General features: G+C 72.8%; 46 protein-coding genes and 1 pseudogene (1 of these 47 only partly in view). 26 read left to right on the plus strand and 21 right to left on the minus strand.

Annotated features, from left to right (window positions below; all coding sequences use genetic code 11):
* Positions 1-17 precede the first annotated feature (17 nt).
* Positions 18-602 (plus strand): putative glycolipid-binding domain-containing protein, encoded by a 585-nt coding sequence (locus ACFZAM_RS24950; protein ID WP_391049429.1) that lies wholly within the window; start codon positions 18-20, stop codon positions 600-602.
* A gap of 30 nt (positions 603-632) precedes the next feature.
* On the opposite strand, the gene ACFZAM_RS24955 is transcribed toward ACFZAM_RS24950, so the two are convergent.
* From ACFZAM_RS24955 to ACFZAM_RS24970, 4 genes are all read right to left on the minus strand, one after another.
* Positions 633-1874: an MFS transporter gene (locus tag ACFZAM_RS24955; RefSeq protein WP_391049431.1), complete on the minus strand. Its 1242-nt coding sequence runs from the start codon at positions 1872-1874 to the stop codon at positions 633-635.
* 349 nt (positions 1875-2223) lie between these two features.
* Entirely contained in the window at positions 2224-3762 is a 1539-nt protein-coding gene (locus tag ACFZAM_RS24960) for a DHA2 family efflux MFS transporter permease subunit (RefSeq protein WP_355338913.1), read from the minus strand.
* 254 nt (positions 3763-4016) lie between these two features.
* Positions 4017-4664, minus strand: coding sequence for a LysE family transporter (locus ACFZAM_RS24965; RefSeq protein WP_391049584.1), 648 nt, complete (start codon positions 4662-4664; stop codon positions 4017-4019).
* Positions 4665-4787: 123 nt separating this feature from the next.
* The gene (locus tag ACFZAM_RS24970) at positions 4788-5609 is read right to left on the minus strand and encodes a LuxR C-terminal-related transcriptional regulator (RefSeq protein ID WP_355339491.1); all 822 of its coding nucleotides are present in this window, start codon (positions 5607-5609) and stop codon (positions 4788-4790) included.
* Between the two features lie 210 nt (positions 5610-5819).
* On the opposite strand from ACFZAM_RS24970, the gene ACFZAM_RS24975 reads away from it, so the two are divergent.
* Both ACFZAM_RS24975 and ACFZAM_RS24980 read left to right on the plus strand, forming a co-directional pair.
* Positions 5820-7496, plus strand: a complete 1677-nt coding sequence (locus ACFZAM_RS24975) for an AMP-binding protein (protein WP_391049434.1) — start codon at positions 5820-5822, stop codon at positions 7494-7496.
* Complete coding sequence (locus ACFZAM_RS24980) at positions 7493-9139, plus strand: AMP-binding protein (protein ID WP_391049436.1); 1647 nt, start codon at positions 7493-7495, stop codon at positions 9137-9139. The genes ACFZAM_RS24975 and ACFZAM_RS24980 overlap by 4 nt, the downstream gene beginning before the upstream one ends.
* Before the next feature lie 55 nt (positions 9140-9194).
* Here ACFZAM_RS24980 and gcl read toward each other — a convergent pair whose 3' ends face one another.
* From gcl to ACFZAM_RS25000, 4 genes are all read right to left on the minus strand, one after another.
* The gene (gene gcl / locus ACFZAM_RS24985) at positions 9195-10982 is read right to left on the minus strand and encodes a glyoxylate carboligase (protein WP_391049438.1); all 1788 of its coding nucleotides are present in this window, start codon (positions 10980-10982) and stop codon (positions 9195-9197) included.
* 253 nt (positions 10983-11235) lie between these two features.
* On the minus strand, positions 11236-11982 hold the full coding sequence (locus ACFZAM_RS24990; protein ID WP_391049440.1) for a hypothetical protein: 747 nt from the start codon (positions 11980-11982) through the stop codon (positions 11236-11238).
* A 246-nt stretch (positions 11983-12228) separates the two neighbouring features.
* Complete coding sequence (locus tag ACFZAM_RS24995) at positions 12229-13128, minus strand: 2-hydroxy-3-oxopropionate reductase (RefSeq protein WP_355338928.1); 900 nt, start codon at positions 13126-13128, stop codon at positions 12229-12231.
* Positions 13129-13200: 72 nt separating this feature from the next.
* A complete protein-coding gene (locus tag ACFZAM_RS25000; protein WP_391049442.1) occupies positions 13201-14037 on the minus strand; it encodes a TIM barrel protein in 837 nt (278 codons plus the stop codon).
* Between the two features lie 732 nt (positions 14038-14769).
* Here ACFZAM_RS25000 and ACFZAM_RS25005 point away from each other — a divergent pair.
* From ACFZAM_RS25005 to ACFZAM_RS25045, 9 genes and pseudogenes are all read left to right on the plus strand, one after another.
* Entirely contained in the window at positions 14770-15816 is a 1047-nt protein-coding gene (locus ACFZAM_RS25005) for a BTAD domain-containing putative transcriptional regulator (RefSeq protein ID WP_391049444.1), read from the plus strand.
* A gap of 5 nt (positions 15817-15821) precedes the next feature.
* On the plus strand, positions 15822-18131 hold the full coding sequence (locus tag ACFZAM_RS25010; RefSeq protein ID WP_391049446.1) for a TOMM precursor leader peptide-binding protein: 2310 nt from the start codon (positions 15822-15824) through the stop codon (positions 18129-18131).
* Between the two features lie 194 nt (positions 18132-18325).
* Positions 18326-20257, plus strand: a complete 1932-nt coding sequence (locus ACFZAM_RS25015; RefSeq protein ID WP_391049448.1) for a TOMM precursor leader peptide-binding protein — start codon at positions 18326-18328, stop codon at positions 20255-20257.
* A gap of 173 nt (positions 20258-20430) precedes the next feature.
* Positions 20431-22026, plus strand: coding sequence for a nitroreductase family protein (locus tag ACFZAM_RS25020; protein WP_391049450.1), 1596 nt, complete (start codon positions 20431-20433; stop codon positions 22024-22026).
* Positions 22027-22188: 162 nt separating this feature from the next.
* Positions 22189-25014: a lantibiotic dehydratase gene (locus ACFZAM_RS25025; RefSeq protein WP_391049452.1), complete on the plus strand. Its 2826-nt coding sequence runs from the start codon at positions 22189-22191 to the stop codon at positions 25012-25014.
* Positions 25011-26180, plus strand: coding sequence for a lantibiotic dehydratase C-terminal domain-containing protein (locus ACFZAM_RS25030; RefSeq protein WP_391049453.1), 1170 nt, complete (start codon positions 25011-25013; stop codon positions 26178-26180). Before ACFZAM_RS25025 ends, ACFZAM_RS25030 begins: the two co-directional genes overlap by 4 nt.
* A gap of 1568 nt (positions 26181-27748) precedes the next feature.
* A pseudogene (locus ACFZAM_RS25035) lies at positions 27749-28663 on the plus strand (ABC transporter ATP-binding protein); the annotation flags it as partial.
* Positions 28664-28806: 143 nt separating this feature from the next.
* Positions 28807-29568: an ABC transporter permease gene (locus tag ACFZAM_RS25040; protein ID WP_188281751.1), complete on the plus strand. Its 762-nt coding sequence runs from the start codon at positions 28807-28809 to the stop codon at positions 29566-29568.
* Positions 29565-31676: a TOMM precursor leader peptide-binding protein gene (locus ACFZAM_RS25045; RefSeq protein WP_391049455.1), complete on the plus strand. Its 2112-nt coding sequence runs from the start codon at positions 29565-29567 to the stop codon at positions 31674-31676. The genes ACFZAM_RS25040 and ACFZAM_RS25045 overlap by 4 nt, the downstream gene beginning before the upstream one ends.
* A 116-nt stretch (positions 31677-31792) precedes the next feature.
* On the opposite strand, the gene ACFZAM_RS25050 is transcribed toward ACFZAM_RS25045, so the two are convergent.
* Positions 31793-31981: a thiazolylpeptide-type bacteriocin gene (locus tag ACFZAM_RS25050; protein WP_093711265.1), complete on the minus strand. Its 189-nt coding sequence runs from the start codon at positions 31979-31981 to the stop codon at positions 31793-31795.
* Positions 31982-32196: 215 nt separating this feature from the next.
* Between ACFZAM_RS25050 and ACFZAM_RS25055 the strand changes: the two genes are divergently transcribed.
* From ACFZAM_RS25055 to ACFZAM_RS25090, 8 genes are all read left to right on the plus strand, one after another.
* Positions 32197-33585 carry an amidohydrolase gene (locus ACFZAM_RS25055; RefSeq protein WP_391049458.1) on the plus strand — a complete coding sequence of 463 codons (1389 nt, stop codon included), beginning with the start codon at positions 32197-32199 and terminating at the stop codon, positions 33583-33585.
* Positions 33586-33607: 22 nt separating this feature from the next.
* Positions 33608-33877, plus strand: a complete 270-nt coding sequence (locus tag ACFZAM_RS25060; RefSeq protein ID WP_355338956.1) for a hypothetical protein — start codon at positions 33608-33610, stop codon at positions 33875-33877.
* Positions 33874-34269 carry a helix-turn-helix domain-containing protein gene (locus tag ACFZAM_RS25065; protein ID WP_317452687.1) on the plus strand — a complete coding sequence of 132 codons (396 nt, stop codon included), beginning with the start codon at positions 33874-33876 and terminating at the stop codon, positions 34267-34269. The genes ACFZAM_RS25060 and ACFZAM_RS25065 overlap by 4 nt, the downstream gene beginning before the upstream one ends.
* Positions 34270-34371: 102 nt before the next feature.
* A complete protein-coding gene (gene uraD, locus ACFZAM_RS25070; protein ID WP_391049460.1) occupies positions 34372-34971 on the plus strand; it encodes a 2-oxo-4-hydroxy-4-carboxy-5-ureidoimidazoline decarboxylase in 600 nt (199 codons plus the stop codon).
* The gene (gene uraH / locus ACFZAM_RS25075) at positions 34968-35345 is read left to right on the plus strand and encodes a hydroxyisourate hydrolase (RefSeq protein WP_391049462.1); all 378 of its coding nucleotides are present in this window, start codon (positions 34968-34970) and stop codon (positions 35343-35345) included. The genes uraD and uraH overlap by 4 nt, the downstream gene beginning before the upstream one ends.
* Before the next feature lie 5 nt (positions 35346-35350).
* Positions 35351-36289 carry a factor-independent urate hydroxylase gene (pucL, locus tag ACFZAM_RS25080; protein WP_391049464.1) on the plus strand — a complete coding sequence of 313 codons (939 nt, stop codon included), beginning with the start codon at positions 35351-35353 and terminating at the stop codon, positions 36287-36289.
* Positions 36290-36300: 11 nt separating this feature from the next.
* A complete protein-coding gene (locus ACFZAM_RS25085; protein ID WP_391049466.1) occupies positions 36301-37671 on the plus strand; it encodes an 8-oxoguanine deaminase in 1371 nt (456 codons plus the stop codon).
* Between the two features lie 393 nt (positions 37672-38064).
* The gene (locus ACFZAM_RS25090) at positions 38065-38856 is read left to right on the plus strand and encodes an NAD(P)H-binding protein (protein WP_391049587.1); all 792 of its coding nucleotides are present in this window, start codon (positions 38065-38067) and stop codon (positions 38854-38856) included.
* Here the strand turns inward: ACFZAM_RS25090 and ACFZAM_RS25095 are convergent.
* The 3 genes from ACFZAM_RS25095 to ACFZAM_RS25105 form a co-directional block, all read right to left on the minus strand.
* On the minus strand, positions 38837-39325 hold the full coding sequence (locus ACFZAM_RS25095; RefSeq protein ID WP_391049468.1) for a GNAT family N-acetyltransferase: 489 nt from the start codon (positions 39323-39325) through the stop codon (positions 38837-38839). The two genes, ACFZAM_RS25090 and ACFZAM_RS25095, sit on opposite strands and share 20 nt — an antisense overlap.
* A 76-nt stretch (positions 39326-39401) precedes the next feature.
* A complete protein-coding gene (aceB, locus tag ACFZAM_RS25100) occupies positions 39402-41021 on the minus strand; it encodes a malate synthase A (RefSeq protein WP_355338974.1) in 1620 nt (539 codons plus the stop codon).
* 129 nt (positions 41022-41150) lie between these two features.
* Entirely contained in the window at positions 41151-41816 is a 666-nt protein-coding gene (locus ACFZAM_RS25105; RefSeq protein WP_355338977.1) for a nucleotidyltransferase family protein, read from the minus strand.
* A gap of 118 nt (positions 41817-41934) precedes the next feature.
* Between ACFZAM_RS25105 and ACFZAM_RS25110 the strand changes: the two genes are divergently transcribed.
* Positions 41935-43653: a hypothetical protein gene (locus tag ACFZAM_RS25110; RefSeq protein ID WP_391049471.1), complete on the plus strand. Its 1719-nt coding sequence runs from the start codon at positions 41935-41937 to the stop codon at positions 43651-43653.
* A gap of 72 nt (positions 43654-43725) precedes the next feature.
* The gene (locus ACFZAM_RS25115; RefSeq protein WP_355338983.1) at positions 43726-44043 is read left to right on the plus strand and encodes a DUF5955 family protein; all 318 of its coding nucleotides are present in this window, start codon (positions 43726-43728) and stop codon (positions 44041-44043) included.
* A 79-nt stretch (positions 44044-44122) separates the two neighbouring features.
* On the opposite strand, the gene ACFZAM_RS25120 is transcribed toward ACFZAM_RS25115, so the two are convergent.
* Complete coding sequence (locus ACFZAM_RS25120) at positions 44123-44899, minus strand: IclR family transcriptional regulator C-terminal domain-containing protein (RefSeq protein ID WP_391049472.1); 777 nt, start codon at positions 44897-44899, stop codon at positions 44123-44125.
* A 233-nt stretch (positions 44900-45132) separates the two neighbouring features.
* On the opposite strand from ACFZAM_RS25120, the gene allB reads away from it, so the two are divergent.
* Complete coding sequence (gene allB, locus ACFZAM_RS25125; protein WP_391049474.1) at positions 45133-46494, plus strand: allantoinase AllB; 1362 nt, start codon at positions 45133-45135, stop codon at positions 46492-46494.
* Positions 46495-46568: 74 nt separating this feature from the next.
* Here allB and ACFZAM_RS25130 read toward each other — a convergent pair whose 3' ends face one another.
* The 4 genes from ACFZAM_RS25130 to ACFZAM_RS25145 are packed head-to-tail and all read right to left on the minus strand — an operon-like array spanning position 46569 to position 51162.
* On the minus strand, positions 46569-47924 hold the full coding sequence (locus ACFZAM_RS25130) for a GH1 family beta-glucosidase (RefSeq protein WP_355338992.1): 1356 nt from the start codon (positions 47922-47924) through the stop codon (positions 46569-46571).
* Between the two features lie 19 nt (positions 47925-47943).
* Positions 47944-48813, minus strand: a complete 870-nt coding sequence (locus ACFZAM_RS25135; protein WP_355338995.1) for a carbohydrate ABC transporter permease — start codon at positions 48811-48813, stop codon at positions 47944-47946.
* Positions 48806-49804: a sugar ABC transporter permease gene (locus tag ACFZAM_RS25140; RefSeq protein ID WP_355338998.1), complete on the minus strand. Its 999-nt coding sequence runs from the start codon at positions 49802-49804 to the stop codon at positions 48806-48808. Before ACFZAM_RS25140 ends, ACFZAM_RS25135 begins: the two co-directional genes overlap by 8 nt.
* Before the next feature lie 11 nt (positions 49805-49815).
* Positions 49816-51162: a sugar ABC transporter substrate-binding protein gene (locus tag ACFZAM_RS25145; protein WP_355339001.1), complete on the minus strand. Its 1347-nt coding sequence runs from the start codon at positions 51160-51162 to the stop codon at positions 49816-49818.
* 148 nt (positions 51163-51310) lie between these two features.
* Between ACFZAM_RS25145 and ACFZAM_RS25150 the strand changes: the two genes are divergently transcribed.
* Positions 51311-52618, plus strand: coding sequence for an ROK family protein (locus tag ACFZAM_RS25150; RefSeq protein ID WP_391049477.1), 1308 nt, complete (start codon positions 51311-51313; stop codon positions 52616-52618).
* Between the two features lie 93 nt (positions 52619-52711).
* A complete protein-coding gene (locus tag ACFZAM_RS25155; RefSeq protein ID WP_391049479.1) occupies positions 52712-53536 on the plus strand; it encodes an AIM24 family protein in 825 nt (274 codons plus the stop codon).
* Between the two features lie 50 nt (positions 53537-53586).
* Here ACFZAM_RS25155 and aroA read toward each other — a convergent pair whose 3' ends face one another.
* From aroA to ACFZAM_RS25170, 3 genes are all read right to left on the minus strand, one after another.
* Positions 53587-54822 carry a 3-phosphoshikimate 1-carboxyvinyltransferase gene (gene aroA / locus ACFZAM_RS25160; RefSeq protein WP_391049480.1) on the minus strand — a complete coding sequence of 412 codons (1236 nt, stop codon included), beginning with the start codon at positions 54820-54822 and terminating at the stop codon, positions 53587-53589.
* A 98-nt stretch (positions 54823-54920) separates the two neighbouring features.
* Complete coding sequence (locus ACFZAM_RS25165) at positions 54921-56120, minus strand: cytochrome P450 (RefSeq protein WP_391049482.1); 1200 nt, start codon at positions 56118-56120, stop codon at positions 54921-54923.
* 56 nt (positions 56121-56176) lie between these two features.
* On the minus strand, positions 56177-56800 hold the full coding sequence (locus ACFZAM_RS25170) for a bifunctional 4-hydroxy-2-oxoglutarate aldolase/2-dehydro-3-deoxy-phosphogluconate aldolase (protein ID WP_355339016.1): 624 nt from the start codon (positions 56798-56800) through the stop codon (positions 56177-56179).
* A 407-nt stretch (positions 56801-57207) separates the two neighbouring features.
* Between ACFZAM_RS25170 and ACFZAM_RS25175 the strand changes: the two genes are divergently transcribed.
* Positions 57208-57558: a hypothetical protein gene (locus tag ACFZAM_RS25175; protein WP_355339019.1), complete on the plus strand. Its 351-nt coding sequence runs from the start codon at positions 57208-57210 to the stop codon at positions 57556-57558.
* Here the strand turns inward: ACFZAM_RS25175 and ACFZAM_RS25180 are convergent.
* Positions 57530-57671, minus strand: the final stretch of a protein-coding gene (locus ACFZAM_RS25180; protein ID WP_391049484.1) for an arylamine N-acetyltransferase. It continues 695 nt past the right edge of the window; the window shows 142 of its 837 coding nt (coding positions 696-837); its start codon lies beyond the right edge, outside the window — the gene reads right to left on this strand; its stop codon occupies positions 57530-57532. The two genes, ACFZAM_RS25175 and ACFZAM_RS25180, sit on opposite strands and share 29 nt — an antisense overlap.

The following is a 57671-nucleotide window of genomic DNA, read 5'->3' on the forward strand; positions in this document are numbered from 1 at the left end:
AACGTTACGTTTGCGCCATGACAGCGCCGAACACCGTACTCACCTGGCAGGTCGAGGAGACCGGCGGATACGAGACCGCGTGGGTCGAACTGGCCGCCGGACGGCTGCGCGCGCACGGCCGCGCGGTCGGACTGAAGCCCGAACCATACTGGCTGAGCTATGAGTTGGACACCGACGCCGGGTACGTGACCCGGCGGCTGCACGTCACCTCGCACACCGTCGACGGCACCTACGACCTCGAACTGCGCCGGGACGAGCGCAGCCGCTGGACGGCCAACGGGCAGGTCGTCCTCGCGCTCGACGGCGCGCTCGACTGCGACCTCGGCATGTCACCGCTCACCAACACGATGCCGGTGCTGCGGCACCAACTCCACCGCAACGAAGGCCATCAGGACTTCCTGATGGCCTTCGTCCCCGTCCCGACCCTCGCCGTCCGCCCCTCCATCCAGGGCTACACCCACCTGACCCCGCTGATGTCAGGGGCCCGGCTCGGCTACGCCTCCGGCACGTACCGCAGCGAGATCGACGTGGACGCCGACGGTCTGGTCGTGCACTACGAGGGCCTGGCCACGCGCCTCAACCGGGCGGCCCCCAAGCTCTGAGGGCGCGCCCACCGCCCCGCGGCCGGGTGCTCAGACGCCTCCGCCCTCCTCCGCGAGCACGGGACCCTCGGCCCCGCCCTTCGTCCGCCGCGCCCGGCCGATCGCGACGGCGGCCAGCAGCGGCGGGACCGCCGCCAGGAGGAAGCAGAGCGCCGGCGGCACGCCGGCGACCAGCAGCGCGGCCACGGCGCCACCGGCCGAAGACCCTGCGTTGACGGCCGAGTTGACCCAGGTCGTCGCGCGGGTGGTGGCGCCGTCGGGCGCCGCGCCCGCCGCCGCGAGATAGGCGGTCGAGAGGATCGGCGCGGTCAAGGTGCCCGCGGCGGCGACGCACAGGCCGAACACCGTGAGTACGGGGGCGGCGGCCGTGACCGAGACGAGCGCGGCCAGGACGAGGAGCAGGCCGGGGAGCCGGGCGGCGGCGGGCAGCCGCCAGGAGATCCGGCCGTACAGCAGACCGCCGAGCGCGCTGCCCGCCGACTGCGCGGCGAGGATCCAGCCGACCGCCGAGGGGTGGTGGTGCCGGTCGGCGAAGGCGATCACGAACAGCTCCACGCAGCCGAGGCAGCAGCCGATCCCGGCGGCGGCGTACGCGGCCCTGCGGACGCCGCCGCCCTTCTCGCCGAACAGCCGCAGCCGCCCGGCCGCCGAAGCGGTCGACGTGTGGCGCGGCGGCAGCAGCCGGGCGGCGGGGGAGGTGACCATCGCGAGCGTGCCGCAGCCGATCAGGGCACCGGAGAGCACCAGGCCGTTCACCGGGTGCACGGCCACCACGAGCAGCGGCCCGCTGAGGAAGATCAGCTCCTCCGCGACCGTGTCGACGCTGAACGCCCTTTGCAGCAGCGCCTCGTCGGGCGTCAGCGCGTCCCACAGCGCGCGCATCGTCGGCCCGAGCGGCGGACACAGCGCCCCCGCCGCGCCGCTGAGCCCGGCGAACGCCCACAGCGGCGTACCGGGCTCCCGTACGGCCGCGGCCAGGACGAACAGGGTCGTGGCGAACGGCAGCGCCAGCGTGGTCAGGCCGCGCCTGGCGCCCCAGCGGTCCACGAGCGCGGCCCGCGCGGGGCCGAGCAGGACGGACACGGTCGCGAAGAGCGTGGCCAGCAGCCCGCCGCGCGACAGCGACCCGGTGGCGGAGGTCAGGGACAGGACGAGGGAGAGCGAGACGACGCCGTAGCCGAGGCGTCCGAAAAGGGCCGCACCGAAGGTGCGGCGGGCATGGGGAAGGCGGAAGACGGCAGCGTAGGACGCAGCCCGGGCAGGCGCGGACATGGGGGTGATCCTCGGGTTTCCGGGGGAAGGCGGGCGGTTTCGCGTATGCCGCGCAGCGCCGTCAACCCGCCGTCAGGGCGGGGCCGGTCGTCTGTGGGCGCTTACCGCTGCCTAGACACGGTGGGGGAGGATCATGCGCCGCACCCTACCCGTCGGACAGGGTGCGGGAAAAGAGAGACCGGCCGCCCGGCCTGTGCGCACGGGGGCGGCGCACTGGCCGGGCGGCCGGTCGGGGGGCCGGGGGTGCCGGGTGTCCCGTCCCCACGATGACCCGGCGGCCCGGTCCCCTTGACCCCGGCCCACTACCGCTCACTGCGGGGCCGGGGGGCTTGGGAGCCCGGAGGCTTGCTTACATGTGGACGGCCTGGACGGTGGTGTCGCCCTGGCTGGGACGGCCGCTGCGGTACATGAGGGCGGCGAGGACGAAGCCGACGGCGAAGAGGCCCGCCGACCACCAGTAGGCGGTGGAGTAGCTGTGGAGCTGGGCCTGCGCGGCCACGGCCGGGGACGGCTTGTGGCTGGACAGGTAGCTCGTCGCGGCGCTGGCGGCCAGCGTGTTGAGCAGCGCCGTACCGATGGAACCGCCCACCTGCTGCATGGTGTTGACGGCCGCGGAGGCCACACCGGCGTCGTCGGCGGCGATCCCCGCGGTGGCCACGCTCATGGCGGGCGGCAGGGCCAGGCCGATACCGAAGCCGATGACGAGCAACTGCGGCAGGACGTGCGCCGCGTAGGTGCTGTTGAGGTCGAGGACGGTCAGCCAGGCCATACCGGCGCCGGCCATCGCCATGCCGAGCGGGACGATCGGGCGGGGCCCGAACCGCGGCATCAGGTTGTTGGTGGCGATCTGCGCGGAGACCATCAGCGCGCCGATCATCGGCAGGAACGCCAGACCGGTCTTGACCGGCGTGTAGTGCAGCGACGCCTGGAGGAAGTAGGTCAGGAAGAGGAAGACGCCGAACATCCCGGCGCCGGAGATCGCCAGCATGATGAAGGACGCGCCGCGGTCACGGTCGAGCAGGACGCGCAGCGGCAGCAGCGGGTGCGCGGCCCTGGTCTGCCACCAGGCGAAGGCGCCGACCAGCACGCCGCCCGCGACCAGGAAGCCCCAGGTCATCGGGGAGCCCCAGTGGTGGGTCTCGGCGTTCGAGAAGCCGTAGACCAGGCCGAACAGACCCGCGACGACCATGACCGTGCCGGGGACGTCGAGCTTGGGGCGGTCGGCGGGAGCGCCCTTGCGCAGGAAGGCCATACCGCCGACGAAGGCGAGGACGGCGAAGATCAGGTTCACGTACAGCGTCCAGCGCCAGCTCAGGTGCTCGGTGAGCACGCCGCCGAGCAGCAGGCCCACACCGCCGCCCGCGCCCGCGATGGCGCCGTAGATGCCGAACGCCTTGGCGCGTTCCTTGGCGTCGGTGAAGGTCGTGTTGAGCAGCGACAGCGCGGCCGGCGCGAGCAGGGCGCCGAACAGGCCCTGGAGGGCGCGGCCGGTGACCAGCACCTCGAAGTTCTGCGCGGCGCCGGCGAGGGCGGAGGCGCCCGCGAAGCCGACGACGCCGATCAGGAAGACGATCTTGCGGCCGATGAGGTCGGCCAGGCGTCCGCCGAGCAGCAGCAGGGAGCCGAAGGCGAGGGAGTACGCGGTGACGATCCACTGCCGGTTTCCGTCGCTGAAGCCGAGGGCGTTCTGGGCGGACGGCAGGGCGATGTTCACGATGGTGGCGTCGAGGACGACCATGAGCTGGGCGAGCGCGATGACGCTCAGCACCCACCAGCGGTGGTTCGCCTTCTCTGTCTTCTGCACCGGGCCCGTGGGGCCCGCGCCGAGGGGCCCTGAGGCCGCGGCGGAGTCGCCGACGTGCGCGTCGGCGGTGGACTGGGATGACATGAGGCGGGACTCCTGAGGAGGAACGGGACGGGCAGGAACCGACCGGAACCGCTGCATGAACGAAACGGTTTCGTACTCCAACGACGGTACGACCCGACCTATCGAAACGCAAACGTTTCGTTGCCGCGTGCCCTGTGCCTCTGATCACATCACCCGATCCACCCGTCCCACCAGGCACGACGGCCGGGCGGGAGGGGTGAGGGCGCTGGTCCACCGCGCGCGTACATGTCACATCCGGCGCCGCGGGGTCCGTCCTACTGGTCGGCGCGCCCCGTGACCGCGACCGTCACACCCAGGCCGATCATCGCCAGACCCCCGGTGCCGCCGACCGCCGCCAGCCGCCGCGGCGAGCGGGCGAACCAGGTGCGGGCCGCCGACGCGGTCAGCGCCCAGACGCTGTCGCAGATCAGCGCGATCACCGTGAACACCAGCCCGAGCAGCAGCATTTGCTCGTGTACGTGCCCCGCGCCCCGGTCGACGAACTGCGGCAGCACGGCCGCGAAGAACACCATCGTCTTCGGATTCGTCACGCCGACCACGAACCCCTCCCAGAGCGTACGGAGATCCCCCCGGGCGGCCCCGGCCGGTTCGTCCGCGCTCATCGCCGCCGACAGCGCGCCCCGCTGCCGGAACGCCTTCACCCCCAGATAGACCAGATACGCGGCGCCCGCCAGCTTCAGCGCCACGAACACCGTCACCGACCGCGCGACGATCTCCCCGAGCCCCACCGACACCGCCGTCACCAGCACATACGCGCCCGTGGCGTTCCCCAGCACACTGCCCAGCGCGGTCCGCCGCCCGTGGGCCAGCGCCCGGCCGAGCACGAACAGCACGCTCGGACCCGGAATCAGCACCAGCACCAACGACATCGCCGCGAACCCGGCCAACCGGTCGACCGACATCCCGTCCCCCTCCACGCCTCGACTCCCGCCGTCCGCGCCGTCGGCGCGCCGCAGGTCCGACGAGCGTAACCGCGGGCCCCCGGCCGAGGCCCCCCAATAACGCCGCCGTTCATCCGCCCGAGGTCAGGGCAGCAGGCCCTCGCGGCGCGCCGCGACCACGGCCTCAAGTCGCGTGTGGGCACCCAGCTTCCGCATCGCGGACCGCAGATAGCTCTTCACCGTCTCGGGCCGCAGCCGAAGCCGCGCGGCAGCCGCCGCGTTGGTGGCGCCCGACGCCACCGAGGCCAGCACGTCCAGCTCGCGCGGGGTCAGCGGCGCCGGGCGCGGGACCCGCGACGCCGCGCCGGAGGGGACCGCGGCCGAGGCCAACCGGGCGCAGGCGGACAGCAGTTCCTGCCGCAGCCGCACATCGGGAATGCGGGTGGCCAGCGCGCGCAGTTCGAGATGCGCCTCGCGCACCTGCTCCCAGGCCCGGGGGTCGGCGGTCAGCGGCTGCTGGCAGAAGGAGAGCAGCCGCTGGGCCTCGTCCCGTACGGCCAGGGCCTGCTCCAGTTCGCGGACCGCGTCGAGGGCGACGGACAGCGGACGGTCGCCCAGGGCGTACGGCTGCCGCAGCGCGCCGTAGAGCACCCCGCGCACCCGGCGGCGGACGACGACGGGCACCGCGAGCACCGAGCGCAGCCCCTCGGCGGCGACGGGCGGGTCGTACTCGTGGCTGATCACGCGGGACGAGCCGTAGTCGGTGACCGAGCAGGGCCGGACCGTGGCGAGGGTCTTGCCGCCCAGACCGTTGCCGGTGGTGATGGCGAGGCCCCGCAGCGACTCGGTGTCGGTACCGGACATCTCGGAGATACGGAACTGCCGGGCGCCGTAGCCGCCCGCCTGGCCCGCGGCGCCGGTCACCAGCCCGCCGAAGGCCACCGGCAACAGCCCCGACCTGCGCATTCGCAGCAACGCGGCCCGTACCTCGACCGCCTCGCCCCGCTGACCGTCCACCCGATCCACCTCCTCGCCCCCGACCGTCCACCCCGGCCAGGAGCCCGTGACTCCCGGCCGGACGGAATCGGACACCGGCTCTCACCCCCGTCCGGGGGTAGTGAGACCCAGGTCACTACCGCACGATGCTACCGAGGGGTCCATCGATGAGGAGGACAGATGGCGGCAACGGACGCGACCGGTGCTTTCCGGGCCGCCCGTGACTTCCTGCTGCGGCACCGTGAGGACTACCAGGCGGCCCGCGAGGGCTTCCGGTGGCCGGAGCCCGAGGAATTCAACTGGGCGCTGGACTGGTTCGACGCCATCGCGAAGGACAACGACCGCACCGCGCTGTGGATCGTCGAGGAGGACGGCACCGAGGTCAGGATCTCCTTCGCGGAGATGGCCGAGCGGTCCGCGAAGGTGGCCAACTGGCTGCGGGCGCGCGGCGTCCGCGCGGGCGACCGGGTCCTGGTGATGCTCGGCAACCAGGCGGAGCAGTGGGAGACCGCGCTCGCCGCCATGAAGCTGCGGGCCGTCGTCATCCCCGCCACCCCGCTGCTCGGCCCCGCCGACCTGCGCGACCGTATCGACCGCGGCGCCGCCCGGCACGTCGTCGTACGCGCCGCGGACACCGGGAAATTCGCCGAAGTCCCCGGCGACTACACGCGGATCGCGGTCGGCGGCGCCCCCGACGGCTGGCTCCCCTACGAGGACGCGTACGCGGCGGACCCCGGCTTCGTACCCGAAGGGCCGACCCCCTCGGGCGACCCGCTGATGCTCTACTTCACCTCGGGCACCACCGCCAAGCCCAAGCTGGTCGAGCACAGCCACCTCTCGTACCCGGTCGGCCACCTCGCCACGATGTACTGGATCGGGCTGCGGCCAGGTGACGTCCACCTCAACATCTCGTCACCCGGATGGGCCAAGCACGCCTGGTCGAGTCTGTTCGCGCCGTGGAACGCCGAGGCGACCGTCTTCGTGCACAACTACACGCGCTTCGACGCCGCCCGGCTGATGGCCGAGATGGCACGCGCCCGGGTGACCAGTTTCTGCGCCCCGCCCACGGTCTGGCGGATGCTGATCCAGGCCGACCTCAGCGCGCTCGGCACCCCGCCGCGCGAGGCGGTCGCGGCCGGTGAACCGCTGAACCCCGAGGTCATCGAGCACGTACGGCGGGTGTGGGGCGTGCTGATCAGGGACGGCTTCGGGCAGACCGAGACCGCCGTGCAGGTCGCCAACAGCCCGGGCCAACTGGTCAAGGCCGGCTCCATGGGACGGCCGACGCCCGGCTACACGGTCGCGCTCGTCGACCCGGTGACCGGCGAGACCGGCGACGAGGGCGAGATCTGCCTCGACCTGCGCCAGGGCCGGCCGGTCGGCCTGATGACCGGGTACGCGGGCGAGCCCGAGCTGACCGCCGAGGCGATGGGCGGCGGCTTCTACCGCACCGGCGACATCGGCTCGCGCGACGCCGACGGCTACATCACGTACATCGGCCGCGCCGACGACGTCTTCAAGGCGTCCGACTACAAGATCTCGCCCTTCGAGCTGGAGAGCGCGCTGCTCGAACACGAGGCGGTCGCCGAGGCGGCGGTCGTGCCCGCGCCCGACGAACTGCGGCTGGCCGTACCGAAGGCGTACGTCGTCCTCGCCGAGGGCTGGGCCCCGGACGGCGAGACCGCCAAGGCGATCTTCGCGCACTCGCGGGCCGTCCTCGCCCCGTACAAGCGCATCAGGCGGCTGGAGTTCGCCGACCTCCCCAAGACCGTCTCCGGCAAGATCCGCCGCATCGAGCTGCGCGAACGCACGATGCACGACGGGAGCGGCGAATTCCACGAGGAGGACTACAAGTGAGCGCGGCGGGCGGCCCGGCGGCCCGGAGCGCCGAGCCCTCCTACGCGCACGGGACAGGGGAGACGCCGTTGCTCGGGGACACCATCGGGCGCAATCTCGACAGGGCGATCGCCGCGCACCCCGCACGCGAGGCCCTGGTGGACGTGGCGAGCGGGCGGCGCTGGACGTACGCCCAATTCGGCGCGGACGTCGACCGGTTGGCGCGCGGACTGCTCGGCCGCGGGGTGATCAAGGGCGACCGCGTCGGCATCTGGGCGGTCAACTGCCCCGAGTGGGTGCTGGTGCAGTACGCCACCGCGCGGATCGGCGCGGTCATGGTCAACATCAACCCGGCCTACCGCGTGCACGAACTCGACTACGTCCTGCGGCAGTCCGGCATCGAGGTGCTGATCGCCTCCACCGGCCACAAGACCAGCGACTACCGCGGGATGGTCGGCGAGGTGCGCGGCAACTGTCCGCTGCTGCGCGAGGTCGTCTTCATCGGCGACCCGACCTGGGACGCCCTGCTGGCCGCCGCCGACGGTGTGTCCGAGGATCAAGTCGCCGCCGTCGAGGCGACGTTGAGCTGCGACGACCCGATCAACATCCAGTACACCTCGGGCACCACGGGCTTCCCCAAGGGCGCCACGCTCTCGCACCACAACATCCTCAACAACGGCTATTTCGTGGGCGAGACGGTCGGCTACACGCAGGAGGACCGGGTCTGTCTGCCGGTGCCCTTCTACCACTGCTTCGGCATGGTGATGGGCAACCTCGGCATCACCACGCACAGCGCGTGCATCGTCATCCCGGCCCCCTCCTTCGACCCGGCCGCGACCCTGCGCGCCGTCCAGGAGGAGCGCTGCACCTCGCTCTACGGCGTCCCCACGATGTTCATAGCCGAGCTGGGACTGCCCGACTTCGCCGACTACGACCTGTCGTCGCTGCGGACCGGCATCATGGCCGGATCGCCGTGCCCGGTCGAGGTGATGAAGCGGGTGATGGCCGAGATGCACATGGCCGAGGTGTCCATCTGCTACGGGATGACCGAGACCTCGCCGGTCTCCACCCAGACCCGGATGGACGACGCCCTCGAACACCGCACCGCCACCGTCGGCCGGGTCCTGCCGCACCTGGAGGTCAAGGTCGTCGACCCGGTCAGCGGCGTCACCGTGCCGCGCGGCGAGCCCGGCGAACTGTGCACCCGCGGCTACTCGGTGATGCTCGGCTACTGGGAGGAGCCGGAGCGCACGGCCGAGGCGGTGGACGCCGGGCGCTGGATGCACACCGGCGACCTCGCGACGATGCGGGACGACGGCTATCTCGCCATCGTCGGCCGGATCAAGGACATGATCATCCGCGGCGGGGAGAACGTGTACCCGCGGGAGATCGAGGAGTTCCTGTACACCCACCCGAAGATCTCCGACGTGCAGGTGGTCGGGGTGCCCGACGAGCGGTACGGCGAGGAGATCCTGGCCTGCGTGATCCCGCGCGACCCGGCCGACCCGCCGACCCTCGCCGAGATCAAGGACTTCTGCGCCGACCGGCTCGCGCACTTCAAGCTGCCGCGCCACCTGCGGATCATGGACGCCTTCCCGATGACGGTCAGCGGCAAGATCCGCAAGGTGGAGCTGCGGGAGGACTTCAAGCCCGAAGGAGCGTGACCGCCGGGCCCGAAGCCGCGTGACGACCGGGCCGTGACCGCCGGGCCCGTGGACCTCAGACCCGCAGCGGCACGACCGCCGTGGGCGCGTGGCCCGGCTCGGTGGCCAGCTCCTCGAATTCCACGACGTTGCTGATGTCGGCCGTCGTGCTCATCGAGATGTTGGTGATCCGCTCCAGGATCGCCTCGACCACCACCGGCACCCGGTACTCGGCCGCCAGCTTCTTTGCCTGCTCGAACGCCGCGCCCAGCTCAGCCGGGTCGGTGACCCGGATCGCCTTGCAGCCCAGGCCCTCGACCACCTTGACGTGGTCGACGCCGTAGACGCCCAGCTCGGGCGAGTTCACGTTCTCGAACTCCAGATTGACCTGGAAATCGATGTCGAGACCGATCTGCGCCTGCCGGATCAGCCCCAGGTACGAGTTGTTCACCAGCACGTGCACATACGGGATCCGGTGCTGCGCGCCGACCGCCAGCTCCTCCAGCATGAACTGGAAGTCGTAGTCGCCGGACAGGGCGACGACCTGCGCGTCCGGGTCCGCGGTGGCGACACCGAGGGCGGCCGGGATGGTCCAGCCCAGCGGGCCCGCCTGGCCGCAGTTGATCCAGTGCCGGGGGCGGTAGACGTGCAGCATCTGCGCGCCCGCGATCTGCGAGAGGCCGATGGTGGTGACGTACCGCGTCTCGGGGCCGAAGGCCCGGTTCATCTCCTCGTAGACGCGCTGCGGCTTGATCGGGATGTCGTCGAAGTGCGTACGCCGCTGCAAGGTCGCCTTGCGCTCCAGCGTGGAGTCGATCCAGGCGCGGCGGTCGGGCAGCCTGCCCTCGGCCTTCAGCTCGCGGGCGGCCTCGACGAAGAGCGCGAGCGCGGCCTTGGCGTCCGAGGCGATGCCGTAGTCGGGGGCGAAGATCTTGCCGATCTGGGTGGGCTCGATGTCGACGTGCACGAAGGTGCGGCCCGCGGTGTAGACGTCGAGCTTGTAGCCGGTGTGGCGGTTGGCCCAGCGGTTGCCGATGCCGAGGACGAAGTCCGACTCCAGGAACGTGGCGTTGCCGTACCGGTGCGAGGTCTGGAGGCCGACCATGCCCGCGTTCAGCTCGTGGTCGTCGGGGATGGCGCCCCAGCCCATCAGGGTCGGGATGACCGGGGTGCCGGTCAGCTCGGCGAATTCGACCAGCAGGTCGCTGGCGTCGGCGTTGAGGATGCCGCCGCCCGCGACGATCAGCGGGCGCCGCGAGGCCAGCAGCATCGCGAGCGCCTTCTCGATCTGGGCGCGGGACGCGGCGGGCTTGTAGACCGGCAGCGGCTGGTACGTCTCCGGGTCGAACTCGATCTCGGTGAGCTGGACGTCGATCGGCAGGTCGATCAGCACGGGTCCCGGACGGCCCGAGCGCATCAGGTGGAACGCCTGCTGGAAGACGCCGGGGACCTGCGCGGCCTCCAGCACGGTGGTCGCCGCCTTGGTGACCGGCGCGGCGATCGAGGCGATGTCGACCGCCTGGAAGTCCTCCTTGTGGATCACGGAGGTCGGGGCCTGGCCGGTGATGCACAGGATCGGGACGGAGTCGCCGGTCGCCGAGTACAGGCCGGTGATCATGTCGGTGCCCGCGGGGCCCGAGGTGCCGACGCACACCCCGATGTTGCCGGGGCTGGTGCGGGTGTAGCCCTCGGCCATGTGCGAGGCGCCCTCGACGTGCCTGGCCAGCGTGTGGCGGATGCCGCCGGACGCCTTGAGCGCCGCGTAGAAGGGGTTGATCGCGGCCCCGGGCACACCGAAGGCGACGTCGACGCCCTCCAGCTTGAGGATCTCCACGGCCGCGCGGGCGGCGGTCATACGAGGCATGAGGTCCCTCTCCTGCTTCTGTCGGCGACTACTTCCCTCCACGCTTTCCGCTATGTGGAAAAGTAGTTCTGCGATATGGAATGAACGTAAGCCGTGCCGGTGCGCGCGTCAAGAGGCGTCCCGGGCAGCGAAAAGGCGCCCGGCGCGCGGGAATTCGCGCTGCCGAGCGCCTCGGGGCGCCGTGAAGGGGGGCGGGTCAGCCGGGGGCCGGAAAGGGGGGATCAGCCGGAGGTGCCGGGAAAGGGGGGGCGGGTCAGCCGGGGGTGCCGGGGCCCGTCCTGATCAACTCGTCCGCCGCGTCGTTCACCGGCTGCGGGGTGCCGGTCAGGTCCATCACGAACAGCGGTACGCCGAGCTGGTCGGCGCGCAGCCGCGCGTCGTGCGCGTAACCGGCCAGCGAGAAGAAGGCCCCGACCGCGTCCTCGTTGGCGCAGTTCAGCCAGAGGCACTCCACGTCACGGGCCGCGGTGGGCTGCGTGGTCGGGTCGACCTGGGCGACCAGTCCGTCCCCGCGCAGGTCGATGCCGTTGGCCGTACGGTCCCCGGCCAGCCGTATCCCGCCGAAGCCCAGCCACTTCAGGAACTGCGCGGCGGCGGTCAGTGCGTCCCTGCCGGTCCTGATCGTGACCGGCCGGAACGGCGGCCGGTCCGTCGGCGGCGGCGGAACCTGCCCGGTGGGCTCGGGCGGCGAATCCGCCTGATGCGCCCCCGCGGGCACGGCCCCGGCCTCCTGCGCGGCCTCGCCCGCCAACGGCAGACGGATCAGGGCGCCGCAGGCGCAGTCGAACTCCGGCTTCGGCCACTCGTCGGCCCGGCCGCAGTCGGGACACCGCAGCCGTACCCACGAGTCGTCCCACGTCTTGTGCCCGATCTGCTCGGGCGCGCCCCCGGACAGCACCGGGAGCGCGAGCGGCGCACCGCACGCGCACGGGAAGGTGGGCGCGGTGTACGTGTGCTCACGGTCGCAGGCCGGACAGCGCACGAGCACCCTCTCTGCCATGTGGACAACTCCCGGTCTGCGGCGGCGGAATGTGCCTATGACAACGTGCACATCCCATAGTGCAGGAGTTTGCCGCACCTGGACCACGGCCGGGAGCACTCCCCGTACGCCAGGGCATGACGGCCTTCCGTGACGAGCGGGCCCGAAGAGAGGAAGAGGGTGGTACCGCCCGGTGGTGCGTTTGGGCGCGACAGGACAAGTCACGCACCACCGGGCGGAGTTCATGGGGTCAGGACATCGGGTGTGTCAGTCCTCGACCGGGAGGCCGGACAGCCGCTCCACACCGCGCAGCAGCGCGGAGTGGTCGAGGCCGCCGTCGCCCTGGGCGCGCAGCGAGGCCACCAGGTTGGCCACCACGGAGCCGACCGGGAGCGCGGCGCCGACGGTACGGGCGGCGTCGGTGACGATGCCCATGTCCTTGTGGTGCAGGTCGATCCGGAAGCCGGGCGCGAATTCGCGCGCGAGGAAGTTGTCCTTCTTACGGGTCAGCACGGTGGAGCCGGCCAGACCGCCGTTGAGCACCTCAAGGGCGGCGTTCAGGTCGACGCCGGACTTCTCCAGGAAGACCACGGCCTCGGCGCACGCCTGGATGTTGACCGCGACGATCAACTGGTTGGCGGCCTTCACCGTCTGCCCCGCGCCGTGCGGGCCGCACAGGATCACCGTCTTGCCGAGCGCGTCCAGCAGCGGCTTCGCCTCGTCGAAGTCGGCCCGCTCACCGCCGACCATGATCGACAGTACGGCCTCGACCGCGCCCGCCTCGCCGCCGGACACCGGCGCGTCCAGCACGCGGATGCCCTTGTCCGCGGCGGCCTTCGCCAGGTCCACCGAGGTCTGCGGGGTGATGGAGGAGGTGTCGATGAGCAGCGCCCCCGACCGCGCGTGCGCCAGGATGCCGTCCTCGCCGTACGCGATGGCCTCGACCTGCGGCGACGCCGGGACCATCGTGACGATCACATCGGCGTCCCGTACGGCCTCGGCGATCGACCCGGCGGCCGTGCCGCCGTTGGCCGCCAGCCGCTCCAGCTTCGCCGCCTCCAGCGTGTAACCGGTGACGTCGTATCCGGCCTTGATCAGGTTCTCGGCCATGGGGGAGCCCATGATGCCGAGTCCGATCCAGGCGACCTTGGGAAGGTGGGTGCTCATGGGGTCCTCTCAGGGGATGGTGGGGTACGGGAGCGCGGCCCGCGTGTCGGGAGCGCGCCGCTCCTCGCGCGTCTACGGGCGCGGCTGCCTGCCGGGAATCCAGCCGAAGGCGTTGCCCGAGCCGTCGGCGCCCGGCTTGTACTCCAGACCGGTCCAGCCGGTGTAGCCCGCCTTCCGCAAGCGGCCGAGCAGCTCCTCCAGCGGGAGGGTGCCGGTGCCGGGGGCGCCGCGGCCCGGATTGTCGGCGATCTGGACGTGCCCGGTCCTGTCGGCGTAGCGGTCGATGACCTCGGGCAGGTCCTCGCCGTTCATCGACAGGTGGTACAGGTCCAGCAGGAAGCGCGCGTTGTCCAGGCCGGTGGCGGCGTTGACCCGGTCGACGACCGCGACCGCGGCCGGGGCGCTGACCAGCGGACAGCGCGGTGACTCGGGTGCGTTCAGCGCCTCGATGAGCAAGGTGGCGCCGACCCGGTGGGCGGCGCGCGCGGCCAGCACCAGGTTCTCCAGCGCCAGCTCGTCCTGGACCGCCGGGTCGACGCCGTCGACCCGGTTGCCGTACAGCGCGTTCAGCGCGGTGCAGCCGACGGACGCGGCGAAGTCCGCGGCGACGTCGATGTTGGCGCGGAAGCGGTCCGACTCGGCGCCGGGCACCGACAGCGCGCCGCGGTCGGGCCCCGGCAGCTCGCCCGCGTAGAAGTTCAGGCCCACGAGCCGGGTCCCGGCCGCTTCGAGCGCGGACCGCAGCCCGTCGAGCCGGGCCTGGTCCGGCGTGGGGTCGTCGGTCCACGGCCACCACAGCTCGACCGCGTCGAAGCCCGCCGCGGCGGCGGCCGCGGGCCGCTCCAGCAGCGGGAGTTCGGTGAACAGGATCGAGAGGTTCACATCGAAGCGCGCGTCGGTGAAGCTCACTAGTGTGCGCCCCTTCCGTATTGCGGAAGTTGTTTTCTGTCTTGTGGAACATTGAATCAGCCCCTCGGCGGCTGTCAAGTCTCCGCGGCCCCGTCCGCCGCCGGTCCGCGCCCCTCCGCCCGTCCGGGCCTTCTCCCGTGCGCGCGTCCGCGTGCGATCCGGTCGGCGGCGCCCCTGCGCAGCTCAGGCCGGGCGCGGGTGTCACGGAATGGCGCTGGTCTATTCCTCTGGCGAGCGCGCCCGGTCAAAATCCGACAGAAACTTGACACGTAAATCAAAGTCGACCTCGGGGTGACGGGCATAAAGCCGCCCGGTGAGGGGTAAGGGGAATGCCGCTTTACGCTCCCGCAATACTGCGAAGTATGTCCGATTACTCGCATCCGTACCGGAGGGATACGGTCCGGTGTGTCCCGATTCCGGGAGCGAGTTCACATTTTGGGTACACCGACCCCATCTAACAGACCGGTAACCCGGTGTCACGTGATTTTTCCCTGGACAAGGCAAAGAGTGCTGCCGTACTGTCCTCGGTGACCGCCAATAGGTATGACCCTCAGGGGATTCTGCCTCACTCCGGCCCACTCCCGCCGGGTGTGACAGCGGTCGTAACGGGGCAACGGGGATGGTGGATTGGTGGTCTGGTCCAACGCGCTCGAAAATAGTGCTGGATTACCAACGGCAAAAGGCGATACGCCGCCGCAGGTAGTCCCGCAGACGCGATTCACGGTACTCGGAATGCTGGCCGTCACCGACGGCAGCGAATCCGCGGTGCTTCAGCCGTCGCGGCCCGCCGCACTCCTGGCCGCATTGCTGCTGAATGCCAATTCCGTCGTCTCCGCCGACTTCCTGCAACGCGTCATCTGGGGCGAGGAGACTCCTGCCCAGGCCAAGTCCGCCCTGCACAGTTGCGTCCTGCGATTGCGCCGGCTGTTCGGCAAATACGGGATCGCGGGCAACACCATCGAAGCCGTACCCGGCGGATACCGGCTCACGGCGGACGCCGCGACCCTCGACCTGGTGCAGTTCCGCGAACTCCTCGACCAGGCGTACGCCACCGAGGAGCCCGACGCCGAATTGCGTCTGCTGCGCTCCGCGCTCGCCCTGTGGCAGCCGCCGCTGCTGGCCAACGTCCCCTCCGACCTGCTGCACCGCGACGAACTGCCCCGGCTGCACGAGGAATGGCTGCGCGCGATCGAGCGCGTCTTCGACCTCGAACTGGCATGCGGGCGGCACCGGGAGGCGGTGGCCGAGATCTGGCCGACGGCCCGCGCCCACCCGCTGCACGAGCGGTTCACCGAGCAGTTGATGGAAGCGCTGTACCGCGTCGGCCGCCGCGCCGAAGCGCTCGCCGAGTACCGGCGGGTCAAGAACCACCTCGCCCAGGCCCTCGGCGTGGACCCGGGACCCGCACTGCAACGCCTCGAACTGGCCATCCTGCGCGGTGAATCCGAGCAGAGCCCGCCGCCGCAGGGCCGACCGGTGACCCGCGGCGACCCGCGCCCGGCGGCATCCGGAGGCCCGGCGGCGGTCCGTGACGCGGGCGCCGACCCGGTCGCGGGCGAACCCGTCGAGGGCGGTCGCGTCCTGGACAGCCTGGTCGGCGCGGGACTGCTCGAAGAGGGCCCGCGCGGTCTCTACCGGATGCACGAACTCCTGCGGGTGTTCACCCGCGCAGCGGCGGCCGACGGGGTCGGCGGCGCCGCGCCCCCCGGACGCACCGGGCACACCCCCACCCCATCGCAGCGGCCGAGCGCCGTGGAACTGCATCCTACGGAGGCGTGACTGACATGGTGTCACCGTATGACGAGATCGCCGACACCCGGCCGCGGATCCGCCGGGACGTGCTCTACACGCAGACCCCGACCGGCGTGCACTTCCACAACGCGCGCGGCGGCTTCAGCGTCGTCATGCCCTCCGCCTACCGCTTCGCGACGCTGATCGTCCCGCACCTGACCGGCGACCACACCGTGGCCGCGCTCTGCCAGGGCCTCGGCGACAAGCAGCGCGAGATGGTGGTACGGCTGGTAGGCACGCTCTACGCGCGTGGTTTCGCCCGCGACGCCGTCCCCGCGCCGAGCGACACCGAACCGCTCGACCCCGCCGTCATCGAGCGCTTCGCCGCGCAGATCGACTACGTCGACCACTACACCGACGGCGCCGCCGACCGCTTCCGGCGCTTCCGGCAGGCCCGCGTGGCCGTACTCGGCGACGACGCCCTCGCCCGCTGGGCCGTCCTCGGCCTCGTCCGCAACGGCTGCGCCGCCGTCGCCGTGCCGCGCGCCGTCGACAGCCCCGGCAACCGCTTCGCCGAAGTCCTCGACGAAGCAAGGGCGTTGCGCGCCGAGAACTGCCCGGTCGAGCTGGACTGGCTGGACGACCCGGCCGACGCGGAGGGCGCGCCCGGCACATACGGCTGGGAACACCTCGACGGCTACGACACGGTCCTGGTCACCGGCGAACGCGGCCCCCGGCAGATCGCCCGGCTCCTCGACGCGGGCCTGCCCGCCGGCCGACTGCTGCTCCCCGCCTGGACGTTCGGCGAGTCCGTCGTCATCGGCCCGCTCATGGCGACCGACACCGCCGGCTGCTGGACCTGCGCGGCGCTGCGGCTCGGCGCCAACGGCGAGGCGGGCGCCGCGGCCGACCTGTGGAGCGCGGTCGCCCCCGCGGGGCCCCGCGACAGCGCCGCCCCCGCCGTCGGCGGACCGCTCGCCGCGATGATCGGCAACCTCCTGGCGTACGAGGTCTTCCGCCGCACCACCGGCGTCCTCCCGGCCGAGACGGAGAACCAACTCCTCGTCCAGGACATCGACTCGCTCGACACCGTCGCCGAACCGCTGCTCCCGCACCCGCGCTGCCCGCACTGCGGTACGGCGGCGGCCTCGGAGTCGGCCACGGCCTCGGACGCGGCCTCCGCGGACGCCCCGCTCGAACTGGCCGCCCTGGACAGCGAGTCGGCGGCCGAGGTCGGGGCCGCCGCGTCGCCGCTCGGCGGACCCGTCTCGGACGGCGCGGGCGAGGAGGACGCCGCGCAGGCCGCCCTCGCCGAGATCACCGGCCGGTCCGTCCTCGTCCAGCGCAGGACCGGCGTCTTCCAGGCGTACGCCGACGAGGAGTGGGCGCAGACACCGCTGAAGGTCAGCACCGTCGTACTCGGCACCGGACACCGCGCCCGGCGGGAGATCACCGCCTTCGACGTCCACCATGTCGCGGGCGCCCGGCTGCGGGCGCTGTACCGGGCGGCCGAGGTCTACGCGGAGCACGTCGTGCCCGTCCAACAAGCTTTGTCCGGAGTGGAGTTGGAGGCGGCGCGCGGCAAGTGGCGGTCCGTCGACCCGGCCGCGCTGAGCATCACCAGCGGACTCGGCACCGCGGCCGCGCTGGTCCCGCGCTGGTGCGCGGCCACCTCGCTGCTCAGCGGCGAGACGCTGCTGGTGCCCGCGGCGGCGCTGCGGCCGTTCGGCCCCGACAACCGCGAGCGGATCGTGGAGGCCACCTGCGCGGGCACCGGCGCGGGCGGCACCGCGGCCGAGGCCGCCACCCGAGGTGTGCTCACCGCGCTCGCCCACGACGCGCTGCGCCGTGCCGTCGGCGGATCGCTCGCCGTACAGCACGTCCCCACCGCCGAGTTGGAGGGCGCGGACGCCGAACTCACCTTCCTCGCCCGCTCGGCCGCCGGGCTCGGCGTCGACCTGGAGATCCTCGACCTCGGTGCCCATGAGGAGCGCGTCCTGCCGGTCGTGCTGGCCCGCGCCGCCGATCCGACGACCGGACAGGCCCGTTGGGCGGTGGCGGCGGGGGTGCGCTGGCGCGACGCGGCGCTCGACGCCGTACGCGACCTGCTCGGCGCCGTGCAGGTCGGCGGCGCGCCCGACGCGGGCGACCCGCTGCTGGCCGACCTCGCCCCCGGCACCGTCGCGGTGACCGCCGAAACCCGCGCCGGGCTGGCCGCCGCCACCGACTGGCCCACGGTCGCCGACCGCCTCCGCGCCACCGGCCGCGACCTGCTGACCGCCCCCACCCACGCCCCCGACCTGGCCGCGGGCCGCGTCCACACCACCCGCGTCCTGCTCACCACCGCCCCGGACCGGGCATGACCGCGGATCTCCTCGCGGACGCGTGCACGGCCCTGGCCGATCGCCTCACCGCCGGCCTGGCGGCCCACGCGCCTGTCGCCGACCCAGCCGCCGGGCCCGCCGGGACCGGTACGCCGGTGGCGCCCGGTGCTCGCGGTCAGGCGGTTGGCGTCGGCGTCGCGGAAGACCGTGGCTCGGCGCGAGACCTAGGGGCTGTGGACATCGGCGCGCCCGGTGCGCGCGGTCAGGCCGGTGGTGTCGCCGGTCCGGCCCCGACGCGGGCCGTACCGGCCGTGGTGGTCAGCGCGCTCGGTGTCCGTGACGAACTGACGCTGCCCGCGCGCGACTTCGACGTTCCGTCGACCGAGACCGTCGGCGTACGCGTCTACGGGCACCACACCGTCGTCGGTCCCTTCGCGCCCGGCGGCCGGGCCGGGTGCGGGCGGTGTCTGGCGCGGCGGTGGCAGAGCGTGCGGGCGCGGGCGCTGCGGGAGGCGCTGGAGACGGGTACGGGCACGCGCGCCGCGGGACGGCCGCCGCGGGCCACGGCCTTCGGGGTCGACGGCCTCGCCGCGCTCATCGCGGCCCACCACCAGCGGGGCGGGGCAGGAGGCGGGAAGACCGGCGGCGACAGCCGTCTGCCGTACGCGTTCCTGGTCGACATGGAGACCCTGCGCGTCACCCGCTTCGCCTTCGTGCCGGACGCCGAGTGCCCGCAGTGCGGGGAGCGCGCCGCCGATACGGCCGAGGGCGCGCGGATCGGCTTCGCGCCGTCGCCGAAGCCCGCGCCGGACGTGTTCAGGGCGCGGCCCGCGGACGACTACGACGTGCCGTTCGAGGCGTTCGTGAACCCGGCGGCGGGCATGCTCGGCCCCTCGGTCGTGCCCGATCTGATCTCGGCGTCCACGTCCTCGACGGTCGGCTCCTTCCTCCTGCGGTCCGGCGACTATCTGCGCGAGTGCTTCTGGGGCGGCCACACCCCGCGCTACCGCTCCAGCGAACGCGTCGGCCTGCTCGAAGGACTTGAGCGCTTCGCAGGGATGCGCCCGCGCGGCAAACGGACGGACGTCACCGCCGCGTACAGCGAACTCGCCAGCGACGAGGCCGTGTTGGACCCGCGCACCTGCGGCCTGTACACCGACGACTTCCACCGCGCCGAGCCCGGCGTACGCCCCTTCGACCCCGAGCGGCCGATCCCGTGGGTGTGGGGCTGGTCGCTCCGCGACCAACGGCCGGTGCTCGTACCGGAGATCCTGGCGTACTACCACGCGCCCGGCGGCCTGGAGAACCGCTTCGTGCAGGAGAGCTCCAACGGCTGCGCGTCCGGCGGGAGTCTGGCCGAGGCCGTGTACTTCGGGCTGATGGAGGTCGTCGAGCGCGACGCGTTCCTGCTCGGCTGGTACGCGAAGGCGCCGCTGCCCGAGATCGACGCGAGCGGCAGCGGCAGCCCCGAGACCCGCGCGATGATCGACCGGCTCGCGATGTACGGCTACCGGGCCCGGTTCTTCGACACCCGCGTCACCTTCCCGATCCCGGTCGTCACGGCCGTCGCGGAACGGATCGACGGCGGCCTCGGCCGGCTCTGCTTCGGCGCGGGCGCGGGCCTCGACCCGGAGGCGGCGCTCGCGGCCGGACTGTGCGAGATCGCCACCGACGCGGTCAACCTGCGCCGCAGGACCGCCCGCGACGAACCGCGACTGCGGGCCCTGGCCGCCGACTTCGACCGCGTCCAGGTGCTGCACGACCACCCGCTGCTCTACGGGCTGCCCGAGATGGCCGTCCACGCCGACTTCCTGCTGCGCGGCGACGACCGGCCGCGCGTGGCGCTGGGCGACCTCACCACGACCGGGGTCGGCGCCGTACCGCCCGCCGACGACCTCGCCGACGACGTCACCGCCTGCGTCGAGGCGCTCGCCAAGGCCGGGTTCGACGTCATCGCCGTCGACCAGACCATGCCGGAACAGCGGGCCCTCGGCTTCCACACGGCCGGAGTCATCGTGCCGGGTCTGCTGCCCATCGACTTCGGCTGGCGCCGCCAACGCGCACGCCATATGAGCAGGACGCGGACCGCGCTGCGGGAAGCGGGCCTGCGCGAGCGGGACTTGACGGCCGACGAACTCAACCAGGCCCCGCATCCGTTCCCTTGAGCCGCCCGCCGTCCCCGCGGCCTCACCGAGACCGAAACAGAGCACCGAGCCCCGACCCGACACCCCGACCGAGCCCCGAGACCTGAGCCCCGAGACCTGAGCCCCGAGCCCCGAGACCTGAGCCCCGAGCCCCGAGACCTGAGCCCCGACCGTCGACCGAGAGAGGAACGCCCGTGGGATTCGCCCATGAGTACGCGACCGCCATCGTCCGGCGGGGCCGGTATCCCATGGAACCCGCCGACTTCGTGCCCGACTGGGCGGACCGGCCGAGGAAGGGCAAGCACTTCCCCGGCGCGGAGACCTTCCCGCTCCCGCGCGACGAGGCACCGGCCGAAGCCACCGTCCAGCAGGGCCTGTTCGGCCCGCGCGGCACCGGCGCCTTCACCCTGCCGCTGCTCGCGGGGATGCTCCAGGAGTCCTACGGCCTGGTCGGCAGGCGTCTTGCCGTACAGGCCAACTCCGACCTCGGCACCCTGCCGATGTACACCCAGGCCAACTGGTCGCGCGGCACCGCCTCGGGCGGCGGCCTCTACCCGATCGGCGTGCACTGGGTCAGCGGCCCCTCCGGCCCGCTCACACCCGGCGTGTACTACTACTCCACGCCCCACCACCACATGCGGCGGCTGCTCGCCGGGGACGCCACGGGGGAGGTCCGGGCCGCGCTCGGCGGCCGACTCGGGGCGGACTGCGACCAGTTCCTCGTCCTCGGCGTGCGCTTCTGGCAGAACGCCTTCAAGTACAACAGCTTCAGCTACCACGTCGTCACGATGGACATCGGCGCTCTGCTCCAGACCTGGCGGATCTGGGCGCGGGCCCGCGGACTGCACATCGGCGCCGCGCTGTGGTTCGACGAGGCCCGGCTCGGACGGCTGCTCGGCCTCGGCCAGGACGAGGAGGGCGTCTTCGCCGTCGTACCGCTGACCTGGGACGGCGCCCCGTCGGCGGCCCCGGCGCTGCCGGCCGGCGACCCGCCGACCGCGCCACGGGTCCGCCACGCCGACCAGGAGCGCTCCCGCACCACCATGACGTTCGAGACCGTACGCCGGATGCACGCGGCGACCCTCGACGGCGCCGCGGACCGACCGGCCCCCGGAACGCTGGACACCGCGCTCGCGCTGCCCGTGCCCGAGGGCGGCGAGCGGACCGCGCTGCCCGCCCCCCGGCCCCTGGACACGCCCGTCGGACAGGCGCTGCGGGCCCGGCGCAGCAGCTTCGGCCGCTTCCAGGCCGTCCGCCCGCTGCCCGCCGACGCGCTGTCGACCGTACTGGCCGCGGTCGACGCGGCGAGCAGCCTCGACACCGACACCGAGACCCCCGGCGCCCCACCCCTCAGCCGCGCCTACGTCTTCGTCAACCATGTGGCGGGCATCGCGCAGGGCAGTTACCTCTACGACCGGGAGGACCGTTCGCTGCGGCTGGTCAAGGCCGGTGCGCCGGGCGAATTCCTCCAGCGCAACTACTTCCTCGCCAACTACAACCTGGAGCAGGCGGGGGCGGTGATCGTGCCCGTCGCCCGCACCACCGCCGTGCTCGACGCGGTCGGCGACCGCGGCTACCGGCTGGTCAACGCCGTGATCGGCGCCGTCTCGCAGGCCGTCTACACCGCGTCCGCCGCGGCCGGGCTCTCCTGCGGCGTCGCGCTCGGCTTCGACGCGATCTCCTTCACCGAGGAGCTGGCGCTCGACCTGACCGGCGAAGTGCCGCTGCTGATCATGATGATCGGCCACGAGCGGCCCCGCCCGGCCGACTTCCGCTACGAGATCGCCTGACCGGGCGGCAACGGCCGCTGACGGCGGCCGAGTCCAGAACCCCGCACGACCTCACACGGCCCCAGGGCCCGAGGACCGCAGAACCTTACGACCGCAGGGCCTTACGACCGCAGAGCCCGAGGACCGCAGGTGCCTTACGACCGCAGGACAGAAAGGAGCGGCATGAGCGTCATCGCCGACGCGCAGGACACCGAGGCGCCACGGAGCTGGCTGCTGCACCGCCGCTTCATGCTGCGGGTGGCGGGACTGCCGGTCGAGGCCGTCCACCGGCTGCGCTGCCCCGACACCCGGTGCTGGGCCGACCGCGTGCTCGCCGCCGAGGAGCGACTGGCCGCGCTCGCCGCCGAGTTGAGCGACCCGCTGACCGTCCTGGTCAAGGCCACCGAGGACGACACCGAGCGGCGCGCCGTGCTCGCGCTGCGCCGCCAGGTCTTCAACGACCGGCTGCCGCGCGACCCGGACGCCGTACGGGATCTCGCCGCCGTGCTCGGCGGCCCGACCGGCGAACTCCTCACCGACTGGCTGGAGTCCCGGCTCGGGCTTGAGCAACTGCGCGGCGATGGTGGCCCGTTGCTCGACCGGGACCTGGCCGCGAGCCGCGCGGAGCTGCGCGGCCTCGCGGGCGAGGAGCGGCTGCGGCTCGCCCTCGCCCTGGCCTCGCCGACGCTGGACGGCCAGCTCGACGCGTTCATCGCCGACCGCGCCGCCGTACCGGACAAGCGGACCAGGAAGAAGGAGCGCTCGCTGCTGGCGTACCTCTACAGGACCGCCTGCAAGACCAGCCCGTTCAGCACCTTCACCGCCGTCGCCGAGGGCCGGTTCCGCGAGGTCGGGCCCGAGGTGCGGACCGGCGGCGACTGGACCAGCCACCCCCGGCTGAACGTCGTGGTGCTCGCCAGGCTCGCCGAGCTGATCGGCGCCGACGACACGCGGCGCGGCGACCTCCCCGTCGCCCTGTCGGCGGGCTGGGAACTGGACGAGAACCGGATCCGCTACGTACGCCGCTCGGTCACCGCGGGCGACGACAGCGCCGCCGTCAGCTTCGACGCGGCCCACGACCGGCTCTTCTTCCTGCGCCACAGCGACATCCTGGAGCGGATGATCGCCCTCTTCCACGGCGAGAAGCCCGTCAGATACGCCGAGTTGACGGCCTGGCTGGCGGCGGAGACCGGAGCGAGCCGGGACGAGGCGGCGCACTACGCCGCGACCCTGCTCGACCTCGGCATCCTCCAGATGACCGGCCTCGCCACCGATGTGCACGCCCCCGACCCGCTGCGGTCCTTCCAGAGCGCGCTGCGCGGCCTCGGCCGCGACTGGGCCGACGCCGTCGCCGACCGGCTCGACGCCCCGGCCGCCCGCGTCGACGCCTGGGCCACCGCCGACGTACCCGCCCGGCGCGCGCTGCTCGCCGGGCTGCGCCGCGACCTGACCGCGCTCCAGACCGAACTGGGCGCCGCCGCGCCGTCGTTGCCGCAGACCCTGCTCTACGAGGACGTCCGCGAGGACGCGGTCGAGGCCGACGTCACGCAGTGGACGGAGCTGGCCGCCGCGCCGCTGCACGCCCTGACCGGCATGCTGCCCGCCTTCGACGTGGCCCTCCCGCAGCGCCTGGTCCTCAAGGGCTTCTTCCTGGCCCGCTACGGCCGCGGCGGCCGGTGCGACGACCTGCTGCGGCTCGTCCACGACTTCCACGAGGACATCTTCACGCAGTACCTCCAGTTCACCTCGATGAAGTCGCCCTGGGCGGCCGACGGCGGCCACGCGCCGGAGGAGAACTGGCTCGGCATGCCCGAGGTCACCGCGGTGGACCGGGCCCGCGCCGAGTTCACCCGCCGGATGCGCGACGCCTGGGCCGCGTACGCGGGGGCACCCGGCGGCGAACTGCGCCTGGACGAGGACACGGTGGCCGCCGTCACCACCGAACTCGCCCCGCTGGGCACGTCCTTCGCCCCGCACAGCCACTTCCTGCAACTCGCCCGCCGCGCCGAGGACCCGCTGGTGGTGCTCAACAACTCCTACGGCGGCCTGTCCTTCCCCTTCACCCGCTTCACGCACTGCTTCGACGCGGCACCCGAGAGCGGCGGCGCGGCGGCACCCGGCGGCGCGGCGGCGGACGGCGGCGACCCCGCACCCGGCGGCCTCACCGACCGGCTGCGCGAGACCCTGCGCGAATGGCAGCCGCCCGGCGCGGTGTTCGCCGAGATCACCGCCGGGTCCGCCACCACCAATCTCAACCTGCACGGACGGCTCACCGACCACGAGATCGTCTGCCCCGGCGAGAGCAGCACGGTGCCCGCCACCGGCCGGATCGACCTGGACGACCTGTACGCGGAACACGACCCGGTGGACGACCGGCTGGTGCTGCGGTCCCGGCGGCTCGGCCGCGAGGTCGTCCCGCTCTACCTCGGCTACCTCGTCCCGATGGTGCTGCCCGAGGTGCCGCGCACGCTGCTGCTCTTCTCGCCGACCTCCCGCGCGGCGGTCGACGTGTGGCGCGGTGTACCCGCGGGCCCCGAGCGCGACGGCGTCACCGCGCGGCCCCGGGTCCGCTTCCGGAGCCTGGTGCTGCACCGCAGGTCGTGGACGGCGGCGCCCGGCGCGCTGCCCGCCCGCGAACCGGGCCTGGACGAGGCCGGGTTCTATCTGCGCTGGCAGCGATGGCGGCGCGATCACGGGCTGCCCGACCGGGTGTTCGCCACCGTCCACGAGGAGAAGGCCGACGACGCGAGCGGTTTCGGCGCGGTCTTCGGCGGCTCCAAGCCGCAATTCGTCGACTTCGACAGCCCGTTGTCACTGATCGCGCTCGACGGGCTGACCGGTGGCGGCCGTACCAGGACCGTCTTCGAGGAAATGCTGCCGGGCGAGCAGGAGTTGCACGTCCGCTCCCCGCGCGGCCACCACGTGGCGGAACTGGCCGTCGAAATCGTCCCCCGCGCGGCGGAACCGGCCGCGGCGGGCCACCACGGAAGGCAGGACAGCTCCGTATGACCACCTCCGGGGCGCGATCCGCCCCCGTCACCGGCCCGCGCCCGACACCGCGGTCCGCGCCCGAATCCACGGCCGTTCCCGCACCGGCAGGCGCTTCGGGGCGCGGCGACTGGCAGGCGTTCCACGTCTTCTACGCCGCCAGCCCCCGCCCCTTCCTGCTCCAGTGCGTGCGCCCGCTGGTCGAAGGGCTCACCCGCGACGGCCTGTTGAGCGGCTACTTCTTCATCAACTACTGGCTGGAGGGCCCGCACATCAGGGTGCGGCTGCGCCCCTCGTCACCGCAGGCCGCACCCGTGGTCACCGCGCGCGCCACCGCCGCCGTCGACGCCTTCCTGCGCAAGCGCCCCGCGCTCTACGAGGTCAAGGGCGGCTTCCTCGCCGACCTGTACAACACCCTCTTCGAGCTGGAGTTCCCCGGCGGCGAGCGCAACGGCCTGGTCGACGAGGAGGGCCGCATGCGCCTGCGGCCCAACAACTCCTTCAGCCCCGAGCCCTACGAGCCCGAGTACGGGAAGTACGGCGGCCCGGCCGGGGTCGAACTGGCGGAGTGGCACTTCCAGCGCTCCAGCGACCTGGTCATCGACGCGCTCGCCACCATGAACCTGCACCTGCGGACCGTACTGCTGGGCGTATCGGCCCAGTTGATGATGACCATGTCCGGGTGCCTGCTGCGCGACGACACCGCGCTGCTGGAATTCCTCGACCGCTACCACGAGTTCTGGAACTCCGCGTTCTCCGGCACCAACTACACCGCCCAGGACGGCTACGACCGCGCCTACGGCACGATGGAGGCGCTGCCCCAGCGCTTCCAGGAGATCCGCGCGGCGGTCGCGGAACCCGCGCCCGAGCGGCTGCCGACGTTCCTCGCCGGGTGGGCCGAGCACTGCCTGGAGCTGCGCGAGCGCGTCGTGGCCCTGGCGGACGGCGGCGACCTGGTCTTCCGCTCCTGGGACGGCACCCGCGACCTGCCGGTCACCGACCCCGGCCAGGCGCTGCCGATGCTGCTGTCGCCGTACATGCACATGACCAACAACCGGCTGTCGGTCACCGTCCGCGACGAGGCGTTCTTGTCGTACGTCCTGGCCCGCGCGCTGCGCGAGCCCCGGACGCCGCCGGGCGCCGACTCCGACGGCCGGTCCGAGCCGCAGCCCTCGGCGGCGCCATGACCACCGGCGGCCTGCTCGAACTGCGGCCCGCGCTGCGCCCCGGCATCCTGGTCGGCCCCGCCCTGATGCGCGGCCCCGCCCTCGTCCATCTGCTCAAGGACCCGGTCACCGGGGTACGGCTCGAAGTCGGCGCCAAAGAGCACTTCATCATCGCCCGGCTCGACGGCAGCCGGTCGCTCGCCGAGATCGGCGCGGAGTACGCGGACCGGTTCGGCGCGCGGCTCGGCGACGCGCAGTGGCAGCAGATGCTGCGGCTGCTGTCGACCCGTCAGCTCCTCGACGGCGGCGGCCGGTCGGTCGTCGTGCCCGCCGCCAGTGCCGAACCGGCCTTCAAATCAACGCTGTTGAGCGGGAAGACGCGCATGGTCGCGGACGCCCCCGCGCTCATGGACACCCTGCACGGCGCCACCGCCTTCGCCCGCAGGCGCGCCGTCCTGTTCCCGCTGCTCGCGCTGGCCGTCGCCGTCCTCGCCCTCGTCGGCCTCCGCTTCGGCCAACTGGCCGACCAGACCGGGCGCCTGTACGACCAGCCGGTCGCGCTCGCCGCCGTCGGCTGCGTGCTGTGGGTCAGCCTCGGCCTGCACGAACTGGCCCACGGGCTGGTCGCGCGGGCGTACGGGCTGCGGGTCGGGGAGATCGGGCTCCGCCGGGTCTGGGGCTTCATGACGTACCTCTACTGCGAGGTGCACGACGTCCAGTTCCTCGACCGGCGCGGCCGTCAGGTCGCCGTCGCGGCGGCGGGCGCCGTCATGAACCTCCTCTTCCTCGCGCCCTTCTGGCTCGTCTGGACCCTCCTGCCGGAACACGCCCAGGCCCTCCCCTTCTTCGGCGGCCTCATCCTCCTCGGCACCGCCATGGCCCTGCTCAATCTCCTGCCGCTCCCGCCGCTCGACGGCTACAAAGCCCTCGGTTACACCCTGGGCACGCTCCAACTGGCCACCGAGAGCCGCCAGTTCCTGGGCGTGGCCGCGCGTGCCCCGCTCGGGCGGAGGGCCGACTCCGGCCGGGACGGCGCGGCTGCCGCCGCCGCGACGACTGGCCGAGTGCCCGGCTCCGGCCGGAACGCCCGCGCGCGGCTCGCCGCCTATCCCACGCGGCTGCGCGTCATCTACGGCGGATACGCCGCCTGTTGCGCGGTGCTGGCCCTGGCGGCGCTCGCCGTGGCCGGACTGCTGTGCCGCGCGGCACTGCCGGACGACTGGCGCACCTGGACCCCGTACCTCCCGGTGGCCCTGGTCGCCGCGGCCCTCCTCCTGCGCCTGCTCGGCCTGCGCGCCGCGGCCATGCGCGAGGCGGCGCTCGCGCGCCGGACGCCGGGGGAGACGGCCGACCTCCGGCCGGGAAGCGGCTCGGCGACGACCGCTACGGGCGCCGTCGGCGCGGGAGCGTCCGAGCCCACCGGCTCCCCGGCCGCGCGGCGGGCGTCCGCGGCCGACGGGGCGCGGCCGTCCGGCGTGGCGCACGCCCTGCCGTCGTCCGCGACGGCCGCTACGGGCGCCGCGGCGGGCGCGAAGGACTCTGAACGGCCCGCGTCAGCGGGGACACCTCAGGAGCGGGAGAAAGGCGACATGAAACGAACCGCACGTCCGACGGGGCCGGCGATCGAACTGGTCGGGGTCAGCAAGCGGTACGGCGAGGTGCACGCGCTCGACGGGGTGTCGCTGACGGTCGAGCAGGGCGAGTTCTTCGGCGTTCTCGGACCCAACGGGGCCGGAAAGACCACGCTCGTGGAGATCGTGGAGGGGATGCGGAAGGCGGACGCGGGCAAGGTCGCCGTGTTCGGCCAGAGCCCGTGGCCGCGGAACATCGCCCTGCTGCGGCGGATCGGGGTGCAGACCCAGGCGTCGGCCTTCTTCACACGGCTGACCGCGTGGGAGCACCTGGAGACGGTCGCCGCGCTCCAGGGCGTGGACCGCGCCGCCGCGCGGCACGCGATGGACCTGGTCGGGCTGCGGGACAAGGAGCGCAGCCGGGTCGACGACCTGTCGGGCGGCCAGCGGCAGCGCCTGGCGCTGGCCACCGCGCTGGTCCACGAGCCTGACCTGATCTTCCTCGACGAGCCGACCGCCGCGCTCGACCCCGAGGCGCGCCGCGCCCTGTGGTCGGTGCTGCGGGACCTGCGCGGCGAGGGCCGCACCATCGTCTACACCACGCACTACCTGGACGAGGCGGAGGCGCTGTGCGACCGGGTGGCGATCATCGCCGACGGCCGCGTCGTGGCGCTCGACAGCCCCGGCTCGCTGATCAGGTCGATGGCCGCGCCCGCGCGGCTGCTGATCCCCGCCGGCCGGATCACGCTCGACCAGGCGCGCGCCGTCGAGGGCGTCGACCGGGCGTTCCTGGAGGGCGCCGAGGTCGTCGTCGAGACCCGGCACGCCAACCGGGTGCTGGTCGCGCTCGGCGAGTTCGTCGACATGGACGCGATCCAGACCAGGACCGCGACCCTGGAGGACGCGTATCTGCGGCTGACGGGACCGGGCGCCGGGGGAGCCGGAAAGGCGGAAGCCTCGGGCCCCGACACCGGGACCGGCCCCGACACCGGGACTGGCCCCGACACCGGCCCCGGTCCCGACCTCGACACCGGGACCGCCACCACGACGGCCGCCGTCGGAACGGAGCACCGTCCATGACCACCACCACCGCCTACTCCGCGCTGACCAGGGCCACATACCTGGCGTCGATACGCGACCGCACCACCGTCTTCTTCACCTTCGCCTTCCCGCTGGTCTTCCTGGTCGTCTTCGGTCTGCTCTTCCGCGGCCAGTCGGTCGACGGGGGCCTGGCGTACATCAACTACGTGGCACCCGGCGTGCTCTCGTGGGGCGTCGGCAACGCGGCGCTGTTCGGCCCGGCCTTCGCGCTGATGCACTGGCGGCGCGACGACATCCTGCGGCTGATCTGGCGTACGCCCACGCCGCTGCCCACCGTCCTCGCCTCGCGCTTCGTGGTCGCCGTCGTGGTCGGTCTGTCGCAGGCGGTGCTGTTCACGGCGGTCGCGCTGCTGCCCTTCTTCGGCCTCCACCTGGACGGGAGTTGGCCGCTCGCGCTGCCGCTGCTGGTCTTCGGCGTCGCCGCCTTCCTGGCGATGGGCCTGGTCGTCGGCAGCCTCGCCGACACCCCGGAGGCGGTCGCCGCCATCGCCAACTGCGTGATGGTCCCGATGGCGTTCCTGTCCGGCTCCTTCTACCCGGCGGACCTGCTGCCCGGCTGGATCCAGACCATGTCGTGGGTGCTGCCGCTGCGTTACCTCGACCACGGCCTCACCGATGTGCTGGCGGGGCGCGCCGACTTCGCCTCGCTCGCCGTCGACTGCGGCGGCCTGGCCGCCTTCACCGTCGTCTTCGGGCTGATCGCCGCCCGCACCTTCCGCTGGAGCAACCGGACATGAGCCTCGACACCGCGGTACGGCCCGCTCACGTGCCCGAGATCCCCGGGCAGACTCCGCTGGAGTCCGCGGGCCGCGACCTGGAACGGCGGCTGGCCGCGCGAGCGGCCCGCGCCGCCGCGCCCGCGCCCGGGACCGCCGTCGTCGGCGGCACCGATGTGCTGCGCCCGGAACCGGCCGAGACCGCGGGGCGGCGCGCCCGCGCCATCGTGCACCTGACCGCCGACGCCGTGCTCCTCGGCCCCTGGGGCGGCTCGCCCGCCGAGGCCGCCTGCGGCACCTGCCTGGCCATCCGCTGGCAGCGGCTGCGCACCCGTACCGAACGCGAGGCGCTGGAGACGGGCCTCGCCCGTACCGCCGCCGGGCGCTGGCCCGTGCTGCCCGACTTCACGGTCGACGCGGTCTGGGCCCTTTACGAACTGACCCTCGGGCGGAAGGCGGGGACCGGTTCGGAGACCGGTTCGGAAACCGGGGCGGAGACGGGGGCCGGGACCGGCGGCCACGACCTGCCCCGGGTCACCCGGTACGACCTGGAGACCGGCCTCGTCCAGACCGTGCCGCTGCTCGCCGATCCGCTGTGCCCGCACCCGCACGGCGCCCCGCCCGCGACGACCGCACCGACCCGGCCCGACCTGCCAGCACCCGACGCGGCGGCCCTCGACGTATCCTCCGCCGACGTATCCGGTACCGGCCCGTCCGGGCCCGGGCACTTCCTCGCCACCGGGCCGGAGGCCGAGCCCTTTCCCGTCTCGCGGCCCAAGCCCACCCCCGACAGCTACCGGCTGCGGTCACCCGGCGCGTACGCCCTGCCGACCGCCGCGCTCGCCAACCCCGTGTGCGGGGTGCTCGGCGCGGGCACCTGGAGCGATGTCACCTCGCCGACCACCGCGCCCGTCGCGGGCAGCGTCTTCATGCGCGGTTACGCGGGCCTGACCGACGTCACGTGGAGCGGCCAGGCCAACTCCTTCGCACACAGCAGGGACTTGGCGTTCCTCGAAGGGCTGGAGCGGTACGCGGGCACGCACCGCAGGGAGACCGGCGGCATCGTCACCGACTCGTACGACAACCTCGGCGACGCGGCCCTCGACCCGCGCGACTGCGGGCTCTACACGCCGGAGACCTACGCCGCCGACCCGATGATCGCGCCCTTCGACCCGGCGCGGCCGATCCCCTGGGTACGCGGCTGGTCGCTGCGCGACGAGCGGGAGGTGCTGGTGCCGGCCCGGCTGGTCTACTACAGCGCGGGCACCGCCGCCGACCACTTCGTCTTCGAGTGCTCCAACGGCTGCGCGATCGGCAGTTGCCTGGAGGAGGCCGTGCTGTTCGGCCTGCTCGAACTCATCGAGCGCGACGCGTTCCTGCTCGGCTGGTACGGCAACGCCCGGCTCACCGAGATCGACCTCGGCTCCTGCCGCAGCCCGGTGGTGCGCGCCATGACCGACCGGGCGGCGCTGTGCGGCTACGACGTGCACGCCTTCGACAACCGCATCGACCTCGCCGTGCCGGTCGTCACCGGCCTCGCCGTCCGCCGCGACGGAGGCCCCGGCACGCTCGCCTTCGCCGCGGGCGCCGCCTTCGACCCGGAGACCGCGGTGGAGTCGGCGGTCTCCGAGATCTTGACGTATCTCCCGCACCTGCCACGGCAGGTGACGGAGCGTCCGGCCGAACTGGAGGCGATGGCCGAGGACTTCGACCTCGTCCGCCGACTCCCCGACCACGCGGCCCTGTTCGGCCTGCCGCGGATGAGGGAGCACGTCGGCAGCTACCTGGAGCCGCCCGCCGTACGGCCGCTGGACGAGGTCTACGCACGGTGGGAGCGGGACCGGCCGCGCGGGCTCGACCTGCGCGACGACGTCCTGTGGTGCCGGGACGAACTGGCGCGCGCCGGATGCGATGTCGTCGTGGTCGACCAGACCACCCCGGAGCAGCGGCGGATGGGCCTGCGGACGGTCTGCACGATCGCGCCAGGTCTGCTGCCGATCGACTTCGGCTGGCCGCGGCAGCGCGCGCTGACCATGCCCCGGCTGCGTACCGCACAGCGCCGCGGCGGCCTGCGCCCCGACGACCTGCGCGACGACGAGGTGCGCCGCGTGCCGCACCCGTTCCCGTAGGAACCCGCAGGAACCCTGAGGAATCTCCGAGGAAACCGACGATGACGACGCCGCGACATGACTACTCCGCGGACCGGGGAGGCCGGTCCGCGGAGCGTGAAGCGGGTGGTGGCTCGTCAGGCGGTGCAGCTCGTGGTGCTGGTGGTGCTGGAGCAGGTGCTGGTGCTGGAGCAGCTCGTCGACGAGCCGAGCATGACCTCGCTGGCGTCCGAGTAGTCGGTGATCTCGAAGGTCTCCGACTCGAGCTCCAGGATCTCCTGGGCCAGAGAGGCGAGCGGCGTGTCCAGCTTGGAGATGTCAGCCATGATGACTCCTTCTCAGCAGGGAGCGCGGCCCGCGACGGGCCGGCCCCATCTTTCTACGCGCGTCCACTGGCGAATCACCCTGCCGCCCGCTGTCATCCCGCTTGCACCGCCCGCCGCCCCTGTCACGTGACCCGCATTCCGGCACCCCCGCCCCCGACCCCCGCCCGGAGCGCCCGATGAACCCGCCGACCGGACCCACACCCGTATCCGGACCCATGTCCGGGCCCCCGCCCGTCTCAGGAACCGTCTCCGACGCCGTCCTGACCCGCGCCGCCGAGCTGTATCTGGACCTGCACCGGCACCCCGAGCTGTCCGGGGCCGAGGAGCGCACCGCCGCCCGCTTCGCCGCCGCGCTCAGGGCCGCGGGACTGCGCGTCGAACGCGGCGTCGGCGGCCACGGCGTGGTCGGGGTGCTGGCCAACGGCCCCGGCCCCGTCGTCATGCTCCGCGCGGAGCTGGACGCCCTCCCCGTACGCGAGAACACCGGCCTGGCGTACGCCAGTTCCGCCACCGCCGCGGGACCCGACGGCGCTCCCGTCCCCGTCATGCACGCCTGCGGCCACGACATGCACCTGGCGTGCGCGGCGGGCGCGGCGGCGTCGCTCGCGGGGGCCGCCGACCGGTGGCAGGGCACGCTCGTCGTCGTCGGCCAGCCGGCCGAGGAGACGCTCAGCGGCGCCGCCGCCATGCTCGCCGACGGCCTCTACCGGCGCTTCCCCGTGCCCGACGACGTGCTCGCGCAGCATGTGGTGCCGCTGCCCGCGGGCATGGTCGCGCACGCGCAGGGCCCGCTGCTCGCGGGCAGCGTCACCCTGGAGATCGTGCTGTACGGCCGCGGCGGCCACGCCTCCACACCGCAGTTCGCCGCCGATCCGGTGATCACCGCGGCGGCGGTCGTCCTGCGCCTCCAGACCGTCGTGTCGCGCGAGACGGGTCCCGGCGAGCCGCTGGTGCTCACGGTCGGCTCGGTAAGGGCGGGCACGCCCGGCGCGGGGAACGTCATCGCGGACTCCGCGACCCTCCAGGTGACCGTGCGGGCCTTCTCCGACGCCGCGCTCGACCGGGCCGTGGCCGCCGTCCACCGGATCGCGCGCGCCGAGTCCGCCGCCTCGCCCGACCCGCAGCCGCCCGCTCCCGACCTGCGCGTCCTGTCCCGTTCCTGCCCCACCGTGCCCGACGCCGAGCTGACCACCGCCGTGCGCCGCGCGCACGAGGCCGCCTTCGGTCCGCAGCGCGTCACCCGCTGGCAGCCGTCGACGGCCACGGAGGACTTCGCGCTGTACGGGGACGCGGGCCGCGCGCTGCACGGCGTGCCGGGGATACGGACCGGCTACTGGATGCTCGGCGCGGTCGGCCCCCGGCAGTGGGTCGAGGCGGGCCGCGGCGACACGGACACGGCCGGGCGGCTGGCGGCACTGCCGCCGAACCACTCCTCGCGGTTCGCCCCGCACCCCCGCCTCACCCTCGAAGCGGGTATCGCGGCGATGACTGTGGCGGTACAGGCCCGTATGCCGTCGGTTAAGGTCGCATCGACCGCGTCGAGCGTATCGACGACGCCGTCCCGGCAGGACCGTCCGGCAGGGCGGGGGACGGCGGGCACGTAGCGCAGCCACCCGAGGGGCCCTGGTGAGACTGAGGCTGGAATTCACGACCGAGCCGTTCGACCTGGACGAGCCGCCCGAGCACGCGGTGGTGGCCCGTGAGGTGGTCGAGGGCGCGTCGCTCGACGCGGTGGACGTCGGCCCGTTCGGCAACACCGCCGAGGGCGAGGCCGACGCGGTCGTCGCGTCCGTCGCGGAGCTGCTGCGGCGCACGCTGGCGGCGGGCGCCACCCGGGTGTCGCTCCAGGTCAACGTGGTCGCGGCGGCCGGGCGGGCGCAGGAGGACGGCAAGTGACGGGCACCGGGGGGCACCCCTTCGCCGCGGCGGTGAAGCCGCTGGTGGACGCGATGGGCGCGGAGATGGTCGCGCCGGACGAGGCGCGCGGCGACGACGTGGTGCTGAGCTGGGAGGGCGAGGAGGTGGTGGCCGTCCGGCTGCCCCATCTGGCCGACTCCCTCGACCACCTGCTGGCCGACCTCGAACGCCGGCACGGCTCGCTGCCCGCCCTGGGCCGCAAGGACAAGCAGACCGTCGTCCGCATCCTGGAGGAGCGCGGCGCCTTCTCCGTGCGGCACGGCGTGGAGACCGTCGCGTCCGCGCTCGGCGTCAGCCGCTTCACCGTCTACAACTACCTGAACAGGGAGAACGCCCTGAACAGCGAGAAGAGTGCCCGCGAGAGCGAGTGACCGGCCGTTGTTTCCTCTTCCGTCCGCTCCCGGACGGCTTTGTTACCGGAAGTTTTCAACAAACTGTTGACGTCGTACGGCGGCGACTCTTAGCTTGCGACTGTGACTTCCAGCGCATCGCCGGGTCTTTCCCGGCTCAATGAGGCCACCTCGTCAGCGGCGTCCGCGCTGCTCCACGAGGTGTGCGCCAGTACGGCGTGGGACGCCGCGCTGGCCGCCGGACGGCCGTACGACCGCCTCGACGACCTGCTCGCGGCGAGCGACACCGCCATGGCGGCGCTCACCGCGGACGACCTCGCGCAGGCGATGGCCGGACACCCGCCGATCGGCCGCCCGACCCCGGGCGACGCCACGTCGGCGCGGGAGCAGAGCGGGGTCGGCGCGGCCGAGCGCGAGGAACTGCTCGCGCTCAACCTGGCCTACCAGGACGCGCACGGCCATGTCTTCCTGATCTGCGCCACCGGCAGGACCGGTGAGCAGATGCTGGCCGCCCTCAAGGAGCGGATCGGCAACGACACGGACACCGAACGCGAGATCGTCCGCGCCGAACTGGGAAAGATCAACCGCATCCGGCTCACCCGCCTCGCCGGAGCCGGAGCCGGAGCCGGAGCCGGAGCCGGAGCCGATACCGGGACCGGCACCAGTGCCACCGCCGGAGCCGGAGCCGCACGCGAGGCCGCGTCCGAAGGAGATCCCTCATGACCGACACGTCGGTGTCCACGCACATCCTGGACACGAGCGTCGGCCGCCCGGCGGAAGGCGTGCCCGTCCATCTGTCGGTGCGCGCCTCGGCCGGCGGGATCTGGTCGCCGCACGGGTCGTCGAAGACCGACGGCGACGGCCGCTGCAAGGATCTCCCGGCCCTGCCGGAAGGCACCACCCACGTACGGCTGCACTTCGACGTGGAGCCGTACCTCACCCGCCAAGCCAACGCACAGCAGGACGCCCCCCGCGCAAGGGACAGCGGAGCTTTCTTCCCGGAGGTGGCGATCGTCTTCGCCGTCAGGCCGGGCGAGCACTATCACGTACCGCTGCTGCTCAATCCGTTCGGCTACTCCGTATACCGAGGGAGCTAGCACCGATGACCGCCACTTCCCGCCCGTCCCACCCGGTTTTTCTCGGCCAGAACCAGTACGGCAAGGCAGAGAACCGTGTCGTCAGGATCACCCGCGACGGCGGCACGCACCACATCAAGGACCTGAACGTCTCGGTCGCGCTCTCCGGCGACATGGACGACGTGCACCTGTCCGGCTCCAACGCCAACGTGCTGCCGACCGACACCACCAAGAACACGGTGTTCGCCTTCGCCAAGGAACACGGCATCGAGTCCGCCGAGCAGTTCGGCATCCACCTCGCCCGGCACTTCGTCACCAGCCAGGAGCCGATCAAGCGGGCGCGGATACGGATAGAGGAGTACTCCTGGGAGCGGATCGCCGCCTCCGAGGCGGGCTCCCGCTTCATCGGCGCCGACGAGATCCAGCACTCCTTCGTCCGCAAGGGCCAGGAGACCCGCACCACCGAGGTCGGCTACGACGGCGAGAACTGGCAGGTCGTCTCCGGCCTGAAGGACCTGGTGGTCATGAACTCCACCAACTCCGAGTTCTGGGGCTTCGTCAAGGACGAGTACACGACCCTCAAAGAGGCGTACGACCGCATCCTCGCCACCGAGGTCACCGCCCGCTGGCGGTTCAACTGGACCAGCGACGAGCGGCGCGCCCCGCAGTGGGAGAAGGCGTACGGGCAGGTCCGCACGGACCTGCTGGAGGCGTTCGCCGAGACGTACTCGCTCTCGCTCCAGCAGACCCTCTACGCGATGGGCTCGCGGGTCATCACCAGCCGCTCCTACGTGGACGAGGTCCGGCTCTCGCTGCCCAACAAGCACCACTTCCTGGTTGACCTGGAGCCGTTCGGCCTCAAGAACGACAACGAGGTCTATCTCGCGGCCGACCGTCCGTACGGCCTCATCGAGGGCACCGTGCTGCGTGACGGCGCCGAGCCCCGCATCCCGGTGACGGACTGAGAGGCACCACCATGAGCAACCGCATCGTCATCGAGAACTGCGGCGTCGCGACCGTCGACGCCGACGACACCGAGTACGCCACCGGGCACGTCGTCGTCGCGGACAATCTGATCGAGTCCGTCGGAGCGGGCCCCGCACCGGCCGGTCTGGAGAACGTCACCCGCCGGATCGACGGCACCGGACACCTCGTCACCCCCGGCCTGGTCAACACCCACCACCACTTCTACCAGTGGATCACCCGCGGCCTCGCCCAGAACAGCAACCTCTTCAACTGGCTGGTCGAGCTGTACCCGACCTGGGCGCGGATCGACGAGCGGATGGTCTACGCGGCGGCCTCCGGCTCGCTCGGCGTGATGGCCCGCGGCGGCGTCACCACCGCGATGGACCACCACTACGTCTTCCCGCGCGGCGCGGGCGACCTGCTCGGCGCCGAGATCCGCGCCGCCGCCGAACTGGGCGTGCGCTTCACCGCCGCCCGCGGCTCGATGGACCGCGGCGAGAGCGACGGCGGACTGCCACCGGACTTCGCCGTGGAGACCACCGAGGGCGCGCTGCTCGCGACCGAGGAGGCCATCGACACCCACCACGACGCCTCCTTCGGCTCGATGCTGCACATCGCCGCCGCGCCCTGCTCGCCCTTCTCGGTCTCCACCGAACTGCTGCGCGAGGCCGCGGTGCTGGCCCGCCGCAAGGGCGTCCGGCTGCACACGCACGGCAGCGAGACGGTGGAGGAGGAGAAGTTCTGCCACGAGCTGTTCGGCATGGGCCCGACGGACTACTTCGAGTCCACCGGCTGGCTCGGCGACGACGTGTGGATGGCGCACTGCGTCCACATGAACGACTCCGACATCGCCGCCTTCGCCCGGACCGGGACCGGCGTCGCGCACTGCCCGTCGTCCAACGCCCGGCTCGCCGCGGGCATCGCGCGGGTGCCCGACATGCTCGCCGCCGGGGTCCCGGTCGGCCTCGGCGTGGACGGCACCGCGTCCAACGAGTCCGGTGAACTCCACACCGAACTGCGCAACGCCCTGCTCATCAACCGCCTCGGCGGCGGCGAGAAGGCGCTGAACGCCCGTCAGGCCCTGCGCCTGGGCACCTACGGCGGCGCGCGCGTGCTCGGCCGTACCGCCGAGATCGGCTCCCTGGAGGCCGGGAAGCTCGCCGACCTCGTGCTGTGGAAGCTCGACGGCATCGCGCACGCCTCGATCGCCGACCCCGTCGCCGCGCTGGTCTTCGGCGCGGCGGCCCCGGTCACCCTGTCGCTGGTCAACGGCGTGCCGGTGGTCGAGAACAACCGGCTCACCCGCGCCGACGAGGACGCCATCGCGCGGCTGACCAGGACCGAGGCGCAGCGCCTCGCGCGGATCGCGGGCCTGGCGTAACACCGTAGGCACCGCCGCGAAAGCGACCGGTCGGGGAGGGACGGCCCCCGACCGGTAGCCGGACCCTGTCCTGACACGGGTCCGGCGACACCGCCCCCGGACCGTGGGACCACGGTCGGCCCCGCGGCTCCGGGGGCGGCGTCTCCCCGAAACCACGGCCCGCACCACGGCCCGCACTCCGGCGCGCGCACCGGGGCCGGGTGCCACGGCGGGTACGCGACGACCTCCCGCTCCGCGCCGTTTACTATGCGTTCAGCCGGACGTCCGCACCCCGCCGGGTGCGGGGCGCGGCAGGCAGGATTCCGCCACAGCCAGAGGTGAGCGCCCGTGAGCCCGACCGAGCCCGTATCCGCCGAAGGCTACGCCGCCGAGCCCGCCACGGGGGCCGTCACCCTGGTCACCGGCGGCACCGGCACCCTCGGCCGCGCGCTGGTCGACCGGCTGCTCGCCGCCGGCCGCCCGGTACGCGTGCTCAGCCGCGGCCCGCGTGGGGCCGACGACGCGCGGCCGTACGAGTGGGCGGTCGGCGACCTGCGGACCGGCGTCGGCATCGACGGCGCGCTCTTCGACGGCGTCGGCACGATCGCGCACTGCGCGACCACCAACGGCCGCGGCGACGTCGAGGCCACCGAGCGGCTGACCGGAGCGGCGGTGCGCGCGGGCGGCGACCCGCACCTGGTGTACATCTCGATCGTCGGCGTCGACCGCGTCCCGCTCGGCTACTACCGCGCCAAACTCGCCGCGGAGACCGTCGTGGAGGAGTGCGGGCTGCCGTGGACGGTGCTGCGCACCACGCAGTTCCACGACCTGGTGGCCCGGCTCACCGTCGCGCAGCGGCGGTTGCCCGCGATCCTGACGCTGTCCGGAGTGAGCTTCCAGCCGGTCGACGTCACCGAGGTCGCGGACCGGCTCGCGGACCTGGCCGGAGGCGAACCCGTGGGCCACGCACCGGACTTGGGCGGTCCGCAGATCCGCAGCGCCGCCGATCTGACCCGCGCGACCCTGCGCGCGGCGGGCCGCCGCAGGCTCGTTGTACCGCTGCGGCTGCCCGGCGCCCTGGCGGGCGCGCTGCGCGCGGGCGGCAATCTGACCCCCGATCACGCCGACGGCCGGATCACCTACGACTCCTGGCTCGCCGCCCGCACCCCGCCGAGGAAGCCGGGGATCACAGCGCCCGGTGCATGATGTGCAGGCCGACGTAGCCCAGACGCGGATGCCGGAACCCCTCGGGGACCGTACCGATCACCCGGAAGCCCAGTGACTCGTACAGCTTCATCGCGTAGGTGTTGGACTCCACCACGGCGTTGAACTGCATGGCGCGGAAGCCCTCGCGCTCCGCCCAGCGCAGCGCCTCCTCGCACAGCGCGCGGCCCGCACCGCGGCCGCGGTGCGCGGGGTCGACCATGAAGCTGGCGCTGGAGACATGGGCGGCGTTGCCGCCCTGGTTGGCGTTCATCTTGGCGGTGCCGAGCACCGTGCCGTCGTCGCCGACGGCCACGACCGTCCGCGCGGGCGGCGCGAGCAGCCAGTAGTCCCTGGCCGTCGCCTCCGGGATGTCCGTCGGATAGCTGAAGGTCTCCCCGTCCGCGCAGATCCGCCGCAGGAACGGCCAGATCCGCGGCCAGTCGGCCTCGGTCACATCACGGATGAGCATGCGGAGCAGCATGAACGGCCGCCGGCGCCGGGTGCAAGCGCGTTTCGGCGCGGCGGCCGTTCCCGGGCGCCGGGGCTCAGTCCGCCAGCAACTCGTAGGCGGGCAGCGTCAGGAAGTCGACGTACTCCGCGTCGAGCGCCGTGCGCAGCAGCAGCTCATGGGCCTCGGTCCACTTGCCCGCCGCGAACGCCTCCTCGCCGATCTCCTCGCGGATCGCGGCGAGTTCGTCGGCGGCCACCCGCAGCACGAGGTCGTGGGTCGCTTTCTCGCCGTTCTCGAAGACGACCCCCGCGTTGATCCACTGCCAGATCTGCGAGCGGGAGATCTCGGCGGTGGCGGCGTCCTCCATCAGGTTGAAGATCGCCACCGCGCCGAGGCCGCGCAGCCACGCCTCGATGTAACGGGTGCCGACCTGCACCGCGTTGCGCAGCCCGTCGAAGGTCGGCTTCGCGTCCAGCGAGGCGATGTCGATCAGTTCGGCCGCGGTGACGTGCACGTCCTCGCGCAGCCGGTCCTTCTGGTTCGGCCGGTCGCCGAGGACCGCGTCGAAGGAGGCGCGGGCGATCGGCACCAGGTCGGGGTGCGCGACCCACGAGCCGTCGAAACCGTCCCCGGCCTCACGGTCCTTGTCCGCCCTGACCTTCTCGAACGCGACCTTGTTGACCTCCGCGTCGCGCCGGGACGGGATGAAGGCGGCCATCCCGCCGATCGCGTGCGCGCCGCGCTTGTGGCAGGTGCGCACCAGCAGTTCGGTGTACGCACGCATGAACGGGGCCGTCATCGTCACCGCGTTGCGGTCCGGGAGCACGAAACGGGCGCCGCCGTCACGGAAGTTCTTGACGATGGAGAAGAGGTAGTCCCAGCGGCCCGCGTTCAACCCCGAGGCGTGGTCGCGCAGTTCGTACAGGATCTCGTCCATCTCGTACGCGGCGGTGATCGTCTCGATCAGCACGGTCGCGCGCACGGTGCCCTGCGGGACGCCCACGTAGTCCTGCGCGAAGACGAACACGTCGTTCCACAGCCGGGCTTCGAGGTGCGACTCGGTCTTGGGCAGGTAGAAGTACGGGCCCTTGCCGAGGTCGATCAGCCGCTGGGCGTTGTGGAAGAAGTACAGGCCGAAGTCGACCAGGCCGCCGGGGATCTGCTCGCCGTCCACGGTGAGGTGGCGTTCCGGCAGGTGCCAGCCGCGCGGGCGCATCACGACGGTGGCCAGGTCCGCCGGGTCGCCGAGCGCGTACGACTTGCCCTCGGGGGAAGTGAAGTCGATCCTGCGCTCGTAGGCGTCGATCATGTTGACCTGGCCGCCGATGACGTTCTCCCAGGTGGGGGCGGAGGCGTCCTCGAAGTCGGCGAGCCAGATCCGCGCGCCGGAGTTCAGCGCGTTGATGGTCATCTTGCGGTCGGTGGGGCCGGTGATCTCCACCCGGCGGTCGTCGAGCGCGGCGGGCGCGGGGGCGACCCGCCAGTCGCCGTCCCGGATGTGTGCGGTCTCCGGGAGGAAGTCGAGGGTGCCGGTGCGGGCGATCCCGGCGCGCCGCTCCTGGCGGCGGGCCAGCAACTCGGCGCGGCGGGGCGCGAAACGGCGGTGCAGCTCGGCGAGGAACACCAGCGCCTCGGGGGTCAGCACCTCCTCCGCGCGGGGGACGGGCCCGGCGGCCTCGGAGACGACGGCCGGAGACGGCGCTGATGCGGACATGCTGTCACTGCTCCAGAGTGCGAGTGTGTCTGGCGCCCGCCGGGGTGCGGGACTGGCACCGGGTGCCAGGGCCGGTCCGAGGTACGGGCGGTTCTGCAAGGTGGAGTATAGATTTCACAGTGCGGAAGTTCAACGCTTTGTGGCACGGGGTGCAGCCGCAGGCTCCGCCGGGTCCGGGGCGGGCCGGAGAAGCCCCAGGTCGGCGGGGGTGTCGATATCGGCCGGGTCGCCGATGTCACCGCACTCCACGAGCACGGTGTGGTCGGCGTGCTCGCGCAGATACGTACGCGCCCCGCGGTCCCCGGTGGCGCTGCCCGCGACCCCGGCCCAGCGGGCGCCCCCGATCAGCACCGGGTGGCCGCGCCTGCCGTCGTACACCGCGCAGGCCAGGGCCGACACCAGGGCCTCGCCTCCACCGGCCGCCGCCAGCACGCGGGCGACGGCAGCCGCGCCCACGCCGGGCTGGTCCACCAGGCCGATCAGCGCCGCGGCCGGGGCGTCGGCCGACGCCGCGAGCGAGGCGAGCCCGGCCCGCAGCGAGGAGCCCATGCCCTCCTCCCAGCGCGGATTGCGCACCACCACGCAGCCGGAGAGGTCGGCGCGCTCCACCACCTCGTCGGCCGCCGCGCCCAGCACCACGTGCACCGGGCCGCAGCCGCCCGCGCGCAGCACCCGTACCGCGTGCTCCACCAACGGCCGCCCCTCGTACGGCAGCAGCGCCTTCGGCCGCCCGCCCAGCCGCCGCCCGCCACCGGCCGCCAGCAGCAGTCCGGCCACCTCGCCCTTTGTGTGCATAACTCCTGCATACCGTGACGGGACCATGGCCGAACAGGCCGCGGTCGGCGTGGCGTGTTCCGGTATCGTCGGCGTGAGGGCCGGAAGGGGCGGTGACCGGCCGAGGGAACGGGGACTGATGGGCGCTCAGCACTTCCAGCCGCTGACGGCCGAGGATCCGACCGGCGTCCCGGGCTACCGGATCAGCGCGCGGCTCGGCGGGCGCGTCTACCTCGCGCACGCGCCGGGCGGCATACCGGTCGCGCTCCGCCTGATCGACCGGCTCCCGCCCGACGTCCACGCCCTGCGGCAGGTGCACGGGCCCTACGTCGTCCCCTTCGTCGACGGCGGCGCCGACGACTCCGGCGCGGGCCCCTGGCTCGCCACCGCCTACGTCCCCGGCCTCTCGCTGCGCACCGCCGTCACCACCACAGGGCCGCTCCCCGTCCCCAGCGTCCTGCGGCTCGTCGCCGGAATCGCCGAAGCGCTGCGCACCATCCACCACCGCGGGCTCACCCATGCCGCCCTCACCCCCGCCCACGTCCTCCTCGCCGCCGACGGCCCGCGCGTCAAGGACTTCGCCCTGACGGGCGCGGCCGCGTCCGATACGTCAGCCGCCGCGTCGTCGGCGAGCCGGACGGCGCCCGCGGGCGCCGCGGAGGGCTTGCCCGCCCAGGGACCGGCGCCCGTCTCGCTCATGGGGGAACCCGTCGCCGACGAGCCGCCCGCCGCGGCGGCGTTCCTGGCGCCCGAGCAGCTGGCGGGGAAGGCCGGGGGGCCCGCGGCCGATGTGTTCTCGCTGGGGCTGATCGCCGCGTACGCGGCCGTCGGAGGGGCGGCCGTCGGGGGCGGGGAGGCGGATCTCAACGAGCTGCCGGGGGAGCTGCGGGAGATCGTGACGCGGTGCCTGATCAAGGACCCCGCGCTGCGGCCGTCGCCCGCGCAGATCATCGCGATGTGCGCGCAGGCGGCGCCCGACGCGTCGCGGCGGCGGGCGGACCGGTGGCTGCCGCCCGCGCTGCTGGCGGCGATCGTTCCGGCGATGCCGCCGCCCGCGCCGCCGATACCGGTGGCGCCGCCGACCGGGCATCCGGGATCGCTGCACTACGGGTGGGCGCGGCCGAGCGCCGGGCACGTACCGTACCGCCCCCACCTGCCGCACTTGCCGCACCTCCCGCGCCCGCCCGCCCGGCGCCGGGGCGGCACCGTCCTGGCGGCGGTCGCCGCCCTGGCGGTCGTGGCCGCCGTCGGGGCCGTCCTCCTCGACCGCTCCGACGACGACCACCGCGCGAGCGGCGCGTCCACCGCCTCCACCGCGCCCGCCGCGGCGCCCACCACCGCGCCGCCGGACTCCGGCGCAGGAGGCGGGGACGCGACCGGCGCACCCGAGCAGCCGAGCGGCATCCGGTACGCGGGCATACGGCTCCCGGCGGGCTCGGGCCTGTCGCTGACCCAGGACCCGCCCGTGGTGCTCCCCGGCCCCTTCACCGGGGACATCGGCTTCACCCCGGAGCCCGAGGCGTTCGGCACCGACCCCGCCCACGGCACCGTCGCCCTGCTGGACCCGGCCGCGCCCGACACCCTCGCGGGCTGCCGCGGCGCCGCCGCCGCAAGCCCTTCCATCCCGCGGGACTCGGTGAGCGCGGGCTCGCGCGTCTGCGTACAGTCCGCCGACGGCACGGTCGCGCTGGTCGTCTTCCGGACGCTGACGCCGAAGGGCGCTCCGGCACCCAGTGCCAGTCTGGACGTCACCGTGTGGCGGACCGAGGGGCGCAGCGCCGAGGCCAACCAGGACGGCATTCCAAACCCACAAGCGCTCGGCACAGTGAATTTGGCGCATTTTTCGAAGACCGTATAGCGCGACCGGCTTCGCTTCGCGTTAACTGATCGGCCCCGGAGACCACGTCGGAGAACCGGGGGCGGAGTGGGTGTGAGGCAGAAGTACGCGCTGGGGGAGACACAGGTGGTCAGTGCGCCGGGGGCGGCGGAATTACGGGCGGCGGTGGCTCGCGTTCAACGGGAACTCGCGGCGTATCGCCCGGCGTTGCCGGACCGCGCCGTCGCGGAGGACGAGCTGGCCGTCCTGGCCAGGCTCGCCGCGCAGCCGGCGCCGGCCGCGATACGCGACGCCGAGGCCGTTCGGCACTCTCTTTTACTCGTCGCCGCCGCTCTCGGTTCGGTCAGCGCCCTGACCGAACCGCTCGCGGAGCTGCACGAAACGGTGGAGCGCGCGACGCCGACGTGCTGACCGTGCGGGTGCCGTTCTTTACGGGCGCCGCCCGTGCGTGGGCCGGTCCCGGTCCATGGACGGGCGGAGGCGGTGCGCCTCAGGAGGACGGCGACGGCGCCGTGGTGGTGGCCAGGGCGAGCGACAGGGCCTGGGCCACCTCGTGGAGGACGGGGATGATCTTGTCGGTGGCGGATTCGGTGACGCGGCCGGCCGGGCCGGAGATGGAGATGGCGGCGGCGGTGGGGGAGTCGGGGACGGTGACGGCGAGGCAGCGGACGCCGACCTCTTGTTCGTTGTCGTCCACGGCGTAGCCCATCGCGCGGATGCGGCCGAGTTCGGTGAGGAAGTCGTCCGGGTCGGTGATGGTGCGGTCGGTGGCGGCGGGCATACCGGTACGGGCGAGCAGGGCGCGTACCTCCTCCGGGGGAACGTCGGCGAGCAGGGCCTTGCCGACGCCGGTGGAGTGGGGGAGGACGCGGCGGCCGACCTCGGTGAACATCCGCATGGAGTGGCGGGAGGGGACCTGGGCCACGTAGACGACCTCGTCGCCGTCGAGCAGCGCCATGTTGGCGGTCTCGCCGGTGGCCTCGACCAGTTCGGCGAGGTAGGGGCGGGCCCAGGTGCCGAGCAGGCGGGAGGCGGTCTCGCCGAGGCGGATCAGGCGGGGGCCGAGCGCGTAGCGGCGGTTCGGCTGCTGGCGGACGTATCCGCAGCTCACGAGGGTGCGCATCAGGCGGTGGATGGTCGGCAGCGGGAGCCCGCTGCTGGAGGACAGCTCGCTGAGCCCCACCTCGCCGCCCGCGTCCGCCATGCGCTCCAGCAGGTCAAAGGCCCGTTCGAGGGACTGGACGCCCCCGGCGCGGTCAGCAGACACGTGCGATCCCCTCGGCAAGGTCGGCGTTCGTCGGCAATCATGGCGGTGCGGCGGTACGGCGGTACGGCGGTGCGGCAGTGCGCGAAGGCGTCGGCGGCCAGGTCACCAGCCGTGCCGACGGTGTTGCGAAATGCGGTTTCCGCTCTGCGGAAGCTTACACGCCCTTGACGGTGTGCGGGATCTTCCTGCACATTGCGTTTCAACGAATTGTTGAAGGTGTGGTGGGAGGGTACGTGAAGGACGCGGAGGAACTGATCCTGCGCTCGCGGCGCGTCGTGACGCCGGAGGGCGAACGGCCCGCGGCGGTCGCCGTCAGCGGCGGAGTGATCAGCGCGGTGCGGCCCTACGAGACCCCCGACCCGGCCGGTGCGCGCGTGGTCGACCTCGGCGACGACGTCCTGCTGCCCGGCCTGGTCGACACCCACGTGCACATCAACGACCCCGGCCGCACGGAGTGGGAAGGCTTCGCGACGGCCACCGCGGCGGCTGCGGCGGGCGGCATCACGACGCTCGTCGACATGCCGCTCAACAGCGTCCCGCCGACCACCACCACCGCGCATCTGACGGTCAAGCGGGACACCGCGCGCGGCCGCGTGCACACCGACGTCGGCTTCTGGGGCGGCGCCGTCCCCGGCAACGTCAAGGACCTCCAACCCCTGCACGACGCGGGCGTCTTCGGCTTCAAGTGCTTCCTGCTGCACTCCGGCGTCGACGAGTTCCCGCAGCTCGACCCGGCCGAACTGGAGGAAGCCCTCACCGAGTTGACCCGGTTCGACGCCCTGCTCATCGTGCACGCCGAGGACCCGGGGCTGATCGACGGCGCCCCGCGGCGCGGCGGCCCGCACTACGCCGACTTCCTCGCCTCCCGGCCGCGCGCCGCGGAGGACACCGCCGTCGCCGGTCTGATCGCGCTGGCCGAGCGGCTCGGCGCCCGCGTCCATGTGCTGCACCTGTCCTCCTCCGGGGCGCTGCCGCTGATCGCCGCGGCCAAGCGCGAGGGCGTCCGCGTCACCGTGGAGACCTGCCCGCACTTCCTCACCCTGACCGCGGAGGAAGTCCCGGACGGGGCAACGGAGTTCAAGTGCTGCCCGCCGATCCGCGAGGCCGCCAACCAGGACGCGCTCTGGCGGGCGCTGGCCGACGGCACCATCGACTGCGTGGTCTCCGACCACTCGCCGTCCACCGTCGACCTCAAGCGCAAGGACACCGGCGACTTCGCCGCCGCCTGGGGCGGCATCTCCTCGCTGCAACTCGGCCTGCCCGCGGTCTGGACCGAGGCCCGGCGCCGCGGCCACACCGTCGCCGACGTCGCCCGCTGGATGTCCGCAGGGCCCGCCCGGCTCGCCGGACTCACCGCCAAGGGCGCCATCGCCGCGGGCTACGACGCCGACTTCGCGGTCCTCGCCCCCGAGGAGACCTTCACCGTCGACCCGGCCCGTCTGCACCACCGCAACCCGATCACCGCCTACGCGGGCAGGACCCTGCACGGTGTCGTACGCGGCACCTGGCTGCGCGGCGAGCGGATCGCCGACCACGGCGCGGTGACCGGCGAGCCCGTCGGCCGGCTCATCGAACGGCCGGCCGACGGGAGTTGAGGCCCCGTCAGGGGCGGGCGCGCGGAAGGGGTGCCGCATCCCCGGGACGGCACCCCTCATCCGCGACCGCGATCTCAGGCCGCGCGCCGCACCCGGCGCCGGTGGGCGGCGATGATGTCCGCGTAGCGGCGACCGCTGCCCTTGATCGTGCGCTTCTGCGTCGGGTAGTCGACGTGCACCAGACCGAAGCGCTTGTCGTAGCCGTACGCCCACTCGAAGTTGTCCAGCAGCGACCAGGCGTAGTAACCGGCCAGCGGCACCCCGCGGCGGACCGCCCTGGCGCAGGCGGCCAGGTGCTCCTCCAGGTAGGTGGCCCGCTCAGGGTCGTCGACCTGTCCGTCGGGACCGACGGTGTCGTGGTAGGCGGAACCGTTCTCCGTCACGAAGATCCGGCTCGCGCCGTACTCCTCGGAGAGCCGGACCAGAAGCTGCTCCAGGCCGTCGGCGTTGACCTCCCAGTCCATCGCGGTCCGCCGGACGCCCGGCAGGTACACCGACTTGGCGTACGGCGCGGGGCCCGTCGGGTCGTCCGTGATGACATTGCGGAAGTAGTAGTTCAGACCCAGCCAGTCCAGCGGAGCGGCGATCGACTCCAGGTCGCCGTCCTTGATCGGCAGGTCCACGCCGTACAGCTCCACCATGTCCTGCGGGTAGCCGCGGCCGTGGATCGGGTCCAGCCACCAGCGGTTGGTGTGTCCGTCCGCGCGCCGGGCGGCGGCCACGTCGGCGTCGCGGTCGGTGGCGGGCTCGCACGGGCTGAGGTTGTTCACGATGCCGATCCGCAGATCGGAGTGGGCCGCGCGCAGCGCCTGCACGGCCAGGCCGTGGCCGACGTGCAGGTGGTACGAGGCGCGGACCGCCGCCGTCAGGTCCGTCCAGCCGGGGGCCATGGTGCCCTCCAGGTGGCCGATCCACGCCGAGCACAGCGGCTCGTTGAGCGTCGCCCAGTCCTTGACCCGGTCGCCGAGCGCCTGCCCGACGACGGCCGCGTACTCGCCGTACCGCTCGGCGGTCTCCCGCTCGGGCCAGCCGCCCCTGTCCTGCTGCGCCTGCGGCAGGTCCCAGTGGTAGAGCGTGGCGTTGGGCGTGATGCCCGCTTCGAGCAGGGCGTCGACCAGCCGGTCGTAGAAGGCGAGTCCGGCGGCGTTGACGGCGCCGGAACCCTGCGGGATCACCCGCGGCCACGCGATCGAGAAGCGGTAGGAGTCGAGGTCCAGGGCGCGCATCAGCTCCAGGTCCTCGGGCCAGCGGTGGTAGTGGTCACAGGCGACGTCGCCGGTGTCGCCGCCCGCGACCTTGCCGGGGGTTCGGGAGAAGGTGTCCCAGATGGACGGGGCCCGGCCGTCCTCGTCCACCCCGCCCTCGATCTGGTAGGCGGCGGTGGCCGCGCCCCAGACGAAATCGGCGGGAAGAGAGCTGAGGTCGTTCACAAGCAGCCTTTCGGTGGGGTCACTTGACGGCGCCGGCGGTGAGCCCGGCGACGAGGTAACGCTGGAGGAGGAGGAATCCGGCGACCACCGGCACACTCACCACGAGCGACGCGGCCATGACCTGGTTCCAGTACACGTCGTTCTGGCTGGCGTATCCGCGCAGGCCCACGGCGAGTGTCCTGGTCGAGTCATTGGTCATGACGGACGCGAAGAGCACTTCGCCCCACGCCGTCATGAACGCGTAGACGCACACGGCGACGATGCCGGGGATGGCGGCCGGCACGACGACCCGGAACAGCGCGCCGAGCGGGCCGCAGCCGTCCACCTTCGCGGCCTCGTCGAGGTCGCGCGGGATGGAGTCGAAGTACCCGACCAGCATCCAGATGGAGAAGGGGAGGGAGAAGGTCAGATACGTGATGATCAGGCCGAGCCTGCTGCCGTAGAGCTGGATGCCCGTGCTGTTCCCGATGTTGACGAAGATCAGGAACAGCGGCAGCAGGAACAGGATGCCGGGGAACATCTGCGTCGACAGCACCGTGACGGTGAAGAACTGGCGGCCGGGGAAGCGGTAGCGGCTCACGCCGTACGCCGCGAAGATCGCGATGACCACCGAGAAGAGGGTGGCGCTCACCGACACGATCAGCGAGTTCATGAAGTAGTGCCCGAGCGGCACGGTCTTCCAGATGTCGACGTACGGCCGCAGGGTGAGGCCGTTCGGTATCCAGTGGAACGTGCCCTGCACGTCCTGCAACCGCTTCAGCGACGAACTGAGCATCACGTACACGGGAGTGAGCACGAAGAGCAGCAGCAGGGTCAGAACGACCCGGCGGGTCCACAGGAAGGACTTCGGGGAGGCCATCGGCGACGGCTGCACGGGGATCCTAGGCATCGACTTCCCGCTTCCGTGTGAACAGCAGGTAGAACGCGGTCACCACGAGCAGGAAGAGCAGCAGGAGCACGGACATCGCCGAGCCCGAGCCGAAGTTCCAGGTGATGAACGACGACTGGTAGATGTGGATGGAGATCAGGTCGGCCGCGTGCGGTGCGGAGTTGCCGAAGAGCACGAACGGCGTGTTGAAGTCGTTGAACGTCCACAGGAAGAGCACCAGGACCAGTACCTGGTTCACCGGCCGCAGCGACGGCAGGGTGATCTTGCGGATCTGCTGCCAGATGCCCGCGCCGTCCATCGCCGCGGCCTCGTACAGCTCGCGCGGGATGTTCTGGAGACCGGCCATCAGGCACAGGAACGCGAACGGCCAGGACTTCCACACCGACACGATGACCAGCGCCCAGAAGCTGTTGTCACCGATCAGCCAGAACGGCTTGTTGGAGGTGAGGTGCAACTGGTCGTGCAGTACGTGGTTCACCAGGCCGGTGTCCTGCTGGAACATGAACGCCCAGGTGATGACGGCCGCGTAGACCGGCAGCGCGTACGGCACCAGGAAGATCGCGCGCATGATCGCCCGGCCGCGGAAGGCGTCCTGCATGAGGATCGCCGCCGCGGTGCCGATCAGCCAGGACAGGCCGACCGACAGGACGGTGAACATGACGGTCACCCAGAACGAGTGCAGCAGCGCCTCGCCGACGGGCTGGTCGAACTTGACCGCCACGCGGTAGTTGTCGAGACCGGTCCAGGGCGCGCTGCCCCAGTCGCGGATGAAGAACTGCGTGAGCCCTTTGAAGCTGATCACGATGCCGACGACCATCGGCACCAGGTGGATCAGCAGTTCCAGGATCAGTGCGGGGAAGAGCATGAGGTACGGCACGCCGACGCGGCGCAGCCGAGCGGGAATACGCGGCCGGAGCCGGCCCCTTCCGACGGGCTTGCCGTCGGAGGGGCCGGCCTCGGGAGCGCTCCGAGGAGGGGCAGTGGCAGTCATGGAGCCGATCCTTAGGAAGCGGGCATCTGCTGCTGCGCCTTGGTCAGCGCGGCCTTGACGGAGTCGGTCGAGACGTCCTTGCCGGCCGCGGCGTCCGCGAACAGGTCCTTGACCGCGGTACCGACCAGGGTCTCGAACTGGGCCTCGTTGGCGACCTGCGGCAGCGGGGCGGCGGAGCTGCCCAGCACGCTCGCGAGGGTCTTCAGGTCCGGGGTCTGGAAGGCGGGGTCGCTCTGCGCGGCCTTGACCGGCGGCAGCGAACCGTACGTCGAGTTGAGGGTCTTCTGCTCGGCGTCGCTGGTCATGAAGTTGACGAACTTCAGGGCGCCGTCGATGTTCTTGGAGTTCTTGAAGACCGCCATGTTGATACCGGCGACCATCGAGGTCACACCGGCGTCGCCGGTCGCGCCCGCCTGGAGGGTCGGGACGGGAACCACGCCGTACTGGTCGGGGTTCATGCCGTGCGACTTGATCGAGGTGGCGGCGGACTGCCACATCATCATCGCGGCCTTGCCGGTGGCGAAGTCGGTGATGGTCTGGTTCTGCGCGTACTCCGCGTTGCCCTTCGCGGCGATCTTGTCCTTGGCGATGAAGTCGACGTACTGCTTCACCGCGGCGACGTTGTTCGGGGTGTCGAAGGTCGCCTTGCCGGACGCGTCGAACCAGTCGGAGCCCCGCTGCTTGGCCAGCACGAAGGCGTGGTGGATGTTCTCGGAACCGTTGCCGCCCTCGACCGCGAGGCCGTAGTGGCCGTCCTTGGTGAGCTTCTTGCCGTCGGCGACCAGCTCGTCCCAGGTCTTGGGCGGGTTGGCTATGCCGGCGTCGGCGAACATCTTCTTGTTGTAGTACAGGCCGTACGCCATCGAGTACAGCGGCACCGCGGCCGGGTCCTTGCCGGCCGCGCCGGCGGCGGCGATCGACGCGGGCGCGAACTTGTCCTTGCCGCCGATCTTCGCGAAGGTCGCGTCGTCGAAGGGCAGCAGGGCGCCGGTGGCCTGGAGGGAGGCGGACCAGGTGTTGCCGATGTTCAGCACGTCGGGACCCTGGCCGGAAGTGGCCGCCGCGAGGATCCGGTTGAGCAGGTCGGACCACGGGATGACCTCCAGCTTGACCTTGATGCCGGTCTGCTGGGTGAACTTGGCGAGTTCGGGGGTGAGCACCTGCTTGTCGTTGTCCAGGCTGGTGCCCTGGTTGCTGGCCCAGTACGTCAGCGTCTTGCCGCCGCCGCCACTGGTGCTCTTGCTGCCGCCGCCGCTGCCGCTGTCGTCCGAGCCGCCACAGGCGGAGACGGTGAGACCGAGCGCGGCCACGAGGGCAGTGGCCGCGAGGAGTCTGCTGGAGGTGCTGGAGGTGCGCATAACGGGTCCCTCTCAGAGGTGGGTTCGCTTCAGGAAGTGAACAGCGCCTGTGCCTTAATTCAGGCCGTGATTTAACTTGTGAGAAAAGGTGGCGTCAAGACCCTGTGCAGCGATAGATTCACGCCGGACGAGACGGGAGGGCGACAAAGTGGCTGAACGCGGCAAGCGAACAGTGCGTGACCTGCGGCGGGGCAACCGTGCATCGCTTCTGCGTCATTTGTATTTCGAGGGACCCCTCAGCCGCCAGGAGTTGGGCCGGGACACCGGCCTCAGCGCCGGGTCGATCAGCAACGTCGTCGGCGAGCTGATCGCCGACGGCATGGTCGAGGAGGCGGGTGCCGTCGAGTCCGACGGCGGCCGGCCGCGCATCCTGCTCCAGGTCTCCGCCGGATACGGATACGTGGTCGGCGTGGACGTCGGCGAGACCCGCGTCAGGGTCGAGCTGTTCGACCTCGCGCTGACCGAACGGGCCGCGGCCGACCTGCCGTTGTCCGACAGCGGCCACGACGTCGACCACGTCGTACGGCTCGCGCTCGAAGGCATCGAGTCCGTGGTCCGCGAGGCCGGGATCGACGACAGCGAGGTGCTCGGCGTCGGCATCGGCGTCCCCGGCATCGTCGAGCAGGGCGACAACGCGCCCGGCGAGGGCGACGGCGTCGTCGTGCACGGCCAGACCATCGGCTGGGAAGCCGTCCCCTTCGGCCGCCTGCTGCGCGCCGGGACCGCCCTTCCGCTCTACATCGACAACGGTGCCAAGACCCTCGGCCAGGCCGAGATGTGGTTCGGCGGCGGACGCGGCTCCGGCAACGTCGTCATCGCCCTCATCGGCTCCGGCGTCGGCGCGGCCGTGGTCGCCGACGGCACCCCGTACCGCGGCGCGAGCAGCAGCGCGGGGGAGTGGGGCCACACCACGCTGCGGGTCGGCGGGCGCACCTGCCGCTGCGGCTCACGCGGCTGCCTGGAGGCGTACGTCGGCGCCGAGGCACTGCTCGGCCGCTGGCCGTCGGCGCCCACGGGGGTCAGCGAGGAGACCGGCCTGGCCGCGCTCATCGCCGCCGCCGACCACGACCCCGAGGCCGGGGGACTGCTCGCCGAGGCCGCCGAATACCTCGGCGCCGGGATCGCCGACCTGATCAACCTCTTCAACCCGCAGCGCATCGTCATCGGCGGCTGGGCGGGACTGCTGCTCGGCCCCCGGCTGCTGCCCACCGTCCGCGAGGTCGCCGCCGCGTACTCCCTGCACCACCCCTGCGCGCAGACCTCCATCGAACTGGGCAGGCTCGGCGCCGACGCGGTCACCGTGGGCGCCGCGACACTGCCGCTGGCCCGTTTCCTCGACGCGGGCGGCGAGCGGACCGTACGGCTGCCCGCGCAGCCCGCAGGGCCCGACGGCGGCGGCCCGGCACTCGGCGGTCCGGGTCCGGCGCGGAACCGGATCGCGCGGGCGATACGTTGACGGTGAGGCTGGTGGTGTGCCGCGCCGGGGCTACGCTCGGGCCGGCGGCCACCCGCCCGCCGCACCTTGGCCCGTCGTCCTAGGAGTACCGCTGTGACCCTCCAGCAGCAGATCGTCGGCAACGCCATGCAGATGGCCGTCTGCACCCTCAGCCCGGGCCAGACGGTGTACTGCGAGGCGGGGAAGTTCCTGTTCAAGACGGCCAACGTCTCGATGGAGACGCGGCTGGGCGGCCCCGGCTCGGGCGGTTCAGGCGCAGGTTCCGGGTCCGGCTCCGGCGGCTCCGGTGTGGGCGGCATGCTCCGGCAGGCCATGGGCACCGCCATGCAGGTCGGCCAGCGCGCCCTGGCCGGGGAGTCGCTGGCCTTCCAGTACTTCACCGCCTCGGGCGGCGAGGGCACCGTCGGCTTCGCCGGTGTGCTCCCCGGCGAGATGCGCGCCCTCGAACTGACCGGCTCACGCGCCTGGTTCGCCGAGAAGGACGCCTTCGTCGCCGCCGAGTCCACCGTCCAGTTCGGCATCGCCTTCGCGGGCGGGCGCCAGGGCATGAGCGGCGGCGAGGGCTTCGTCCTGGAGAAGTTCACCGGCACCGGCACCGTGATCATCGCGGGCGCGGGCAACTTCATCGACCTCAACCCCGCCGAGTTCGGCGGCCGGATCGAGGTCGACACCGGCTGCATCGTCGCCTTCGAGGAGGGCATCCAGTACGGCGTCCAGCGCATCGGCGGCCTCAACCGCCAGGGCGTCATGAACGCCGTCTTCGGCGGCGAGGGCCTGTCCCTGGCCACCCTCGAAGGCAACGGCCGGGTCATCCTCCAGTCCATGACGATCGAAGGACTCGCCAACGCCCTCAAGAAGTCCCAGGGCGGCGACAAGCAGGGGCCCACCGGAGGTCTGTTCTCCACGCACGCGGGCTGACCCCGGCCGCCGCCGTTCCGGCCGGGGCGGGGTCCGGCACGGACTGCCGGTCACACGCCCCAGTCGGCGCGCACCGAGGCGAAGAAGGAGTGGAAGTCGGGGAAGGTCTTCTTGACGCAGCCCGGCTCGTCGAAGGTGGTGCCCGGCGTGCGCAGCCCGGCGACCGCGAAGCTCATCGCGATGCGGTGGTCCCCGTGGCAGGCGATCTCGACCGGAGCGGGGGTCCCCGGCGCGATCTCGATCCAGTCGCGTCCCGTGGCGACTGTGATGCCCTGGCGCCGCAGATTCTCCGCGCACGCCTCCAGCCGGTCGCACTCCTTGACGCGGGTGTTGTAGACGTCCTCGATACGGACCGGCCCGTCGGCGAAGGGCGCGATGGCCGCGAGCGTCGGCATCGTGTCGGAGATGTCCCGCATGTTGACGGTGAGACCGCTCAGGCGGCCCGTGCCGGTGACGGTGGTGGCGTCCGGGCCGATTTCGACGTCGGCGCCCATCGACCGCAGGACGTCCACGAAGCGCAGGTCGCCCTGGAGGGCGTCCGCGCCGAGCCCCGGCACGGTCGCGGTGCGGCCGGACAGCGCGGCGGCGGCGAAGAAGTAGCTGGCCGTGGAGGCGTCGGGCTCGATCGGGTAGTCGACGGCGCGGTAGCCGCCCGGCGGCACCACGAAGGTCGCGCCCTCGCGCGCCACCTCGACGCCGAAGCGCCGCATCATCGCCAGCGTGATCTCCACATAGGGCGCGGAGACCAGGTCCGTGACGTGGATCCGCAGCCCCTCGGCCATCAGCGGCCCCGCGAGCAGCAGCGCCGTCAGGAACTGCGACGACAGCCCCGCGTCCAGGTCGATCGCCCCGCCCTTGAGACCGTCGGCGACCACCGTCAGCGGCAGATGCCCCTCGGCCTCCTCGTGCGTCAGGTCCACGCCCAGCGAGCGCAGCGCCGTCGTGAGCGGCGCGACCGGGCGGCGGCGCATCTGCGCGGACGCGTCGAAGCGGTACGTGCCGTGGCCCGCGGCGGCCAGCGCGGGCAGGAAGCGGGCGGCGGTGGCGGCGTCACGGCAGTACACGTCGGCCTCCGGCACGGCGGGCCCCGACGGGCGGCCGGTGATCCGCCACGCCTGCGGATCGCGCTCGACGCGGTACCCGAGCCGGGTCAGGCCCTCCGCGAACCCGTCGGTGTCGTCCGACAGCAGCGGCCGGCGCAGCACAGTGGTGCCCTCGGCGGCGGCGGCGAGAAAGAGCGCCCGGGCGGTCACCGACTTGGAACCGGGGACGGCGACGACTGACACGGGGTGCCTCCTGGCAGGTAAGGGGCGCGCGCGTACGGCTCGGCCGCCGCCGTGATTCTAGAGCCTGCCCCCGCACGGGCCCTGGCCGGGGAGAGCGGTCAGAAGGTCACCGGGAGGCGGTGCACACCGCGGATGAGGAGGCCGGGGCGCCAGGTCAGGGCGGCCGGGTCGGCGGCGAGCGCCAGGCCGGGGCAGCGGTCCAGCAGGGTCCTGACGGCGATCCGGCCTTCGAGCCGGGCCAGCGGCGCGCCGAGGCAGTAGTGGATGCCGTGGCCGAAGGCGAGGTGCCCCTGCGGGGAGCGGCGGATGTCGAACGTGTCGGGCGCCGGATAGCGGCCGGGGTCGCGGTCGGCGGACGCGAGGGCGATCAGGACGGAGTCGCCCGAGGGCACGCGTACGCCGCCGATCTCCAGGGTCTCGCGGGCGAACCGCCAGGTCGTGGTCTCCACCGGACCGTCGTAGCGCAGCATCTCCTCGACGGCGCCGTCGAGCAGTCCGGGGTCGGCGCGCAGGGCGGCGAGCTGGTCGGGGTGCCGGAGCAGGGCGAGGACGCCGTTGGCGATGAGGTTGACGGTCGTCTCGTGCCCGGCGACCAGCAGCAGGAAGGCCATGCCCACCAGTTCGTCGGACGAGAGCCGGTCGCCGTCCTCGTACCGCGTACGGATCAGCGCGCTCAGCAGGTCGTCGCGCGGCGCGGTGCACCGCTTGTCCTCGATCAGCTCGACCAGGTACTCCGACATGGCCTGGACCGCGTCGGCCTCGGCCTCGGGGCCGGTGGGGCCGACGATCTCGTTGGACCAGCCGCGGAACGCCTCGCGGTCCAGGTCGGGCACGCCGAGCAGTTCGCAGATGACGGTCATCGGCAGCGGGAAGGCGAGGGCGTCGACGAGGTCGGCGCTCCCGCCGGGCAGCATCGCCTCGACGAGGTCGTCGGTGATCGCCTGGACGCGCGGGCGCAGCGCCTCGACGCGGCGCGGGGTGAACTCCCGTGACACCAGCTTGCGCAGGCGGGTGTGCCGGGGCGGGTCGGCGTCCAGCATGTGGCTGGCGAAGCCGCCCGAGACGTCGCCGTCGGGCAGCAGCGACTGCCAGTTCTTGCTCAGCCGGCTGTCGGCGAGCGCGGCGCGCGCCTCGTCGTGCCCGACGACCAGCCACATCGCGCCGGTGTCCGCCGTCCGGACGTGGTGGACGGGACCGCGCTCGCGCAGCCGCGCGTAGACGGGGTACGGGTCGGCGGTGAAGTCCTCGCCGTACGCGCGGGCGTAGACATGCAGATCCACCGTCTCCGGTGTGCTCACAGCTCCCCCTCGGGTCCGCGTCCCCCACGGACCAGCCTAACCAGGGGGCACGGCGTTCAGACGGTGTCCGCCAGCCGTTCCAGGAGCTCGGTCAGCCGTTTCGTCACGGTCTCGCGGTCGCCCGACGTCAGCGCCGAGCCCATGCCGACCGCGACGGCGCCCGACGCCACCCACGAGGGCGCGTCGGCCACGGTGATGCCGCCGCAGGGCAGCAGGGCCGCCTGCGGCATGATCGCCAGCACGTCGGTGACCCACGCGGGGGTGAACGAGGTGGCCGGATAGAGCGTCAGCGCGTCCGCGCCCAGCTCCATCGCCCGCACCACCTCGCCGGGCGTGGCGACCCCGGGGAACACCGGTACGCCGTACCGGTGGCCGGTCTTCAGCACGTCCTCGTCCAGGCTCGGCGACAGCAGGAACCGCGCGCCCGCGTCAATCGCCATCCGCGCCGACACCGCGTCCAGTACGGTCCCCGCGCCGATCACCGCGTCGTCCCCGACCTCGCGCACCAGCGTCGTCACCGCCTCCAGCGCGAAGGGCGTCGTCAGCGAGATCTCCAGCGTCGTCAGCCCCGCGGACAGCAGCGTGTCCGCGGTCGCCGCCGCCTGGTCGTAACTCTCGCTACGGATCGTGGCGAACACCCGCTGCGCCAGTGCTGCTCGCGTGGTTTCCCAGCGGTACACGGCGTATCGCCGTCCTTCCTGAGGCTGCGGGCTGCTGCGCGGGCGCACCGAAGCGCGCGGGCGCGAACGGACCGTGCGCCGGTGGGGCGGTGCACGCGATCAGCACGGTACCGGCAGCCGCCTCGCCTTTCGTCGGGGGTGGGGGCAGCTGTCACCGCAACGTGACATGAGAGGAGCATGAGACCTGCGGTAAGCCTGCCCCCTGTTCCGCCCCGCACCCATCCTTCAGGGCGGGGCGCTGGCGGGTTCGTTGCCGTGGGCGGTGAGCTGATCTTTTCAGGGGCGCGGGGAACGCACCTTCCTGTGTCCCAGATGGCGGCGGCTCGCCGGGGGGAACGGTTTTGCGGGGAGAGGACGGCGTCAGCCGTAGCTTCGGGGGCGGAGAAGCCGACCTTGGGAGGGGCCGCATGCGCACGCGTACCGCCGCCGTCGCCGTGACGACGGGCCTGCTCGCGGCAGCGACGTGTCTGCCGGACGGAAGCGCCGCAGCCGCGACCGGCAGATTCTCGTACACGTTCATGACGCGGCAGGGGCCGCTGACCAGTGTGTTGACCGACCCGCCGAGCGGGCAGTGCCTCGTGCTGCCGGAGGTGATCGGGCCGAGGGCGTACGGGGCGGCGTACGCGCCGTGGAACGAGACGGGGGAGACGGTGCGGGTCTATACGGGGGCGGACTGCACCGGCGGGTACGCGACGCTGGGCCCGCACAGCCGGCGCGCCCCGGAGCAGGTCACGCTGCGGGCGGTGTGGGTGGGGTGACGGCGGGCTCGCGGGGGAGGTCGAGCGAGAAGTGGGTGCGGTAGGCGGCGAGCACGGCCTCGGCGTCGGGGAGTTCGCGCTCCTCGCGCGTGCCGGAGGCGGTGAGGACGAGG

This window comes from Streptomyces sp. NPDC008079 (genome assembly GCF_042957385.1).
Classification (GTDB): Bacteria; Actinomycetota; Actinomycetes; order Streptomycetales; family Streptomycetaceae; genus Actinacidiphila.

Excerpts from the sequence above, each read along its gene's own strand:
- pucL (WP_391049464.1), top strand. The coding sequence starts at position 35,351 with ATGACCGCCACTTCCCGCCCGTCCCACCCGGTTTTTCTCGGCCAGAAC.
- ACFZAM_RS25045 (WP_391049455.1), top strand. The coding sequence starts at position 29,565 with ATGAGCCTCGACACCGCGGTACGGCCCGCTCACGTGCCCGAGATCCCC.
- uraH (WP_391049462.1), top strand. The coding sequence starts at position 34,968 with ATGACCGACACGTCGGTGTCCACGCACATCCTGGACACGAGCGTCGGC.
- ACFZAM_RS25110 (WP_391049471.1), top strand. The coding sequence starts at position 41,935 with ATGGGCGCTCAGCACTTCCAGCCGCTGACGGCCGAGGATCCGACCGGC.
- ACFZAM_RS25105 (WP_355338977.1), bottom strand. The coding sequence starts at position 41,816 with ATGCACACAAAGGGCGAGGTGGCCGGACTGCTGCTGGCGGCCGGTGGC.
- ACFZAM_RS25135 (WP_355338995.1), bottom strand. The coding sequence starts at position 48,813 with ATGCCTAGGATCCCCGTGCAGCCGTCGCCGATGGCCTCCCCGAAGTCC.
- ACFZAM_RS24975 (WP_391049434.1), top strand. The coding sequence starts at position 5,820 with ATGGCGGCAACGGACGCGACCGGTGCTTTCCGGGCCGCCCGTGACTTC.
- ACFZAM_RS24970 (WP_355339491.1), bottom strand. The coding sequence starts at position 5,609 with ATGCGCAGGTCGGGGCTGTTGCCGGTGGCCTTCGGCGGGCTGGTGACC.
- ACFZAM_RS25025 (WP_391049452.1), top strand. The coding sequence starts at position 22,189 with ATGAGCGTCATCGCCGACGCGCAGGACACCGAGGCGCCACGGAGCTGG.
- ACFZAM_RS24960 (WP_355338913.1), bottom strand. The coding sequence starts at position 3,762 with ATGTCATCCCAGTCCACCGCCGACGCGCACGTCGGCGACTCCGCCGCG.
- ACFZAM_RS24950 (WP_391049429.1), top strand. The coding sequence starts at position 18 with ATGACAGCGCCGAACACCGTACTCACCTGGCAGGTCGAGGAGACCGGC.
- ACFZAM_RS25040 (WP_188281751.1), top strand. The coding sequence starts at position 28,807 with ATGACCACCACCACCGCCTACTCCGCGCTGACCAGGGCCACATACCTG.
- ACFZAM_RS25010 (WP_391049446.1), top strand. The coding sequence starts at position 15,822 with ATGGTGTCACCGTATGACGAGATCGCCGACACCCGGCCGCGGATCCGC.
- ACFZAM_RS25175 (WP_355339019.1), top strand. The coding sequence starts at position 57,208 with ATGCGCACGCGTACCGCCGCCGTCGCCGTGACGACGGGCCTGCTCGCG.
- ACFZAM_RS25055 (WP_391049458.1), top strand. The coding sequence starts at position 32,197 with ATGTCCGGGCCCCCGCCCGTCTCAGGAACCGTCTCCGACGCCGTCCTG.
- ACFZAM_RS25050 (WP_093711265.1), bottom strand. The coding sequence starts at position 31,981 with ATGGCTGACATCTCCAAGCTGGACACGCCGCTCGCCTCTCTGGCCCAG.
- ACFZAM_RS25095 (WP_391049468.1), bottom strand. The coding sequence starts at position 39,325 with ATGCTCATCCGTGATGTGACCGAGGCCGACTGGCCGCGGATCTGGCCG.
- ACFZAM_RS25005 (WP_391049444.1), top strand. The coding sequence starts at position 14,770 with ATGCTGGCCGTCACCGACGGCAGCGAATCCGCGGTGCTTCAGCCGTCG.
- ACFZAM_RS24965 (WP_391049584.1), bottom strand. The coding sequence starts at position 4,664 with ATGTCGGTCGACCGGTTGGCCGGGTTCGCGGCGATGTCGTTGGTGCTG.
- gcl (WP_391049438.1), bottom strand. The coding sequence starts at position 10,982 with ATGCCTCGTATGACCGCCGCCCGCGCGGCCGTGGAGATCCTCAAGCTG.
- ACFZAM_RS25030 (WP_391049453.1), top strand. The coding sequence starts at position 25,011 with ATGACCACCTCCGGGGCGCGATCCGCCCCCGTCACCGGCCCGCGCCCG.
- ACFZAM_RS24990 (WP_391049440.1), bottom strand. The coding sequence starts at position 11,982 with ATGGCAGAGAGGGTGCTCGTGCGCTGTCCGGCCTGCGACCGTGAGCAC.
- ACFZAM_RS25085 (WP_391049466.1), top strand. The coding sequence starts at position 36,301 with ATGAGCAACCGCATCGTCATCGAGAACTGCGGCGTCGCGACCGTCGAC.
- aceB (WP_355338974.1), bottom strand. The coding sequence starts at position 41,021 with ATGTCCGCATCAGCGCCGTCTCCGGCCGTCGTCTCCGAGGCCGCCGGG.
- ACFZAM_RS24955 (WP_391049431.1), bottom strand. The coding sequence starts at position 1,874 with ATGTCCGCGCCTGCCCGGGCTGCGTCCTACGCTGCCGTCTTCCGCCTT.
- ACFZAM_RS25145 (WP_355339001.1), bottom strand. The coding sequence starts at position 51,162 with ATGCGCACCTCCAGCACCTCCAGCAGACTCCTCGCGGCCACTGCCCTC.
- ACFZAM_RS25140 (WP_355338998.1), bottom strand. The coding sequence starts at position 49,804 with ATGACTGCCACTGCCCCTCCTCGGAGCGCTCCCGAGGCCGGCCCCTCC.
- ACFZAM_RS24995 (WP_355338928.1), bottom strand. The coding sequence starts at position 13,128 with ATGAGCACCCACCTTCCCAAGGTCGCCTGGATCGGACTCGGCATCATG.